The sequence below is a fragment of the Limnoraphis robusta BA-68 BA1 genome (genome assembly GCF_034932365.1).
GTDB lineage: Bacteria > Cyanobacteriota > Cyanobacteriia > Cyanobacteriales > Microcoleaceae > Capilliphycus > Capilliphycus robustus.
Genome location: NZ_JAYGHR010000084.1, coordinates 1 through 57671, shown reverse-complemented (window position 1 = coordinate 57671; position 57671 = coordinate 1). Strand labels below are relative to the sequence as shown.

The window sequence follows — 57671 nt, the reverse complement described above, 5'->3', positions numbered from 1 at the left end:
GTGGCCTTTGTTGAGTGAACCTAAGATGCTACCTCCCATACTGAGTAAAGGATCGGTTCCGTGTCGTTCGATGCCATACTGATTCAAAACTACGCTTTTGCGTTCGAGTAGTCCCTGAGTGGCGTAGGGAATGCCCCGCACTTCCCAGTTGTATTGTGTAGTCGCGTAACTCACGACGGCGCGAATCACTGCATTTAACCCTGGGCAATCTCCGCCACTGGTAAGAATGCCAATTCGTTTGCGTTGATTCATTATTTTATGATGCAAACAGCGATTATTTCCTCACCAAATCTATGGTATCCTGAAATGTTTAATCGGCTGAATTCACTTGGTTTTTTGTATTTTTTCTTAATGACTATTTAACGAAAGATTTCCCTAGATAATTTGACAAAAATAAAAGAATGTGATAGGGAAATTGCAACATTGAAATCAAGTCTGCCGTTTTTCGAGGTTAGACCCTTGAACCGTTGTCCTTTGATTGGGCTATAACCCGTTCACTCCCTTGTTAAAAAATCACGAAGAACCCCGGCAAGCTGCCATCAATTATGTTACAGTCTATCCAGAAAATTGCGCTCAAAATTGCCAAGACGCAGCATTAAATTACGAGGAGTTTTTAATTATGGCTATAAAAGTCGCGATTAATGGATTTGGTCGCATTGGACGTTTAGTTGTTCGTTCAGCTATCAAAAATCCGAACATTGAGTTTGTTGCCATTAATGACCTCGTTCCTGCTGACAATTTAGCTTATCTGTTCAAGTACGATTCGACTCACGGTAAACTTGAAAGCGAAGTTGTCGCTAAAGATGATAGCATCGTTGTTGATGGACATACCATTCGCTGCACTTCCGTCAGAAATCCCGCCGAACTGCCTTGGAAGGATATGGGAGTAGATTATGTGGTTGAGTCTACGGGATTATTCACCGATTATAACGGCGCTTACAATCATATTACCGCAGGCGCCAAACGGGTGATTATTTCCGCTCCCACAAAAGACCCCGACAAGGTAAAAACGTTGTTAGTTGGTGTTAACCATGAGGAATTTACCACCGATCATTTAATCGTTTCTAACGCCAGTTGTACCACAAACTGTTTAGCCCCGGTTGCTAAAGTCATTCAAGATAACTTTGGTTTAACAGAAGGCTTGATGACAACGGTTCACTCGATGACTGCCACACAGCCAACGGTTGATGGCCCGAGTAAAAAAGATTTTCGCGGGGGACGCGGTGCAAGTCAAAATATTATTCCGGCTTCTACTGGGGCGGCGAAAGCGGTAACATTAGTATTACCGGAATTAAAAGGCAAATTAACCGGGATGGCGTTGAGAGTACCGACTCCTAATGTTTCCGTCGTAGACTTAACGTTTAAAACTGAGAAATCGACCAGCTACAAAGAAATTTGTGCCGCGATGAAAGAGGCCGCAGAAGGATCGATGAAAGGGATTTTGGGTTATACAGAAGACCCCGTTGTTTCTAGTGATTTTATTACGGATTCTCACTCGAGTATTTTTGATGCTGATGCGGGAATAGAGTTGAATTCTAACTTCTTTAAAGTCGTTTCTTGGTATGATAACGAGTGGGGTTATTCTTGCCGTGTGGTTGATTTGATGTTGTCAATGGCTGAAAAAGATGGAATGTTGTAGATGATTTTGGAGGGAAAATTGAGAATACAAAAGCTGAAAATTTATTTGATTCTCTTTTCCCTCTTGAAAGTTTGCCAATGATCAAAGCCGATCAATTGCTCAAAAAAATATTAAACGAAAGCCAATGTAGTGAAATTTGAGAAACAGCGATCGCGCCAATCCGATTAAACTATAAATAATGCTCTTGTTGTCTTTCATCTCAAACTATGTCCGAACTTCCCCCACTCAACACTGATACGATTTGGGCTATCCTGAACGAAGAACTTGATGATGCGACTGTTAATCAACTGGTTTGGTATTATTTGGGTTATCGCTACAACTCAGACACCCAAAAATGGGATATTACCACAGTTGAACCCAATTGGCAAGAGGAGTATCCCGAACCTCCTGATTTTATCGATAGTCGTCCTGCAACGGTGAAACTGACTCGTTCTATCCCCAAAGAACATAAACAATTACTCAAAGAACAATTAGGGTTTACCGGATACAAAGTCGGTGAGTTCACCCCCGCCCAAGCCCGTCGCGCCACAGCCGCTAATTGGCTATTACACAAAATGCAGCCCGCCTAAACAGTGAAAAGGTTACAGGGTTCCGGGGGTTCCGGGGGAGATCACAAACAAACTGATATGGCGCTACGCGCAGCTCATGTGGCAAAAGGCAAAAGGCAAAAGGCAAAAGGCAAAAGGCAGGCAAAAGGCAAAAGGCAACAGGCAAAAGGCAAAATTGTTAACTGGTCACTGGTAACTGGTCACTGGTAACTGTCTTCACTGGTCACTGGTCACTGATAACTGATAACTGTTTCTGAGCCGTTCGGTAGATTACGGCTCTCCTCACTGTATCCTAGTCTAAAATAACGGTAGAGTAAAAATAACGAACAAGTACACAAAAATTTACATCGGTCAGATTTTAAAACCCTCTCTGATCTAGCAACTCCGAATAGGAGAAGCCACAAGCTCTATAGGTGGAATCGAAAAATCATGTTTGAATACTTTTCAGATAAAGCTATTAAGGTGGTGATGCTGTCTCAAGAAGAGGCACGTCGCTTAGGACACAACTTTGTCGGTACGGAACAACTACTGTTAGGGATTCTGGGAGAAGGAACCAGTGTCGCAGCTAAACTGTTGTCCGATAGAGGTGTCACCCTCGAAGACGCACGGCGAGAAGTCGAATCAATCATTGGACGAGGTTCGGGCTTTATCCCCGCAGAAATTCCCTTTACGCCCCGAGCCAAGCGGGTTTTTGAAAGTTCGCTGCAAGAAGCTCGTCAACTGGGAAACAACTATATCGGTTCAGAACACATCTTACTGGGATTATTGCAGGACGAAGAAGGAGTCGCCGCAAAAGTTATAGAAAATTTTAGCATTGACCGAGGCAAACTCCGCACGGACATCATTAAAGCCTTGGGTGAGGAAAATGCCGCCTCGGTTTCATCAGGGGGTCGTGCTTCAGGAAACAAACGCACCGTTACTCTCGATGAATTTGGCACCAATTTAACTAAATTAGCAGCCGAAGGCAAACTCGATCCCGTTGTAGGTCGGGAACGGGAAATTGAACGGGTGATCCAAATCTTGGGACGTCGCACCAAAAGTAATCCCGTATTAGTCGGTGAACCCGGTGTGGGAAAAACCGCGATCGCTGAAGGGTTAGCCCAACGGATCGTTCAAGAAGATGTTCCTGAGATCTTAGCCGACAAACAAGTGATTAGCTTGGATATGGGGTCGCTGGTTGCAGGAACTCGGTTTAGAGGCGAATTTGAAGAACGACTCAAAAAGATCGTTGAAGAAATTCGCTCGGCTGGAAATATTATCCTAGTCATTGACGAAATTCACACCATTGTCGGAGCGGGTGCCATAGAAGGCAGCATGGACGCTGCTAATATGATGAAACCCGCCCTAGCACGGGGCGAATTGCAGTGTTTGGGTGCAACCACCCTCGATGAATACCGCAAGCATATCGAACGAGATGCAGCCCTAGAACGACGGTTCCAGCCTGTGATGGTGGGTGAACCCAGTGTTGAAGATACCGTTGAAATTCTGTTTGGTTTGCGTCCAGCTTATGAGCAACACCATCGCTTAACCATCTCCGATCAAGCCTTGTACGCCGCAGCAACATTATCCCATCGTTACATTAGCGATCGCTTCTTACCCGATAAAGCCATTGATTTAATTGACGAAGCGGGTTCTCGTGTGCGGGTGATGAACTCTAAACCCTCGCCTGAAACTCAAGAACTCAAGCGGGAATTGTCTAATATTATCGGTCAAAAAGAAGATGCGGTGAAAGCTCAGGACTTTGAGAAAGCCGGAAAATTACGCGATCGCGAAATCGAACTCAAAGATCAAATCGAAGCGATTGTTAAACAAAAAGACAGTAGCAAACCTGATCGCCAACTGATTGTTGACGAAGAAGATATTGCTGAAATATTAGCCGCTTGGACGAGTATTCCCGTTAGCAAACTCACCGAGTCTGAGTCTCAAAAACTGTTAAACATGGAAGAGACTCTCCATCAGCGCCTGATTGGTCAAGATGAAGCCGTTAGCGCGGTTTCACGGGCGATTCGACGGGCGCGAGTGGGCTTGAAGAACCCTAACCGTCCGATTGCCAGTTTCGTCTTCTCAGGGCCGACTGGAGTGGGTAAAACTGAGTTAACTAAAGCCTTGGCTGGCTATTTCTTCGGTTCAGAAGAAGCGATGATTCGCTTAGATATGTCCGAATATATGGAACGTCATACGGTGTCGAAGTTAATTGGTTCACCGCCTGGATATGTGGGTTTTGATGAAGGCGGACAATTAACCGAAGCAGTGCGGCGTCGTCCTTACACGGTGGTGTTGTTTGACGAGATTGAAAAAGCACACCCCGATGTGTTTAATATGTTGCTGCAAATTCTCGAAGACGGACGGTTAACGGATGCCAAAGGACGCACCGTAAGCTTCAAGAATACCTTGATTATTATGACCTCTAATATTGGGTCAAAAGTCATTGAAAAAGGTGGCGGCGGAATTGGTTTTGAATTTGGCGCTCCCGGAGAAGATTTGCAGTATACTCGCATTCGGAACTTGGTGAATGAAGAATTGAAGCAATATTTCCGTCCTGAATTTCTCAATCGTTTGGATGAAATTATTGTTTTCCGTCAATTACAACGGGAAGAAATTCGTCAAATTGCCGATATTATGCTGCGGGAAGTCTTCAACCGTTTGCGTGAAAAAGGCATGACGATTGAAGTCACTGAGAAATTTAAAGAACATCTGATCCAAGTGGGTTATGATCCCAGCTACGGTGCCAGACCGATGCGCCGGGCGGTGATGAGTCTGTTAGAAGATGCCTTAGCTGAAGCGATGTTATCGGGTATCTTAACAGAAGGACATCATGCGATCGTTGACATGGATGAGCAAGGAAAGGTTAAAGTTTCTCCTGCTGAACGTCAACCGGAAGATCTGTCGGAGTACGCTGTTACAACCCATCGTTAATTGATCATTCTGAATTAATTTTAGGCGACATCTGTACAGGTGTCGCTTATTTTTTTAAAATGTATTTCTTGATCTCTGTTTATTGTGGTGTCAAACAAAAAGCGATCGCCATCAGATATTTCCGTTCCCTGTCAATGCTTCGGCGTTGGTTTGCGAGGGGAAACAGCTATTATAGCGGTGTGCGCTCGTATGAGGTACGAACCAGAAACCCGGTTTCTGCTAGAAACCGGGTTTCTACCCAATCGGTGTTGTACCTCACAGAACTGAAAACAGCTATGATCATCCTCAACTGAAGAATCTTCGCCATCTCCCATCAATCGATTTTCTCCTAGAACATTTGGGGGTGCGGACATTTTTGGGGTTCTAGCCCTTTCAACTAAGGCTTAAGAACAACTTTAATACAGTTGTCTTTCTTATCCTTAAAAATCTTGTAGGCGTGAGGAGCATCTTCTAAATTGAGGCGGTGGGTAATGATAAAAGAAGGATCAATTTCGCCGTTTTGAATACGCTCCATCAGGGGATGTAGATAACGATGAACATGAGTTTGTCCGGACTTCAGCGTTAACGCTTTATTAACAACTGCTCCCATCGGCATACTGTCAACAAAACCGCCATAAACACCCGGAATAGAAACCGTTCCCCCCTTCCGACAAGCAACGATCGCCTGTCGCAGTGCATGGGGGCGTCCAGTTTCCAGACGAACCGCCTGTTTCACCTTATCCACCAGCCCCATTGCATCGACACCATGCGCCTCTAAACCCACTGCTTCAATACAGCGATCTGGCCCCCGTCCGCCTGTCATTTCCTTCAAGGCTTCTCCGGCATCAACCTCTTCAAAGTTGATAATCTCAGCGCCACCCTCTTGTGCCAATTGTAAACGTTCCGGTACACAGTCAATCGCGATCACCCGTTCGGCCCCCAACATTAAGGCGCTGCGAATGGAAAACTGTCCGACCGGGCCGCATCCCCAAACCGCCACAGTATCGCCCGGTTCAATATCGCAGTTTTCTGCTGCCATATAACCTGTAGGAAAAATATCGGTTAAAAACAGAACTTGTTCATCGCTCAAACCATCGGGAACTTTCATCGGCCCAACATCGGCAAACGGTACACGGGCATATTCCGCTTGTCCGCCTGCGTAACCTCCCAACAGATGAGAATAACCATAGATACCAGAAGGTGAATGGCCGTACATCTTCTCAACCATCCAACTATTCGGGTTTGTATTATCGCAGAGTGACCATAGATCCCGCTTACAAAAGAAGCAGCCTCCACAAGAAATGGTAAAAGGCACAACCACGCGATCGCCAATTTTCAGCTTTTTCACATTAGGGCCTACTTCAACCACTTCTCCCATAAATTCATGGCCTAAAATATCTCCCGATTTCATCGTGGGAATATAGCCATTATAAAGGTGCAAATCTGAACCACAAATGGCTGTTGAGGTGATTTTAATAATGGCATCACTGGGATTCAAAATACTAGGATCGGGAACCGTATCAACCCGAACATCGTGGGTGCCGTGCCAACAAACTGCTTTCATAATCTCTTTTCTCCGTAACTCTAAATCATCGTTTTGTGTGGGGGTGTCTAAAATCAAACTGAGATGAAATCACAAAAATCATCCCAGAGAACAGATATCCTAGATCGCAAAATTAGGCGATTTCAAAGATTACGAACCTTGGGGTTGCCCTTCTGTGGTGGCAATTTCTCCAGCTTCCATCAACTGCTTGAAACGACTTAACATCTGACCTAATTGTTGTTCGGGTTCAGCACCAAATAACTTGGCAATATTGGCTGTCATCGCACCGCCAGGGGGGTTGTATTCCATCACAACTTTTACCTCTGTTCCCCGGCCGCCTGTTGCCGGACGAAACCGCACAAACCCGGAATGATCGATATCAGCACCCTCAACGGAAGTCCAAGCAATCAACTCGTTCAGGCAATCATTGACAACGAGGGCATCCCATTCGATAGGAGTATCGATAACAGGGGTTTTAGCAACCCAGTGAGAGCGTTGTTCGTCGTAAACGGTAACGGACTGAAGGTAATCAGTAAAGGTGGGTAAATTCTCAAAATTGCGCCAATAGTTGTAAAGTTCTTCGGCAGGTTTATCGATGATCACGGTTTTCTCAACACTGATGCGCTGGTCTTTATTCGCTTCTGTCGCCTCATCGAGTTTCTGCTGCACTTGCTTGACGGTGCTTTGATTTTTTGCCCCTTGGAAGACCAAACCGCCCCCAACTAAGGACATGAGTATACCCCGAAGCGATCGCTGTTTTAAGCCCATCAGCACAAGGGCGCTACCGCCCACCAGTGAAGCCCAACGTTCGGTATCACCTGCTGTATTTTCGGATGGCTGCTGAGAGCGATTGCTATCAATTATCTTTTCCATTTCACTCTACTCAATCAATGTTGTTGTCAGCATATAAAACTCAGCAGCTCCTGCAATCGCCCGAATGGTAGAAAGATGAAAAAATGGTGCAGCTTTCCTTACCTCATTAGGAGGAGTGAGTGTTGGTAATAAATGCTTCGGCGGCGCTGCTACCAAGGGGTTTAGCAAATAGATAACCTTGTCCACATTGACAGCCCAAATTTTTCAGATATTCAAATTGTTCAACCGTTTCTATGCCTTCTGCAATAATATCCATGTTTAAAGTTTTTGCTAAAATAATCACTGAACGAACTATTTCCTGAGTTTTCGCTTCACTAATCAGGTTCGTCACAAAAGAACGATCTATTTTTAAAACATCAATGGGATAGGTATGGAGATAACTCAGAGATGAATATCCCATCCCAAAGTCATCAATACAGATCTGAATGCCCAAAGATTTAATATGATTGAGGGTATAGGCGATCTCTCGATCTTCTTCTAGAAAAATATTCTCGGTAATTTCAAGTTTTAGATGAGTGGGCGACAAGCGTGTTTCTTCTAATGTTAACTCGATTTCTTCGATTAATTGAGGATGTTTGAGTTGTACAGGTGACAAATTAACACTAATATTCAAAGCTTCGAGTTGAGGAAATTTTTGTTGCCAATATTTCACCTGATAACAAGCCTGACGTAGTATCCATAATCCTATCCCATGAATCGCTCCATTTTCTTCGGCAATGGGGATAAACTCTATCGGAGAAATCAGACCCAGTTGTGGATGTTGCCAACGAATCAAAGCTTCAAAACCCCTGAGTTTGTTATCTTTGAAAGAAACAATCGGTTGATAATAAACCAACAATTGATGATGCTTCGTAATTCCTAATAAATCAGTATCCAGCTTCAAGCGTCGAGTTGCTTCTGCTTGCATCGCCGCATCAAAAACTTCACATTCATTTAAACGATTAATTTTAGCACGGTGCATCGCCGCATCAGCCGATCTCAGCAACTCTTCCGGTTCAGCATTGGCAATTGAACTCATCACCAATCCCACACTCATTGAGGTAAAAATTTCGGCTCCATTTAGATAAAAAGGAGTTCTGATAATCTGTCGTCGAATCCGTTCAGCAAAGCGTTTTGCGACATTCACATCAGATGTTTCTTCTAACAGAATAGCAAATTCATCTGTATCAACCCGCGCCAACATTGCCGGAGGTTCTAGGCAAGATTCTAACCGATGCGCTACCTCAATCAACAGTCGTTCAGCCGTTTTGTGTCCCAAGGTATATTTAATAATTTGAAAGCGGTTGATATCTAGATAAATCAGAGAAAAATAACTTTTAGAGTCTGAATTTTGCATCTCTAAAAGAAAAGAAATTCGCTCAATTAAAAGTTTTTGATTGGGTAGATTGGTTAAACTATCATAGTAAGCGACACGCCATAATTTATCCCGCGAACGTTCTCGCTCGGTGACATCTTGCACCATCGAAAGCAACCCCATAAACTTTCCATCTTCTGATCTAAATGGCGTATTATGCCATTCACACAGGATAAAACGTCCATCTTTAGTGAGATTTTCCTGGAGACTGTGAGCCGTCATATCTCCTTCGACAATTCGACGTAAAATTTGCTGAAAATGAAGTTGAATTGAAGGCGGAATAATTAATTCAGTTGGATGATTTCCTAAGACTTCAGCTTTGCTAAACCCAAAAATTTTTTCAGCCGCCGGATTCCAATCGGTGATATTAAATTGATGATCATGTAAAATACAAGCAATGGGCATCCGCTCAATTTGTAACTGAAGCCGTTCTTGTAGGTGTTTAGTTTGCTCAAATAATTGGGCGTTGAGAATTGCCATCACACACCGTTCAGCAACGATTTCTAACCAGTGAATTTCACGTTGATCACAAGTCCGAAGTTGTTGCCATTCTAACTGAAGAACACCGACTAATCGACCATTTCGCCGGAAAGGAACACCCAACAATGTCCGCATTTGTCTTTGGTGAGCATAAAAACTAGAAAAGCGAGGATCATTTTGGGTATCTTGAATATATATCGGTTCACGGCTCGCCGCCACCAAACCCGAAAACCCTTGACCAATTTTACAAGTATATTCAGCCAGATGAGATTCAGGAACACCCACACTTGAACGGGGTTGAAGTCGATTATTTTCGTAGAGCAACAGCACCGCAGCATCAGCAGAATTCACGGATACAATCCGATGGAGTAAAATTTGTAAAAGATCCTGGAGATCGAGGGTACTAATTCCATTTTCTGTAATAGTGCTTAAGGCTCGGAGATCATTAGTTTGTTGCTGAAGTTGCTCAACGAGTTGTTCTTGTCGCTGCATTAATTGCTTCTGTTCGGTGATATCTCGGGCAATGGCAATTAATCCTTTAATCTCACCTTCTGGACTGCGCCAAACATATTTACTTGACCAATAAATGCTGGTTTTTCCACCTGTAATCACCTGTTCTTCTAAACTTTTAGATAAACCTTTTCTGAGAATTTCCCGATCTGTTTCTTGAATTTCACGAGCATTATTAGGCGGAAGAAAGTCCCGATCATCACGACCAATAATTGCATTGGGTGAATACCCTAAAATCTCAGCCGATACGCTATTAAGCATCAGGTATCGTCCTTGAGTATCTTTGACAAAAATCGCATCACTACTCCCTTCAACAATGGCATGGAGTAAACTATTGCTTTCAGTGAGTGATTGCTGACTGCGACGAATTAATTCATAAAGCAATACACTGGTTAAGAATACAAAGAGCCATCCTTTTAGGGTTTGAAATTGGGTAATCAGTTGACTGTTATTCCAAAATAATCTTTCTAAAATCCAATCTGAAAATAGAATCCATAAACTCCCGAATAAACAGTAAATAAAAACAATATAAATAGGTTGATTTGATCTCGGCGAGTTTCTCAAAGTCATAATATTATGGGAAGGAGAATGATCGGATCTGAGAATTTCTCGGAATACAGTTGCTAGTTTAACCTCAATTTTGAATAATTTCTATCAACTTTGCATCATCTCTAAGAGCCATTTTTCCACGCGATCGCCCCAGGCTTCTAGGGAATATTCAGATTCAGCTTGTTTTCGACAGCACAAACGGTCTATTTTGTCAAGCTTTTGAATCCCATTCACCAACCCGTCAACGCTATCGGGTTCTACTAACCAGCCTGTTTCCCCATCCCGGACGATTTCCGCAGGCCCACCCCGACGATAAGCAATGACGGGAACCCCACAGGCTAAAGCTTCAATTGCCACATTTCCAAAGGCTTCTACCCACCGAGGAGTCATTAATAAAGCGCGACAGTCTCGCAGGTGTTTTTGTAACTCATGGGTTGATAGAAATCCCAAGTATTCTATCGGCGCATCGGGGTAGTCTTGCTGGATTTTTTCCCAATAGGATTCATCCTGCATTTTTCCCATAATTTTCAAGGGAATTCCTGTAATTTTTGCAGCTAAAACGGCATCTTCCAACGCTTTTTCTGGGGCAATTCGACCTAACCAAGCTAACTGATTTTTCGGTTCAGCACAAAATTGATATTGTTCAATGTCTATCCCGCTACTTAAACAGATATAATTTTTACACTGGAAATTAAAGGTTTCAGCTTGAGTTTGAGTAAAAAAAACAATAGTTTTGGGAAACTGTTCAAGCATTTGTTTGATGATTTGATCGAGGGCATCTGAAAGGGAACCCATACTGATCAAATGAGCAATTTTAACCGAGAAAAAAGGTGTTAAATATAACGGCAACCAATCATAGGCAAAATTAACAATCACATCATAATTATTCTGCACTTGACGGGCATAATCCCACATATTGCCCAATACCGAATCGGAGGGTAAAATAATCGGAGTCTCTCTATCTTGAGATTGCGCCATGATTTGCAAATTTCCGGGAATTTCGACCAAATCAATTGACTCCAACACCGAACCCTCTGGGGCGACAACGGTAATTTGATGACCTTTTTGTTGTAACACCTTCGCCAAATTCAACAGCGTTAATTCCACACCGCCACCTGTCCCAGAACCTAACGGCCCAACCGGAGTAGACATTAATAATAATTTCATAAACTTACCACTCATTTTTTTAGAATAACTCTATTTTTTAGTCTCAACTCTTTACCGAGGCGGTTCATCATTAATTGTCGGTAATGGCCGCATCCGACTGAATTTATCCGCCGCCCATCTCGCCGTTTCTCGTACCTCGATATCGGGGTCATCCGCCGCCCGTTGTAACAACTGATTCATCTGAACAATTAAGTCATAAATACGGGTTAAATCTCGAATTGCATTTTTTCTGACTTCTGCATTTTCATCTTGTAATGAAAGCGTTAACGCCCGACTCATGGGTTTGAGGGTGCGAGTGCCAATTTCTGAAAGGGCGGCTAAAATCAAACTTCGTTGTTTAGAATCAGAACTATAGAGTAAATCCACTAACGGTTGAATCCCTCGAGAATCGCCTTTTTGACCCAATTCCCAAATCGTTTGACTGCGTTTAGTCGGATCATGATTCTTTAATTCTAATATCAATTGTTCTACTCGGTCAAGTTGAGGTAAGCGGGGCTTATCTGTGATTAAAAACGTCTCAGCCGAGTGAACTTGGGGAGGTTTTTCTAGCGGTTTATTTTGGGGGCGAGGGGTATCTACATAACCATTATTCCCCCCTGGTTCATTTACACGGGAAGGAGATGATTTTGAGGGAAGTTCTAAAAGGGGTCGGTCTTCTAATGCGTCTTCGGGGCGAAACGGAGACTGGGAACTCCCAGGAATAAACGCATTTTCCGACTGCGTTAAAAAGGAGGAAGATTCCTCAACTGTCGCATCTGGGGGGAGTTCTTCTTCCGCTTCGGGTTGAGGGTTGTGACCAATTAACTTAACAATAATAAAAACGGCTCCCCCTGTCACAATAATTGACCCAACACCGAGTAAAATTAATCCCATCGGTAGTTTAGCGGGAAATTCAAACTTCGGTTTTTCAGAGGTAGAATTATCTTGGGCAAGGTATTCTACAGAGGGGGAAGGATGTCGCACTGCTGTAGAATTTGCAGAGATAGCGCTTTGACTCGGACTGGAGAGGAAACCCGAGCAACTCAAGCAGGTGAGTAGGAATAGGGGAATGCGGTAAAGAACCATGAAACGCTATTGAGGATTTTCACAAGTCGGGTTTAACCTTTAGCTAGCTCCATCCTAACTTCTCTTGTACCCAGATTCTCATTTTTCAACCCGTGTAAACAGATTAAATTCCCGAATGACACGAGAGCGAACCCACAAACTGACTCAAAAGTTCATTACCACTGAAGTTTTCAGTCAAAGTGGTGAACTTGGTGAACGACAAGTTTGGGAAACCGTTTGTCACACCTTTGCTCAACGTCATTGTATCGCTTATTGGCGCTATCCGATTTTTTCCAAGACGGGCGCCTTTCGCAAGGAACCTGACATTTTAATTGTAGATGCTGAGTTCGGTTTAATTGTCATCGAAGTTAAGTCTATCACGCTTGAGCAAATTGTGGGAATTTCCGGCCATGTCTGGGAATTGCAACAGTTTTACACCACTCGCATCACCCCTTACCAACAAGCAGAAAATCAACTGTATGCTTTACTCCAATATTGTCAGATTGAAAGCCAATTAAAACATCAAGTTTGCGGACGGGCAATAGTAGCTTTACCCTTTATTTTATCACACAGTTGGCAACAACGGGGCTTGGAAAAATTACCCAGTTCTCCGCCAATTTTATTTAAAGATGATCTTGTAAATTCATCTTCTATTTTAGACTTTATTACTCAAACCCCTTCCTTGGTTCCAGGGAAAAACCTCTCCCCTCAGCAATGGGAGTTATTACAAGCCGTTATTGCAGGAACGCCTTTATTTCGTCCTCCGACGCGGAAATTCTTTTTTAAAGAAAATCAAAACAAACGAGGGGAAATCTTAGCAAAAGTTCGAGAATATATTTCAAAACTAGATTTAAACCAAGAACGCATTGCTAAACAAATCCCTCCCGGTTTACAACGAATTCGCGGCATTGCAGGTTCAGGAAAAACGGTATTACTCTGTCAAAAAGCCGCCCAAATGCACCTTAAATATCCCGACTGGGATATTGCGTTAGTCTTTTTTAGTCGCAGTTTATATGAACCCATTATCCAACAGTTAGATCAATGGTTGCGACGGTTTAGTTGTCATCAAGTTCGTTATGATTCTCACAATCAAAAATTGCGGGTGCTTCATGCTTGGGGTTCCAAAGAACAACCCGGACTTTATAATACGATTTGTCAAGCCGCAGGAATTTGGAGTTTAAGTGTTCGTCAAACAAGTTCTTCTCAACCTCACGAAGCATTAGCCGAAGCTTGTTATGATTTACTGCAAAAATCTGTTATTCCCCAACTGTTTGATGCGATTTTAATAGATGAAGGTCAAGATTTACTGGTCGAAGATGAATTAAAATTTGAAGGAAAACAGCCCTTTTATTGGATGGCGTATCAAGCTTTATGTCCGGTGGGTTTACAAGGAAATCAAACCCCAAAAATACTGCAACGTCGGTTAATTTGGGCGGAAGATGAGATGCAAAGTTTAGAAACGCTGAAAAGTCCAAACCCCAGCGAATTGTTTGGGGATAGCTGGGGACATCTATTAACAGGTCTATATTCTGACTCTATCCAAAAAACAGAGGTTTTATCTCGTTCTTATCGCCTTCCCACCCCAATTTTAATAGCGGCTTATGGGATAAGCTTTGGGTTACTTCGTCCGGCGGGATTATTAACAAAAATGACGAGAATAGAAGACTGGGAAGCTATCGGTTTCCAGGTTGATATTGAAAATACTGTTTATTCTCCAGGTCGAAAAATGACTCTTTCTTATTCTTCGGAATTTTCACCTCATCCTGTTTCCCAGTTTTGGCAACATTCTTTAATTGAATTTGAAGCTTATAATTCCCGCAACAATGAATTAACCGCCCTTACTCAACAGCTTTATCACAATTTAAGGATAGATGGCTTGCGTCCGAGTCGGGAAATATTAGTCATTATATTAGGAGATGATTTTGAGGCGATAGCCTTGGAAACTTATGTTGCAAATTTTTTAATCAGTCAAGGATTAGATATTTATATTCCAGGGACAGTTGATTGTAATATTATTAGTTCTCATAAACCAAACCCTAATCAATTTTGGTGTGAAGGGGGAATTACGATTTCTCGCATTCATCGGGCGAAAGGACAAGAAGCCGATATGGTGTATTTAGTGGGTTTTGATTATCTTGCCAAAGATGAAGCAAACCTCCGTTTTCGTCAGCAGCTTTTTATCGCCTTAACTCGCTCTAGAGGTTGGGTGAGATTAACAGGAATTGGTGCTTATCCGATGTATAATGAAATGGCGCGAGTGATTCAATCTGGGAATACATTTAGCTTTACCCAACGACAACCAACCCTGCGAGAAATTGGCTTAACAGAGGTGGGGGAAATGCTACGTTGTTATCGTCAGGGAAAGCGGAACTTTCGGGGGATTGATTTAGTTGGCGTTGATTTAACGGGAGTTTGTCTACGGGAGGCGAATTTGATGGATGCAAATTTAGCCCAAATTAATCTAACCCACGCTAATCTTGAGGGTGCTAAGTTATTGTTGGCTAACCTGTCTCAAGCGGTTCTCAACGGGGCGAATTTACAGCAAGCTAAGTTAGTCGGGGCTAACCTCTCTTACGCCCAATTGACTCATGCAAATCTGACCCATGCTGATTTACGAGATAGTGATTTAAGTAACGCTCAACTCATCGGTGCAACGTTAGAAGGGGCGAACTTAACGGGTGCCAATCTCAGCAATACAAATCTAACCGAAGCCAATCTCAAAGGGGCTGATTTAACCGATGTGACGTTACAGGACACAACATTCCCCAACTATAGCTTATCTGAAGCATAAAATTTTTTTCTCCCTTTGTCAACCCTTTCTCCAATTTTTTTCCGCCATTTTTATCAAGAAGCGGTAAACTATTAGAATAAGCAACCCTCTTTTAATTGTTGATAACGGCAAGCAAACCCCATGAGCGATTTATACGTTTCTTGGTTAGATTATCACCAGGCAATAGAATCTTTAGCCGCGAAAATCTATCACTCCGGTTGGCAATTTAATCAAATTGTTTGTTTAGCCAGGGGAGGACTGCGAATTGGTGATTTACTCTCGCGGATTTATGATACGCCGTTAGCAATTTTATCCTGTTCTTCCTATAGCGGTTCGGAAGGTCGAGTCCGAGGTAAAATCAAAATAGCGAATCATCTGACCATGACCACAGAAACGCTTGGAAGTCGTGTTTTGTTAGTCGATGATTTAGTCGATTCGGGGATTAGTTTACAAGACTGTCTGTTGTGGCTGAAAAATCACTATGCGGCTGATCTTGAGGAAATCAAAACGGCTGTATTATGGTACAAAGCTTGTTCGGTGGTGGTTCCAGATTTTTATGTCGAATATTTAGCCGATTCTCCCTGGATACATCAACCTTTTGAACGCTATGAAAAAATGACTCCGGCTGAAGCTGCACAACTCAGCAAACACCCGAAACCCGCTATTCATTAAAAAATGTAGAGATTTCCGGAATGTCGGGGCTTTCATCTGTTATCAAGGGGGTGAGCTATTCTGAAAAACGCTATGGGAATTCAACGCCAATACCGCCAAACCTGGAAGCGGTTAATATTAATATTTTTGTTTATAGCGACGCTGGCTGGCTGTCGAATTTTTAGCATGACACCCACAGAAGAACCGTTACCGACTGTTTCAGCCCTCGCTGTTCCTCAACTTCCCGACTGGATAGAAAAAATTACTCCAACCGGAGAAGTGACATCTCTCAGTCAAATTCAGATTATTTTTAAACACCCGTTAATTCCGGTTGAGCGTTTGGATTCCCCTGAGCAGCGTCAACTTTTAAATCAGTTTGAAATTACCCCGCAACTTCCCGGACAATTTCGCTTTTTAACGCCGCGAATGGTGGGCTTTCAAGCTGACCGAGCCTTACCCTTAGCTACACGCATTCAAGTTCAACTCAAACAGGGCTTATCTGACTTAGAAAATCATCGCTTAGACCAAGATTTAGCCTGGACGTTCAACACTGAGTCGATACAGCTAACGAACCTTCCCGGAACCGAAGAAAATCCGGGTTCAGCAGACAATCCCCTTGGTTTGACTCCTAATCTAACGTTTAACTCTAACGTCGAATTGGATTTAGACTCGTTAACGCAACATACAAAATTAGTTTCCGAAGCCTCCAATCAAGCCGTTCCCCTCAAGGCAGAACTCACGAAAAATCAGTTCAATTCGGAGTCTTTACCGCCTCAGACACAGTTCGACCCATCTAACCATATCTGGCAGTATACCATAACGCCCACCGAAAGTCTACAAAAAAGTACAAAATACACCCTACAAATCTTACCCGGACTGCATCCCAAGCGGGGAAATTTAGACAGTCAATTTCTCCTTTCTTCTCAAATTAAAACCTTTGATTCCCTACAATTTGAAACTCTACAAGCCTATGGTCAACCGAGTCAGGGAGGAACCTATGGACGGTTTGAAAATGGTAGCCCTCAACTCAAATTTAACAATCAAATTTTAGAAGAATCAGCCCGAGAAAATATTACAATTAACCCCCCACCGCCCCAAGACGCGCCTCCCCTCGTTCAAACCTATGGAAATAGCGATATTATTAACCTTAATCCTTGGGCATTAGAACCGCAAACCAACTATACCATTACCATTGGAAAAGATCTCAAAGATCAATTTGGTCAAACCTTAGAAAAACCTGTTACCATCTCCTATCAAACCGGAGATGTTGCGGCTGACCTTTGGGCGCCAACCGGGTTAAATATTTTCCCTTCAACCCAGAACTTACAGCTAAATATTGCCACAACAAACTTACCGCAGTCTCGATACACTGCTGCCTATAAAATTGTTGAACCGACGGATTTAGTCTATACCGATGTTGCTTATCCGAGAGAAAACAAAAAGAACCTTCTACCTGGGGAAAACAACTGGACTTCTTTCTCCGTGAAAAACCCCAAAAACGAAACCCAAGAAACCTCGATTAATTTACGAAGAAAACTCGGAAAAGAGACGGGAATGTTGGCTTACGGAGTTAAAGCGAGAACCACTCGTTATCAAGAAGAAGGAAGACGACGCTGGAATGAACCCGAATTTTATGGGTTTGTTCAACTCACGAATTTAGGCGTTTTTTCCCAATGGTTTCCAGAGTCGGGAATTATCAAAGTTAATCATTTAGAAGACGGTTCCCCGGTTAATAATGCTAGCGTTGAAATCTATCCCTCTCAACTCGAAGCCGAAACCTTTTCAACTCCGAAACCCTGTGCGACTGGAAACACCAACGAAAGCGGAATATGGGTGTTAAATGCTGAAGACTTGCAACAATGTATGCAGGGAAATCGCTTTACAGAAGCCCCAGAATTATTAGTGATTGCCAAAGAAGCAGACGACTGGGCATTTACCCGAACCTATTCCTATAGTGGAGTGTATGGCTATGGAATTAATAGCGACTGGGAAAATAATAAACCCCTGTCTAGAGGTGTGATCTTTTCTGACCGTCAACTCTATCAACCGGGAGAAAAAGTCGCGTTAACAGGTGTTGCTTATTATCTGCAAAATGGCGAATTAAAACAAGATAAAAACGTCAACTATACTGTTACCCTCAGAACCTCCGACGGCAAAGAGAAAACCCTCGGAAGTTACCCAACCAATGAATTTGGTACATTTTCCCTCGAATTTACCCTAGATGAAGACCAAGCGTTAGGGGATTATAGCCTGAGTGCAAAAGCCGAAAATGAAGTTGAAATTTATGGAGATTTACGAGTCGCAGAATTTAAACCGCCCAACTTCAAAGTAGAGTTAAACCTCGATAAAGAAACCGCCATTCAAGGCGAAACCCTCACCGCTAATACCGAAAGTAACTATCTATTTGGTTCCCCCGTTGTAGGTGGGAAAGCGGAATATTATGTGACTCGTACCGCAACAGAATTTACCCCCAAAGGTTGGGAACAATATAACTTTGGGCGACAATGGTTTTGGCCGGAAGAAAAACCTACTTTGTCAAGTGATGTGTTGCAAAAAAGCAAAGTTCTTGACCAAGGCGGAAAAGGCACCCAAACCGTTAAAATTGACAAAGATTTACCCTATCCTGTCGAGTATCGGGTTGATGTACAAGTCTCCGATGTCACTAACCTAGCGGTTTCTGATTCTCAAAGTCTTACGGCTTTACCGAGTAACCGTTTAATTGGGTTAAAAACCCCCTTTGTCGCCGAAGTCAATAAAGCATTTCCGATAGAAGTTGTTGTTACTGACCCCAACGGAAAAGCCCTATCTAATATTGGGGTGCGTTTGGAATTGCAGAAAATGAATTATAGCAACGTTACCCGAGTGGTTGCCGGGGGACAAACGGAGAAAAATCAAGTCGAATACAAAACCGTTGCGACAACCGAAGTCAAATCAAATAAGACTCCAAAAACGGTTTCTTTAACCCCTCCTGAGTCGGGTTCCTATCGAATTCGGGCGAATTTTTCCAATAATTCTAGTGAAGTAACAGCCACAGATTTACAAATTTGGGCGACAGGTGATTCTCCTGTATTTTGGGGTGAAAATAACGACAACCGCCTGCAAATTGAACTCGATAAAGACACCTACAAACCCGGAGAAACCGCCACCGCTTTAATTAAATCTCCCTACCCCGAAGGAGAGTTATATTTTGCAGTGGTTCGGGATAAACCCTTGTATGAAAGCCTAACAACCGTAACAGGTGGCGCCCCACAAATTCAATTTACGGTTACTTCAGAAATGTTACCGAATGCAGCAGTAGAAGCGGTGTTAGTTCGTCAAGGTGAACCCCTGTCAGAAGTCGAACCGGGAAGCGTGGAAAATTTATCTCAAATTGGGTTTGTTCCTTTTAAAACCGACTTAGCTGAAAAAACGCTAAACGTGACAATTACCCCTACAAAATCAGAAGTTGAACCGGGTTCAGAACAAACGCTACAACTACAATTAACTGATGCCAATAACCAACCCCAACGCGGACAATTTACCGTTATGGTGGTTAATGAAGCGATATTACAACTCACAGGTTATCGTCCCCCAAATTTACTCGAAACCGTCTACGCTGAACAACCCATTTCAACTCGTTTTAGTGATAATCGTCCCGAAGTCGCCCTAGAAAGTATGACAACCCAATTAGCTAAAGGTTGGGGATATGGGGGCGGTTTTTCTGCGGGAATTGGAAATACTCGTATCCGCAAAAACTTTCAAGCTTTAGCCTATTATCAAGGTTCAATTGTCACCGATAATAGCGGAAAAGCCAACGTTACCTTTAAACTTCCCGATGATTTAACCACCTGGCGAGTTATGGTGGTTGCAACCGATGGAAACTTTAAATTTGGTTCAGGTGAAACCACATTTATTAGCACACAATCTCTGCTTTCTAACCCGATTTTACCGCAATTTGCCCGTCCAGGCGATAAAATTTTAGCCGGAGTTTCCGTTACGAATAATACTGGAAATAAAGGAATGATTGACATCAAAGCCGATGTCGCAGGCGGCGTTAAACTTTCTCCTGGAAACGCCAACACCCAAAGCATAAAACGTCCCCTGCAAGCGGGAACCCAAGCTTACTATTTCCCGGTATTAGTTCAAGATGTTGGCACCTCTCAAGTGAAGTTTAAAACCGCTTTTGATGGGAAAACTGATGGCTTTGAAGTTCCCTTAGAAGTCAAACCTGTGTTAGTCACTGAACAAGTGATTGAAAGCGGAACCACAACTAATTCTCTGAATATTCCGATTAATGTTAGTCGGGATACAGTCAGAGATACAGGCGGTTTATATATTTCCCTCGCCAGTACCTTAATTCCCCAAATAACCGCCCCCGCAAAACAAATCTTCAACCAAACCGATTTACCCTTCCTTGAACCTGCGGCGAGTCAGTTGTTAATTGCATCCAACTTACAACAACTAAGTCAAAAATATGGTCAAAATTTCAGCGAGTTAAACCTCAACGCCCAAGCCCAAAAATCCCTTGAACAAATCTTCCAACTGCAACAAAATGACGGAGGACTAGCTGTTTATCCTGAACAAAAAACTTCTAATCCTCTCTTGTCTGCCTACGCCGCAGAAGCCTTAGCAAAAGCCTCCCAAGCGGGATTTAAGGTTGATGAAAATAAACTCAATCAACTCGAATATTACCTCAAACAAGCCTTAGCAAACCCTGAAAAAAATGAATTCTGTGGCGATGATTTACTGTGTAAGAGTCGGGTTCGGTTAAATATTCTCATGGCGTTAGCACAATTGGGAGAAAAACGCAATGATTTCATGTCCGATATTTATGGCTTACGCGATGAATTTGATACCGTAACTCAAATCAAACTCGCCCGTTATTTATCGAATTTCCCCGAATGGAATTCTGAATTTAACGAACTTGTGAATAAACTGCAAGAAATCGTTTATCAAACCGGACGAACCGCTACGGTTAATATTCCCAAACAATACGGTTGGATGAGTTCAGAGATAACCGCCCAGTCGCAAGCGTTGCGTTTATTGGTGAGTCAAAATAGCCAACCCGAAACGATAGATAAACTCGTCCAAAGTTTACTCAATCTTCGTCGGGAGGGAACTTGGGGAAGCACTTACAATAACGCCGAAGCCCTCACTGCGTTAGCTGAATATGCAGCCCTAGAACCCACTCCCGAAAACTTCCAGGTTCAAGTTAAATTAGGCGCGAAAGACTTAGGTTCAACTCAATTTAATGGCTTTAAAAACTCCAGTTTCACGCTCAATATTCCGATGTCAGAACTTCCTCCGGGCAAGAATAATTTAATGATTCAAACCTCTGGAAACGGAAAACTGAATTATTGGATTTCCTACGAATATCGTCTCGAAGGAAATCAACCCGGACGGTTAAATGGGTTAAGAGTTGAACGTAAAATTCAACGAGTTAATGACAGTGAAGTGTTGAAAAAAATGGGATTAACAGCCGAGGAAGAACCCCTAGAAGTTCAACCCGGACAAGTGTTTGATATTGGCTTAGAAATTATCACTGACCATCCCGTTAATAATGTGATGATTACTGACCCACTTCCGGCAGGTTTTGAAGCCATTGATAACCGTTTTAATACCAGTAATTCCGCCTTACAAGCCCAAACCGATAGCTGGAATATTAACTATCAAACCATTTACCGAGACCGAATTTTCGCCTATGCAGACTCTCTAGAAGCCGGGGTTTATCAACTGCATTATTTAGTCCGTTCTGTAACGCCTGGAGAGTTTATCTGGCCTGGTGCAAAAGCCTATTTACAACAAGCCCCTGAAGAATTTGGACGCAGTTCATCTTCAAGTTTAGTGATTTCTGAACAGTCCTAATTCTTGTCTGAAATTGAAAGAAGAATGCTACCCATCTCTTTCTAAGGAACAATTAAAAGGCAAGATAGAATAGGGAAGGGGGTTGAGTAAATTAATCCCCTTTCCCTGATTTCTGTAGAGATGTTCAATCTATCTTCCTATCAATACAGTCAGCAAACATTAATCGATTTTTGATGACTAGGGATGTGTTAGTTTGTCATCAATAGCAATTTAACCTAATTCTTTGACTATAGAAATCACCCAAGCTAAAATAATGGTGATCAAAATAATTGCTTCTAAAACCCGAAAAATCTGAGCGGAATTTTGGGGATGAAAAACTTCATCAAGACGAAAATTAGCCTTCCATTCAGAAATATTTTTTCGCCATAAACTCGGACTATCCTGACTGCGGAACTTCCAATTCATAATAGACAATAGCAACGGAGTTCCCCCAACTTTCGCCGCCATTAATAGATGAAATGCGATCGCTAACACCAAAACTACCCAAGAAATCAGGTGAAGATAATACCAAGTATGATTAAGTTCTCCTTGGGGTAACCATTTCTCACTCATCATCTTACCCGAGAACAGCGCAAAAGTAAGCGCAAAAATTGCCAACGTGTTTGTAATACGATGTAGGGTGTACCCAAAAATCGGTTTTCCCGGTTCACTCAGCTTTTGCAGAGAGTCGGGTTGAATCAGGCGTTTTTGACCCCGACGAAAAGCGTATACTACAAAGATGGGAAAAATCAGCAGCGTCCACAGCCCAAAGGTGCCATGAATCCCTTCAATCGCTTCTAACTTCGGTAAAAAAAATCGCCCAAACCGCCCATCATAAGTATCATACGTCCAAGCTGCCGTCAAAATTGCCGCGATCGCACAGATCCCTGTGACTCCATGCAAAATGCGGAGAAGCAGGGGTTGATAGGGCTGAGTAAGTTTACCAGGCATCTTTGAGACTCCGTTTTATTTGATTTTTGTCTATAGTAAATCAATTAACCATACTGTTTGGGCTTCCTCTTTCAACGACCAACCTTTAAGCCAACTATCTCGATCTCGAGCAATACTCAAACCGTTTCACCGTCCACAACACATATGAAAAAGCTTGATGAACGCTGACCCCAGAGGGCTAGATCTCCGGAGGCGTACTAGGATACAAAACCTAGAGTTCGCGTATGCCCTACGCTACTTGAGAAATCTAAAAGCTGATAAAATGTCTGAAACGACTTCCCAAGAGCGCCTCTTGCCTTTTGCAAGATTGCCTTTTACAAGAAGATATTTCACACAACTCAGAACAGACTGCTATATTAATTGATTTTTTTTTAAACATTAAATGTCAATTATATTATAAACTTTAATAGTTTATAGTGGATTTTCTTGGTCAAGTTAAAAACTGATTGATAGGATGGATTTAAAAAGTTCTATCTAAGTTTTATTGATATGATTTTATAAATATCCCTAATTTATGGTGCTGATATCTAATCGATCAAAAATCGATCTTAACCTATATTTAATATCCAGTAAATGCAATTAATTAGCAACTAACGGTATAATATATGCAAACCTAATGAAACCCTATCGATAGACTTATAAATGAGCAAAGCAAAAGAAATTCAGAGCATCATTGCTCAACGCCAACCCCTGGCTGACAAGCTTGAAGATATTGAGTCTAGATTGAAATCCCTGTATAACTCTCTCCAAGAGCTAGAGCGTGGGCGTCAACAGCAACTTAAAAATTGGTCAGACAATTCTACTACCCAGTCAAAACTCAAAACTCTCAACTTCACTAATATTGGGCCAAAGGTCTTGGATGGCCTAGAATCACTTCGCAGGCTTCAAGGAAGATTTTCACGAAATACGCTTAATATTGGTGTCATTGGACATATGGGGCAAGGCAAAAGTACACTTTTGCAAAGTTTAAGTGGACTTAGAAATGAGGTAATTCCAGCACTTCCCGGGAAAGCTTGCACAGCTGCTCGGAGTACAATTTGCCATCAAGAAGGGAATGGAATCCTAGCAGAAATACAATTTCACGATAAAAACTCTTTTTTGATAGAAGTTATTATTCCCTATTACGAGAAGCTTGGACTCAATTCCCGTCCTAGTTCCTTTGATGAATTTGCTCAAACTGAACTTCCGAGCTTACCTTCCAAAGATCAAACCAAAATCAATATTTATCATCGCCTCGAAGAAGATTATCATACCAATGCTAGAAAATATCAAGACTTTTTAGGACGAGGCTCTTTAAACATTCAAGATCAATCTCAGATTTCCAATTATGTTTCTCAGAAATATAATCAGGACGATCAACTAATCAATCATCAGTGTTTAGCCGTCAAACACGTTAAAATTTCCTGTCCCTTTCCTGACAATGAAATGGGAGCGATCGCTTTAGTTGATGTTCCCGGTTTAGGGGATTTTCGCTTAGGCGATGAGAGTTTAGTCATTGAAGCTTTGGGTCAAGAAGTTGATTTTATCCTATTCATTTACAAACCCTCTAAAGATCGAGGCAATTTTAAGCAATCAGACACGGATTTATATGATTTAGCAAAGAAAGCCTTAAATGACTTGCCGAAGCGTTCTATTTTTGTCCTAAATGTAGATAAAAATGGCGAAAATAAAGGGAATTGTGAGTCCTTGAAACGGGATATAGATTCCGGTAAAGTTGAGATGCCTGTCTTGAGTTGTGTGATTGCAGATTGTTCCTCTCCAGACGAAGCCAATAGCAAAGTGCTTCAAGCCGTTCTTGATAATTTAAGATCGAATGTAACCGAATTAGATCGAAGCTTTACTCGAGAAAAAATTGAAGACATAGAAAAGAGTCTGAGTGAACTTCATCAACAGTTGCAGTTAGCGCAAAATGCTTTACCCCAAATAGATGAAAATGAAATCAGTCAGGAATATGACGATTTATTTGAGGAGTTTTGGGAAAAGATTACTAACGAGATGACTGAATTGGAAGAAAGACTAATTCAAAATCGCGATTTACCTGATGAAAACCTCAAAACTCAAATTGAGACTGTATTTCAAGAATGCCGTCAAAGTATTCAGATGCCTGAAGAAAAAGAAGTTAAGAAACTTAGAAATAAAGAAGATAAATCATACGATATTGCCTATAGAAAATATTTGGGAAAGCTTCGGACAAAGTTATCTAGTCAATTTTTGGATATTGATACCGGATTAAAAAAATCAATAGAACAAGTCAAAACTGAAGTCGCTAATGTGTTAATAGAAAACTGTTCTTTAGGAGGACTCAGCGAAGTTCGCGGAGGTGATTTTATCTCCGATATTTATAGCCAAATTTCGTCTGAATATACCGAATTAAAAAAAGGGTTTGAAATTCTTTCAGAATTTAATTTGTCCTATCGAGGCTTGATTCAACATCGAATTCGTCTGCAACTTGATCGGCTAACTCCCGATAAAACTGCACCTCTGAAAACAGGAGGCAATGCTAATGATGTGATCGAGGCTTTAGAAGAACTTTATAACGAGACTCTATACAACTGTGAAAATGCTTTGAATGGATTTTTATCTGAACCGAGTCAAGCTTCCTTTGCCATTGTCGAAGAATTTTCAGATCGAGTGCTGCGTGCGGAAAACGCTCAAAAAGATTGGAAAAGGTTTCTGCGGAAAAAAAAGACTCAAATCTGGCAAGATTTCAACAACCTGCAAAACCAAGTCAATGCCCGAAAAAAATGGTCAGAACTGTTAGAATCGGTTGAAAGTGAAGCAGAGAAACTCGAAAAAACTCTAAGCCAATTATAGAAATTGATTGATATTTAGGAGATCGTGAAAGCATGAGCAATTTTCTTAGAAGCATATTTCCTTCTCAACAAAAGCTACCCACCCTCAATATCACCATGCTGGGTCCAAGTGGAGTGGGGAAAACCAGCTTACTGGCGGCTATGTATGATCAATTTGAGAATGTCAGTAAGGATTTGCAGCTTATTCCTGATCAGGATAGCAAATCAATTTTAGATATGCGTTTAAATGAACTCAAAAGCTTTGTGGGTGATAGCATTAAAGTCCGAGGAGGTATTTCTCAAACTGGTGAACCACGCTCATTTCAGTTTGAGTTTGGAGAAATAGGAACCTCTCCATCTCTAAAACTCAATTTTCAGGATTATCCAGGAGAATATATTGAACAAACTGATAAAATAGAGGAAGTTAAAAAGTTTATTCGAGACTCAGCAGCAGTTTTGATTCCGATTGATACACCTGCTTTGATGGAACGAGATGGTAAATATCACGATAAGTTTAATCAACCCTCGGAATTAAATAACTTATTCAAAGATCTTTATAAGAACTTAGATTCACGACGCTTGGTAATTTTAGCCCCGGTGAAGTGTGAAAAATATATGCAGAATACACCTGAGCTATTCAGGAAAGTTAAAGCGGGGTATCAACCACTGCTGAATAAGTTTGCCAGTGACAAGCTATTACCAAAAGTTGCTGTGATTATTACGCCTGTTCAAACAGTTGGAAGTGTGATTTTTTCCCGAATTGAAGAAGAAAATAATGAACTCACCTTTTATTATCGAAAACCCAATCCAACCGATCCTTATAAACCTAAAAATAGTGAACAACCCCTGAAGTATCTCTTACGATTTTTGCTAAAGTCGCATTTTGATAATCAACGTAAATCTGTGTTTTCTAAAATCATGCTTGATTTTTTTGGTAGTAATGCCTCTCTCTTAAATGCGGTTAGGAAATTTTCCGATCCGAGTTCGGATATGGTTGAAATTGTTCAAAGTACGGATTTATTTAAACTGTGAGGTCACTAACAATGAATATTTACGTTAAAAGTCGAGGCGTTTCTAAGGGCTATTCCTGGCTAGATGAAAATCAGAATGAAATCTCAAATCCTCCCAATTTGGAGTCTAAAATCCAACTGGTAGATAGTGACTATTTCTCGGTTATTCTTTATCGGGAGGGTCAACTCTCTTTATTAGTTACGGGATTAGAATCATCACAACGAACCGATAATCGAACTCGAAAAATCCGTAATTCTGTTTTGTGGGTTGGAGAAAAAGAAGCGACTTTACGATCAATTGCTATTCAAGCATTGGAGGGAAAGTTAGCAGGTAATATTGATGAAGCTGTCACATCTGAAAATAATCCTCAAGGCTTCAAAGTTGATTTTAGTAAATTAGGGTTTAATAACTTTATCAATAAGTCTCTCAGTCAGGATAACAATCCTGAGCAAAACTCAAAAATTGGCAAATTATCTAAATCTAAAAATGATCTAATTGATGAACTTAAAAAATATTCACTACCAAACAAAGAGGGAATTTTAGTTATTGTTTCTTCCACGATTTCCAAAGCCAGTCTTGAACAGAACAAGGTTTGGCGGGGCTTGTCAGAGTCAGAGACAATACCTGATGACGATGACTGGATAGAATACAATGCAGCCAATAACTTTGAAAAAAAAAATTCACCTGAGTGGCTGTCTATGTTAAAAAACTATCTATTTCCTATCGTTGCTGTAGCACTCGTTATATCCCTCGGTGTTAATGTTTGGCTGGTTAATGAACTCAACAAAATCCCATCTAGAAAAAAGTACATCAAAGAACTCGAACAAACAATTCAAAAGCAAGAAAGCAAGAAACAAAAATTAGAGAATGATCTACTGAGCCTAAATAAGGAGATTGATGACAAGAAAATAGAAAGAGACAATTATAAAAAACTAGACAGTGATTTGAAACAAGTATCTCAAGAATCATACCAAAATCTAAAAAAAGACTTGCAAAGCTTCCAAAGCGACTTAGAAACTTTCCGAAGCGAATTACAAAGAATACAAGAAAAATATCCTCAACTCAATTGAGGTATCATTGATTGAGCTGAGATCGGTTTTTAAATTATGGTTTTAGTTTTTGAGATCATTTATTTCTTGTTTCAATAAAGGTCATTCTTCCATTTATAAATTCCTATTCTCTGAATTGACCTGAACTTTCCAGAGGTTTAAGTTGTACCTGTAACTTAAGCCTGATTTTCTGTAAAGACAAATTTTAATTTTCCTTTTAACGTATAAATCAAGTCATTTTTATAAAAAATCGGGAAGAATTCACCCTCTATTTTTAAGGGAGTCTGTATGATGAAAAGTTTAGCTAAAACTCATCAAAAAATTGAATTATTGACCTGGAAATCTACTGAAGTTGAACTTTTCAGCTATCAAAAGTTTAAGAAACCTCAACAACATCTTTTAGTTGAGTTTATCCAAACTGTAGCTGATTTCAGTCAAAAAAACGCTGATGTGCTTCTAAATATTCTACGGTTGTATTTTAACACCTTAATCCCTTATTATATAACGCTTGTAGCAACTTAACCTGTAGGGGTGAAGTTGCTGTAACAAGCTTAGGGTAAGGTGTATATGTTTTATAGTTCGACTTTTTTGAGTTCAGCCGGACGTACAGCAATTTGTTGAGTTTGATCGCCTCGTTGGACTTTAATATTCAAAGGTTGACCGACCCGACTGAGTTCAACTTTACTTTGTAATTGATCCGCAGTGGTAATAGTTTCGCCGTCAATTTGAGTAATCACATCACCGCGACGTAAACCGGAACTCGCCGCCGGACTATCTGGAATGACTTGAACGACTAATACGCCTTTGATTTCTGGAATTAACAACGGTGAGTTTGGATCACGGTTAAACTCTTTGGCAATATCCGGCGTTAGCGTCACCATTCGCACCCCAATATAAGGATGAGAAATCTCCTCGCCGCGTGCGAGTTTGTCTTGAATTGATTTGGCTTTATCAATGGGAATGGCAAATCCTATTCCTTGACCATCTGCCCGAATGGCGGTGTTAATTCCAATCACTTCGCCTTGACCATTTAATAACGGCCCGCCGGAGTTTCCGGGGTTAATCGCGGCATCAGTTTGAATGAAATCTAAGCGTTTATCGGGAATCCCAACTTGTGAACTGGGACGATTTAAGGTGCTAACAATTCCCAAGGTTACGGTGTTATCTAAGCCTAAAGGATTTCCGACTGCGATCGCCCAATCTCCGACTTGAACTTCGGCAGAATTTCCTAAAGGAGCAACGGGTAAATTATTCCCATTAATTTTAACGACGGCTAAATCTGAGGGTTCGTCAACGCCTCGTACTTCCCCTTGAAATTCTCGTCCATCTCGCAGAATAACGGTGACTTTATCGGCTCCTTTAACAACATGAGCATTGGTTAAAATGATGCCGTTGCTATCAACGATAAAGCCCGATCCTTGTCCCCGTTGTTGAAATTGTTGGGGGGTTTGAGGTGCGAATTCTTCACCAAAAAACCGCCGAAAAAACGGATCATCAAAAAAGGGATCGAGGTTGCGTGTTATGGTTCGTTCGGTATCGAGTCGGACAACGGCTGGCCCTACTTTGTTAACAGCATCGGTTACAAAGTTACTAACGGCGGGATTTGTTGGGGAAATGGCGACAGTTTGGGGTTGAGGTTGAACCGCGACAACTTCTGTTATCTGATGACTATTTGCGTTAGCTGGGGGTAGCACAAGAGCGGGGAATACACGCAAGGATAATAATGTTAAACCTACACTTAAAAAAATTGTCAAAACATAGCTAATAATTTTAGAAAAAGAAAAACGCGACTGTTCATAGGATGACATAATTTCCTCCTTTGTTGGTTTAACTCAAGTGCTTAACGACATCCTTCATTTCGGTCTATGAACTAGGATAACCTATTTTTGGACTGAAAAAAATGAAATTTCCACCCAAATAGACGTTTTAAATTTTCATTGAATCCGGTTTAAATTCAGGATGAAATATCGGGAATGATTCCCGGAAATTTGACCTCATAAAAACTTCCCTATCTTTTTTACAATTTGGATATAATGAAAAGTCAACGACTCCTTGAGTCGCCAGTCATTTGCTATGAATTTGCAGTTGTTTATTTTGAATTTTGTTTTATTTCGCGTTCTTTCCTCCTCTCTAAAGTTGCATACCGCCTAGATGAGTTCGAGGATTAAACTGGCTAACTTGACTAATTTTTTCATAAAGTTCCTGTTCTTGAGAGCTAATATTTTTCGGAATGACGACTTTTAATTTAACGATTTGATCACTGCGTCCACCTTTGGGATAAATCCAACCTTTTCCTCGCAGTCGTAAGGATTGACCCGAATCAACTCCTGCGGGAACTTTCAGCGTTACTAAACCATCAGGAGTTGGGACTTGAATTTGACCGCCTAAGATAGCTTCATCAGGACGAATGGGAACTTCACAGACAATATTATCGCCGTCAAACTGGAAAAAAGGATGAGGTTGTAAATCAACAATTAAATATAAATCACCTCGTTGTTGAGTGGTTGCATTAACTCCTCCTTTTCCTTTGACGCGAATTCGAGTTCCGGGTTTCACACCGGGAGGAATTCTGACTTTAATCATCTCATCATCGAGTTTAAATTGTTTGAGTACACCGTTAAAGGCTTCTGAAAAGGTTAAGGTAATTGAGGCTTCAAAATCTCGTTGGGGAACTTGTGCATATCCTCCGCCACCAAATAAATCCCCAAAGGGATCATTAGGAATTGAAGAACCTGTTTGCGAGGAAGTACGATAGCCGTAAGTTCGTCTAGAAGCGCCTCCTACACCGCCAAAACGCCCCAGTAACTCGTTAATAAAGTCGTCAAAATCACCATACTGACTGAAGTCAAAATCAAAGCCCCCTCCGGGTACACCACCTTCTCCAGCTTGACTCCAATATTGACCAAATTGATCATATTTTTTCCGTTTATCGGGGTCAGATAATACTTCGTTCGCTTCGTTAATATCTTTAAACCGTTGTTCGGCTTCTTTATTTCCAGGGTTTAAGTCGGGATGATATTGGCGAGCCAGACGACGATAGGCTTTTTTTATCTCATCTGAGCTGGCATTTTTAGGGATTCCCAACACTGCATAATAGTCTTTATAATCGGTTTTAGGCATTCATATTCCTCCTTCTTTCATCTAAGATAACAGAATTGGGAACCGGGCTGCGAAAATAATTCTCGCGCTACCCCATTCCCAATCCCTAAAACGCTAGTTTAGACTCGGTGTTAAATCATTCTATTTTAGATTTAGAGTGGGTCTCGAATGATTTAGACTTCCAGGGTAAGCTTTACCCTCTAACCTGAATTACAGCCGCTTTCAACTATCCCAGAGACACTTTAACCACTTTATTCTTTTCTTCTTCGGCTTTCGGTAGGGTGAGCGTTAAGATCCCATCTTTGTAGTCTGCGCTTACATTTGTGTTTTGAATGCGAACGGGTAGGGGAATTACACGACGGAATTTTCCATAACGGAACTCTGTGCGAGTCATTCCTTTTTCTTCGGTTTTGATCTCCGATTTTCGTTCACCGCTAATGGCAACGGCTTCGGCTGTGACTTGAATATCAATGTCTTTGGCTTCCATTCCGGGAACTTCTAATTTCAGATGAACTGCGTCTGTTGTTTCCTCTATTTCAGCCAGGGGAACAAAAGCAGTTGTCGTCCGTTCCATCGGGGAACCATCATTGGTGAAGCTATCAAATAAACGGTTCATTTCCCGTTGTAAGCTATCAATTTCCCGTAAAGGTTCCCAACGCATTAAAGGCATAGCTGTTACCTCCTTGTTAAATTTGATGAACTTCTAGACTTACTAGGTTTAATCCTTACCTTCTATACTTAGAGAATACAGAACTTATTTTTGTTGTGAATTCGGTTTTAACGACTCTCTGATTCGCAATAACCCTACTTGGAATTAGAGGTTTAATGGGTGTTTAACCGTCTGAGTGTTGTTCGGTTAACCCTACCTGACGTTAATTCAAGACAATTTTAAATTGATCACTGATTTCAGTTAAAATCAATTTCGCTTTGATTGAACTCTAGCTTGAAATAGATATGTGTAATAGTTGTTTTTCTGGGCTAGTTATAGTTTCAGGAAAAATCTCACTTGAAAGAGTAAGCTTATCGGTAAATTTATTGAAAGCTGTATTATAAAAGCTACGCAGAATAAAAGACATAAAAGCACGCGGTGTAATCGGAGAACAAACAGGAATTCTACAATTTTTGAATTGTCCTAAAGTTAAGTGACATTTAGGATGATCTATTTCTTTAAAATTTTGAGGATCATAATCAAATCGAAGAGGAACAGGCAGTATATTTTTGGCTATTATATCTGCATATATTTCATCCAGTTCATAAATATCAGGATCATTTTGAAAGGCTTCTAGATAAGGGGATGGAAAAAAGGCTAGTCTATGTGAAATTAATTGAGATTTTTCATAAGTATACAAAAATTGTATTAATGCTCCATCAATCATTTTTATATTGTAGTTCTTATTTTGGTCTAGTTCATCGTATATTTCTTGATATTTAACATTTTTTAATGCGATTGAAATATCCTGCATACCTGAGTAGGAAATTTCAGATCTATCTTTTGCTGATGATTCACAAGAAGGAAAGTTTTGCTTAACCGATAAACCACAGGCTATGAGTTCGGTTGTCATCATTTCAATCTCTTTATAAATGACTTTATAGCTAATCATTAACCAAATTCTTGAGACTTTCTATCATATCTTGAGGTAAATCTTCCTTATTGATTTCACCTTTTTTGAAGGCTTCAATAACTTCTTGTAAGCTATTTTTTCTTTGATCAAGCTTCGCCCGTTCCTTGCGACTCATGTCTCGATTAATCAGATTCATTTGTCTACGTTCTTCTTCCGTAGGATACTTAAATTCAAGCACAAATTTTCTGTTCTTAACTTGATTAAACTCTTTTTCTAAATTTTGCATAGATTCACCATATCCAACCACTCTTAACCAAGCTTTACTTCTTGTCATAGCAGTAAACAGAATATTCCGTTTTCGAGCTAAATCTAAACCAGAATAGCATTTGTGAGCATCGATGACATAAATCATGGCTGCTTCATTTCCTTTAGCTCTATTAATACTTGTGAAAGTAATAGCCTGTTCACTAAAAAAGTCATCAGGTGAGGTTGTAACACCCGCTAGATTGGAATTTATACCCTTCTCAAAAAGAGAAGCTCTCGCTTCTCCTACCGCATATTTAGTGGTCAGTGGATCAGGATGAATAACCATAATATCATCATATCTTAACTCATCTTCTGTGAGATTTTTCTCGATTTGTTCTACTAGCCACTGAGTCTGTTCTAGCTTATCCTTAAATGACTTGAAAATAATTAAATCGTCAATCGGTGAATGATCTTCTAGAAATTTAGGACTGGTATCGCTCGTTCTAGCAAGTTTGACAAATTTTCCATCTTCTAATGTTCCGTCTTCTACGACATAACCAATATCTCTCCATAGTCCTGCATATTCAAACATTTGAATCAATCCTTGATCTCTATAAATCCCGAAACCCAGTGCATGAGCAGAACTTAAGAGCGGACGAGAATTTCTATAACATTTTTTTAGTATAATATCTTGTTTAGGTTCTTCTGGTATATTCTGGAGTTGAACATAGGGTTTACCCTGACTATCCTCACCAAAAAGAACTTCTGGTGATTCCATAATTTTTTTATTAAGATTTTGTAGTTCGTCATAAGCATATACTAATCTTTTAGGTGGCTTCAGCATTTGATAACAAAGTCTGAGAAAATATCTTGAAAAATCTTGTGCTTCATCAACCATTATTGCATCATAATAGGGATTAAATTGATTGATTTTTTTTAGAGCTTCTTCACAAACATAATCAAACTCTTTTCCAGATAGGTTAGTGAGATTTCTTGCTGTATTGAAATCTCGATATTCAATATTATGTCTTTTACAAACTTCATAATAAATACCTTCCGAGGATGGACTTCCCCAAGCATGAATAATTTTTACTCTATCCCAGTCTGGCTCTTCATTAGTGTGTTCAATTGTAAATATATTAATAAGTTGTTTAAACTGATTTTTTAATGAACGAGTATTGAAAGTAACAGCAATATTCCAGTCAGGATGCTTTGCATGAAGATAGGCTACTTTTAGTGCTAGAACTATTGTTTTACCTGAACCAGCAAGACCTCTGATTCTCTGGACTCCTTCAACAGTCTCAATGACAGCCTCACTTTGATTTCTGTCTAAATTAGCAATAGAATCCTCTAGTTTCTGAAGTTTTGCACCTCTAGAGTTTTCTGTTTTAATATTGTTCCGAGACTTTTTCTTTCGGATTGTCGTTATCGCTTGTATAACTGAATTTAGCTTTTCAAAATATTCGTTGCCATTTTTCCAGGTTTGATGGTTTAAATATTCATCAAGTTCATCAGTTTTCGTGACAATAGGATATTCATCTGAAATATCAGAAGGTTTTTGATTCAGTGCAGGTGCAAAGGTTAAAACACCAATGTCTACCATTAGGTTTCTTCGTTGAGTCAGAGATTTTTGTTGAAGTAGTTTTGATTGTAACTTATTAAAGCTTTCATCCTGTACTTCTTCTATATTTTTATCAATAGAAGTGCCTTCAATAATATTGAAAATAATTACTCCATGCTCTCTAGATATAAGAAGAGCATCAATTGGATATCCTCCTTGAGATGTTCCTATAATTGGATATCCCAAATATAAGCTACCATCAATATTAGATTTACTTTCAAAATATTCAGCTAACCTTCTGGATGATTCAGGCTTGTCTAAAGTGCCTCGTATAACATGAACCATAGGATAATTTGCGCTAAAGTTACAGTGTATATCTTTTATTATATCCTTTTCTTCAGGACAGGAACTCTAAATTTTGAACACCTGATGATGAACGTTTTACCAATCCGCTTAAAACCAAACCAAGATCTAAAACTCAGCTTGCTAGAGATCGCCGTGACGGATCAAATTCAAGCTGGATTTATTTTAACGGCAGTTGGCAGTCTCCAACAAGCAACTGTGCGCTTTGCCGGTCAAGAAGAAAGTCAGTGTTTACGAGGACGGTTTGAGATTGTTTCTTTAGTCGGAACTCTCTCAATAGAAGGGATTCATTTACATATTGCTTTAGCAGATGCTCACGGCAAAACCATCGGCGGACACCTACAAACAGGCTGTATTATTTACACGACTGCTGAGATTGTAATTGGCACAGTTCCGGGGTATATTTTTAAACGCACTCCTGATGAAGAAACTGGATATTTAGAGTTAGAAATTACCCAACTCTAACTAATTTTGAGTGAGGGATTCTGAGATATAATCAGCAGTAGCTTCAACAAGGGCGATCGCATTTTCGTAAACCATGCGAGTTGGTCCCAACATTCCGACACTCCCAACGGGGATATTATTTCGATAATATTGGGTAGAAATCAAGCTACAGCTTTGAATAGGTTCTAGGGGATTTTCCGCACCGATGCGAATATTAACCCGTTGTTCTTGTTCGGGGGCTTTAAAAATCAACGGCCAAAGCTGTTCTTGTTGATCTTCGAGTAAATGAAGAATCGTTTGTACTTGTTGGAGTTGTGAAAATTCCGGTAAACGCAAGACTTCCGATATCCCACTAAATTGAATGCGAGTATATTCGGGTTTTTGGGTGCGTAAACTCAAATCATCAAGCAGTTTGCGAATTAAATTCGTATAGCGTTCAAACTTGCGATCTAATTCGCTCCAGTCGAGGGTAGAAAGTTCAGCCAAGGCGTGTCCCCGCAGTTGAGCATTCAGAAAGTTAGACAAAATTTGCAGTTCTTGTTCGAGGAGTTCTTCGTCTTCTGATAGAGAGGAGAGAGCTTCTGTTACCGCTTGTTCTAACTGTTGATCAATTTGCGGCAATTCCATAATAATCGACTGGGTTTGATAACTATCCGTCACAACCACCAACATGATTTTACCGGGTTCAATAGAAACCAGTTGCAAATGTCGCAGGTTATCGCTAGTTGTCTGCGGCATGGTAATCAGGGTAATATATCCACTCAGGGTTGAGAGAATTTGCGCGGCACCTCGTAAAATCGCCTCAATACTCCAATTTTTGGCGTCAAGCTGTTCGCGTAAAAGCTGAGTGACTTGACTGGCAACGGTATCTGAAGGCGTGATCATCCGATCAACATAGATACGATAGCCAGAGTCGGAGGGAACTCGCCCTGCGGAGGTATGAGGTTGATAGAGGAGTCCCGCTTTTTCGAGCGCCCCCATGTTGTTGCGAATTGTCGCCGGACTGACTTTGAGCTTAAACTCATCAACGAGAGCTTTTGAGCCAACGGGTTCGGCGGTGGCAATATAATGACGAATGGTTGCCCACAGGATATGATGTTGTCGCTCTGAGAGATTTACTAGCACAGGCATTCGACTTAATTCGGGTTGAACTTGGCTGTCACGTAAAGGTTGAAAAGTTTGGCTCTGCCATCGGCAGATTTAAAGGAATTTTTTATATCCTAAAGATAACAGATGCTGGAAACTTCACCAGAACGATGGATTAATTCTAGTCTGTTCTCCTAATTCTAAAAATAAATTAAAATTTCTGGATTTTTAGCCAAAATTGTGCTAAAAGAACCCAGAGATTAAGCGATGATTTGAAATTCTGCTGCCATCAACCACTGTTGTAATTTTTCAATCAATGCTAAAGTATGGCGAGATGCAGCGAGGTTGCCTTGGTCTGTGAAGCATTTGCAGGCAGCCTGTAGATCAGCGATCGCTCCTGCATAGAGTCCCTGTTGCTGTCTGAGCATGGCTCGGTTAAAGTGAGCCAGAGCATGATCGGGGTTGAGATGAAGCGTGGTTGTAAACTCTTGTAGGGCGACTTGCGTGTTTCCCTGACGCCGACAAGCACAAGCATGATTATAATGCGCTCTGGGGTTGCTGGCATCGTGGTGAAGGGCTTCGGTGAAGTTGGCGATCGCCGAAGGGATCTGATCGAGCATTAAGTAGGCAACTCCACGATCAATGTAGATTTCTGCTAACTCAGAGGCTTCTAAGGATTGAGTGTAATTTAAGGCTTGGTTGTAGTCGGCGATCGCGGTGGGATATTGTTGCAGTTCAGAATACACTAACCCTCGATTGTAGTAGCCTAACACGCCATCGGGTTGATGTTGAATAAAGTGATCATAAGCGGCGATCGCATGGGTCAAATCACCCTTTCTGTAGTAAGCTATGCCTAAATGTAAATAACTGCTAGTCTGCTGAGGGTTTAGTTGGGTGGCGTAGAGGCAATCTTCGATGGCTTCTGGGTAGTTTTCAAGCTGAATGTGTACCCAACAGCGATCGCTGTAAGCCTCAGCTAAGGTATCATCAAGTTTAATCGCTTGATTGAGTGCTTGTAAGGCTGGGCTGTAGTCATGGTGTTGAATGTTTTCAGTCGCCCGACTCAAATAATCTTCTGCCTTTGATGCTGAGTGTAGAGAATAAGCATCAGCAGACGGAGAATGTATTCCCAACCCGAAAATCACAGCAAGGATCAGGCTGTACAAGATACGATACAGTCGGTTCATATTAGTTATTGGAAATAACAACAACGAGAGGCGTAACACTTAAGCTGATCGGAATTTATATCTCCCTGTATCTTTTGGCTTAAGAATTGCGCCCCTAACTCAGTGATTAAATTGATTGTGACAAAACTTAATTGTCAGAACCGTCATCGTTTTAACAATCTCAGTTAAAATTCCTGAGAATTACCAACCTTTTTCTGCTTTGGAGAGAACATAGGCAACTACATCTTCAAGCTCTTGAGGACTTAAACGTCCTGTAAAAGCGGGCATAGCACCTTTACCCTTGGTGACTTGGTAAGCGATCGCTGCTTGTGCATCTTCATCAAAGCCTTTGAGATACTTGGCTAAGTCGGCTTTATTGAGGGTTTTGCTAGAAATAACGACATTCTTCCCTCCCATATGACAGGCGTTACAGTTGGCTGCGAAGACTTTGCCACCATTGGCTAAATTTGCATCGGCTAAAGCGGGAGGTTGGATAGCCAAGCTCAAGACTGCGATCGCCAACAAAAGGATAGAAAATAACTTTTTCAATGGAGTTCTCCTCGTGAAATACACAAACATTATCAATATATCCCATTGTCTTCTTTTATTCTCATAAATTTTATCCATCTGTCAAACGACAGTCTGTCAAACTTTAAATATTATTTCAATCGGCATCAGGTTGATAAGTATAAAGGCGGGTTTAAAACAGTTATCAGTTCTACAGCAACCAACGCCAAATGTGGTTTGCTCACTGATAACTGGTGACTGTAAAGAACCCGCCCCTAGTCATAAAATTATCCTCCCCTTGTCTGATCTAGTTGCTAGTATTTGCTACAAGACTTAAGAACTTCTTAAGAAAATAGCTACAACTTTCAGTCAAGGAGAGGGGATAATTTTAAGTGAATTGCTGTTGACGAGGAACAGTTAGATCAGGGTAACTCAAACTATTGAACAACTAACTTACCAACCATGCCAGCACCCCGGTGAGGCTGACAGTAGAATTCATAAGTACCAGAAGGTGCGTCTGCGGGGATAGTCAGTTTGAAATCATCTCCTGTGGAGTAGAGAAGTCCCGCGTGAGAGAGCTGAGAAGCAATATCTGCACTAGGGGATTTGCTCTTGTCAAAAACGACGTTATGAGGAGGAAGCTTGTTATTTACAAAATCTACGGTATCACCAGGCTTAACGGTGAGGGTTTTCGGTTCAAATGCTAACATTCCGTTATTAGCACCCATTTTCACGGTATAGGTTTCTGCGGAAGCCGGAGAAGCGTTGAAAATCAAGCTGCTGACCATCAGCAATACAATAGATAATCCTAAAGCCATCCGCTTAGACATTGACAAAACAAAGTTCATATTTTCCTTTTAATTGCTCACTCTATCTAGTTTTTCACACTTCAACTTTAGCATCCCTTGCCAAAGATATGCTGAAAGGATAGCCACTTGAAGTGGAGCCGAGGCTCATTATACCATAGACACCTGAACTTCTTGAGTTGATCACAGGCTCTAGAATTCGGCATTATTGATCGCAAATATGACCCCTTTACCGAACCATCGTCCTGAAAAGATGTCTCTTGGCCCTCTCGAACAAGAGATTTTAAATATTGTCTGGGATCTCGGCTGTGCAACTGTTAAGCAAGTCCATGATCAAATTCTCAGCGATCCGGATCGAGAGTTATCTTCGCCGAGTGTGACAACGGTATTGAACCGTTTGCAGGAAAAAGGCTGGCTGACTTGCGATCGCAGTGGACGGGCTTATCTTTGGAAAGCGCGAATTTCTCGAACGCAGGCCCAAGCGCTGGTAGCCCACGAACACCTCCATCAGTTTTTAGCGTTGGGTCATCCTGAGATTGTAGCGGCATTTGCCGATGATTTGGACTCGGCCAGTTTAGACCAACTGGATGCGATCGCCCAACGGTTAAAAGCCCTCAGAAAAGCAAGAAACGAGGAAGAATAATGCACTTAATTTTAATCTTACTCTCATTGGGATTAGCTGTTAGTTTGCGAGGGGCTTGTTTTCCTCATTCGGCCCATTGGAAGCAACGTTGGCAGCGATCGCTGTTTGGTTTAATTGTACCGCCTTTGATGTTGTTAATGAATGGGGTTGCAGTGATTTGGATGGGGCCACAAGGACAAATGTTGGGACAGCCAACGGGTTGGCTAGGCTATGGGCTAGCCTTGGGGTTATGTGGATGGGCGTTGATTTTAGGTTTATTGTTGACAATTCGGGGATGGATATCTGTTCAACAGGTGTGGAATTGTCCTCAAATTCAAGTTCAAGGAATGACAGTCAGACTGTTAGAAAGTCCTCTGTTATTTTGTGCTAAAATTGGGTTTTGGAATCCAGAATTAGTTGTTAGTCAAGGACTCTTAGAAACCTTAACTCCAGAACAACAACAAGCGGTTTTCATTCATGAACAAGCCCATCATTATTATCGAGATACATTTTGGTTTTTTGGGTTAGGATTTTTTCGTCGTATAATGGCTTGGTTGCCTAATACCGAAAGACTTTGGCAAGAGTTATTACTTTTAAGAGAACTCCGAGCCGATCAGTGGGCGGCGAAGCAAGTTGATCCGTTACTCTTAGCAGAGTCACTGTTATTAATGGTTCGTCAACCTGTTGCAGTTTCCGAAGAAAATTGTGCGGGGTTTAGCTGTGTTGCACCTCCAAATCGAATTACAGAACGGATCGAAGCTTTACTAAGTAACTGCCACAGCTTAGAGTCCGATCCGAGTATGAATTACTGGAATTGGAGTTGGGTTTTCTTTGTATTTTTACCGTTAATTTCGGTGCCATTTCATCACAGTTGTTAAACAGTGATTTTAATCAGAATTTTCAGTTTCATCGAGATGTTCAGCTACCGCGTGATAGAGATCAAGAACATGACGATCCAGCAATTGATAATAAACTTTTCGTCCTTGTTTTCGATAACTGACTAATCGTAAAGCCCGCAGCGATCGCAATTGATGAGAAACAGCAGATTCACTCATCTGCAAAATTTCGGCTAAATCACAAACACATTGTTCTTTTCTGGCTAATACTGATAATAATCGTAAACGGTTGGCATCTCCCAACAGACTGAAAAATTCTGCCATGCGTTGGGCTTTTTCGACACTGAGGGTTTGAGTTCTAACGGTTTGGAGATTTTCTAAATCAACGGTATGATGTTGATCGCAAGTTGGGGCTTCTGTCTGTTCGATGCGGTTTGTTACAGCGTCGTTGATGGCAGAGTGAGTTGACATTATTAATTTAATTGAGGTTGCATCTGATTATCATTTTAGTCGTCTCGGCAACTTTTGGCGATCGCAGTTTCAGCAGCATTCTGGATTTTGACACGCTTAAGCTTTAGTGATCAGTCCATCTGATGATTTTAATCGTCAACATTATGGTATCTTGATAAGATAACAGGGAATCAATGTACTATGCTTCACCTTTCATAGCATAAGGGGAAAAGCTTGAGCGAAGTTGTAAAATCAGTGATTAATTGCCAAAGCGTTAAATTCGTCATCAGTCCACCTTAAGCTACAAGGTGCGAATCTTAGCGTTGATTGTTTATCTAAAAAAGATTTTAACTCAGTTAAAAATTGACTCATCATTTGAGAGTCTGAATTTATTGTCAATGATCAAGGAGAAACTGTTGAATCGGTCAGCCCTAAAACGGGAATGGTTCTCAAATGTGAGAGCAGATATTTTAGCGGGAGCAGTCGTCGGACTGGCATTAATACCCGAAGCGATCGCCTTTTCGATTATTGCCGGAGTTGATCCCAAAGTCGGACTTTATGCCTCATTTATTATTGCCGTAACCACCGCATTTTTAGGAGGAAGACCCGGCTCAATTTCCGCCGCTACAGGGGCGATGGCGTTGTTAATGGTTGATTTGGTCAAAGATTATGGCTTGCAATATTTATTAGCTGCTACCATCCTCACAGGAGTCTTCCAAGTGATTTTTGGCATCCTAAAATTGGGTCGTCAAATGAAATATGTACCCCGTGCGGTGATGATTGGCTATATCAATGCGTTGGCGGTGTTAATCTTTCTCGCCCAACTTCCCCAACTGACAAATGTACCTGTAGCAGTCTATGGAATTACGGCACTTTCTCTCGCCATGATCTATATTTTGCCACAATTTACGAAAGCCGTCCCCTCACCTTTAGTCACTTTAGGGGTAATGACTTTTGCCACCATTGCCCTGAAAATTAACGTTCCTACAGTGGGAGATATGGGGGAATTACCCAGCGCTTTCCCCACATTAACCCTACCGCAAGTTCCACTCAATTTAGAGACCTTGCAGATTATTTTTCCCTACTCAGCAACAATGGCATTGGTCGGTTTATTAGCCTCTTTTTTAACCGCTTCTCTCGTTGATGAACTCACCGATACTCCGAGTGATAAAAACCAAGAAGCCAAAGGTCAAGGAATTGCCAATGTCATTACAGGATTTTTTGGAGGAATGGCGGGATGTGGGATGATAGGACAATCCGTAATTAACGTTCAATCTGGAGGACGAGGACGGCTCTCAACCTTGTGTTCTGGGGTGTTTTTATTATTTGCAATTCTCGCCCTGAGTGGGTGGGTAAAACAAATGCCGATGGGGGTTTTAGTGGCGGTGATGATTATGGTGTCTATCGGAACCTTTCGTTGGTCATCTTTCAAAAATATGACCCGTATTCCCCGTAGTGAAACCGCCGTCATGCTAACCACAATGTTTGTCACAATTTTTACTCGCAACTTTGCATTAGGGGTGGTGACAGGAATTGTAATGAGTACCGTTTTCTTCTCTCGTAAAATTGCTCAGTTGGTGTTTGTGGATAAAGTTCTCAGTCCAGATGGGAACCATCGAACTTATCGTGTGGCCGGACAAATTTTCTTTTTATCCGTCGATGAATTTCTCGAAGTTTTTGACTTTACCGAACTGGTTGATCGCGTTACCCTAGACTTAAATCATGCTCATTTATGGGATCAAGGTGCCATTGCTGCTATTGATAAAGTGGTGATGAAATTCCGGCGAAATGGTGCCGAAGTTAAACTGATTGGTTTAAATAAAGCGAGTGCAACATTACTCGATAAATTAGCCAGCTATAACCAGAAAGATGATCTCAAAAAGTCCTAAATTTTTCCCGTTTTAACCGCTTAAAAAACATGAAAAAGATTTTGCTTTGTACAGATGGGTCAATCTTTGCTGAAAATATCTATCGCTATGGGGCTTGGTTGGCGACGGGGTTGGGGGCAGAGGTTCAGGTGTTGTCGGTGACGGATATTCGTAGTCAGCAAGTGGCTTCAACGGGCAACTTAAGCGGTAGTATTGGTTTAGGTGCATCAGAAGATTTGCTCAAACAATTAGTTGATTTGGAACATGAAAAAGCCAAAATCAATAATCAACGGGCTAAATTGATTTTACAAACGGCTGAACAGTCCCTAAAATCGGCAGGAGTTGAACAAGTTCAGTTAATCCATAAAACAGGCTTTTTGGTTGATTGTTTCTATGAATTTGAGGCGGAATCTGATTTGATTGTCTTGGGGAAACGGGGCGAAGCGGCAGAATTTGCCTCTGGACATTTAGGGGCCAATATGGAACGCATTGTTCGCAGTAGTCATAAGCCTTGTTTTGTGACACCTCGTGAGTTTAAACCGATCAATCGGATGTTAGTGGCTTATGATGGCAGTTCAACGGGAAAGAGAATTTTGCAATTTTTAATCCATTTTCCTTTATTTAAAGGTTTAGAATTGCATCTTTTGAAAGTGACTAAAACTGAAAATGATTCCTCCGCAACTGCCCGCATTGATGAAGCTCGAAATGTGTTGAAAACAGCCGGGATTGAGGCAAACTATCAGTTAAAAGTTGGCGAATCTGAAAAAATAATTGCTCAATATATTAACGATCAAGAGATTAGTTTGTTGTTAATGGGTGCTTATGGACACAGCCGGATTCGTCATTTAGTGATTGGGAGTACCACCGCCCAAGTGTTAAGAAGTAGTCACATCCCGGTGTTGCTATTCCGTTAACTCAATTGAGATGAATTAAACCTCATTTTTGAATCAAGGAAAACCTACCATGCAAATTTTTAATCAAATCCATTTCCGCAATTTAAGGGGAGATATTTTCGGAGGATTAACCGCCGCAGTTGTGGCTTTACCGATGGCTTTAGCCTTCGGAATTGCGTCCGGGGCGGGTGCTTCTGCGGGGTTATGGGGAGCAATATTAGTCGGGTTTTTTGCCGCAATATTAGGCGGTACACCGAGTTTAATTTCTGAACCTACAGGCCCAATGACGGTAATTGTCACCGCAGTGATTACGGAATTAGTCGCTAAAAATCCAGAAAACGGTTTAGCAATGGCTTTTACTGTAATTATGATGGCGGGAATTTTTCAAATTCTATTTGGGGTTTTAAAACTCGGTAAATATATTACCATGCTGCCCTATAATGTCATTTCTGGATTTATGTCAGGAATTGGCATCATTCTGATTTTTATGCAAATTGCACCTTTTCTCGGACAAGAAACCCCGAAAGGCGGTGTGCTTGGCGTTCTGAAAAATGCACCGATTCTCATGGCGAATATTAATCCCTGGGAAGCCATTTTAGGGTTGATTACGTTAGCGATTCTTTATTTATATCCCCGCAGTTTAAAACGGTTTGTTCCCCCTCAATTAGTGGCGTTAGTGATTGGAACAGTTATTTATTTGCTCTTCTTTGGTAACTTTGAGATTCGGACTATTGCGACGATTGGCGAAATTACTCCCGGTTTTCCCGATCTGCAAATGCCGACCTTTAGTGCTAATGATTTAAGGTTAATGTTTGTGAATTCCATCGTTTTAGGGATGGTGGGTTCAATTGATTGTTTATTAACCTGTCTGGTTTCTGATAGTTTGACTCGAACTGAACACCAATCGAATAAAGAATTAATTGGGCAAGGAATAGCTAATTTAATCACAGGTTTATTTGGCGGAATTGCAGGTTCAGGCGCGACAACCGCAACCGTTGTCAGTATTCAAGCGGGTGGACGAACTGCTTTAGCGGGAATTGTTCGTGCTTTGGTGCTGTTAGTTGTTGTCTTAGGGGCGGCGCCTTTAACGGCAGGTATTCCTCTGGCAGTTTTAGCCGGAATTGTTTTAAAAGTCGGGATTAATATTATTGACTGGGGATTTCTCAAACGGGTTCACAAGATTTCTTGGAAGGCGGCAGGGATTGTTTACAGTGTGATTTTATTAACCGTATTTGTTGATTTAATGATCGCGGTTGCGGTCGGGGTATTTATTGCCAATATCTTAACGATTGATCGCCTCGCTGAACTGCAAACAGAGTCCGTTAAAGCAATTACAGATGCGGATGATCAAATTGTGTTGAATGCAGATGAAAAACAAATTTTAGACTTAGCCAATGGACGGGTTTTATTATTTCATCTCAGTGGGCCGATGATTTTTGGAGTTGCGAAAGCGATCGCAAGAGAACATAATGCAATTGCTAACTATGATGTTTTGATTGTGGATTTAGGGGAAGTTCCGGTTCTCGGAGTAACCTCTTCTTTAGCGATTGAAAATGCAATTCAAGAGTCTCTAGATGCGGGTCGAGAAGTGTTAGTTGTAGGGGCGACTGGAAAGGTCAAACGTCGCTTAGAAAAACTCGGAATAGCAGGTTTAATTCCTGGACATCATTGGATGGGCGATCGCTTAACGGCTTTGAAAGCAGGTTTAACAATCGTTCGTCAAAAACAAAGTTACGCTTCAGATCCATCTGATTCAACTGACCAAGCTGTTCTTGAAGAACAAATTTAGTTAACATTAGTTACAATCAGGGGTAATAAGAGCATTCTACATTTTCTAAACTTTATTGAGGATTGTAGTTAAACTATGCAACTTTTACCCCATGAAACCTTTACCCTTAGAAGCCGAGAACCCCTCTCAAAGATCATTGAGAAATTAGAGGCGAAAATTGAACCCCAAAAGATAATTCGTTGGGGTTTTTCCCGTCGTCATCTTCCCTATGAAGGAACAATTTCTCACTCGGGTTTTCAAATTCATCGAATTATTCATTATCGCAACTCGTTTTTACCGATCATTCGAGGAAAATTTGAATCTTTACCAAACGAAACGCTGGTTCATATTACTATGCGGTTACATCCCTTTGTAATGACTTTCTTGATTTTTGTCTTTTCAACATTATATAGCTTATCACTCGCTGTCTTTTTCTCCGAGATTTTGTCTGGAAATGTACCTGTATTTGAAGCTGTGTTGTTTTTAGGATTCCCTCTTTTCACATTATTTTCATTTTGGTGTGTGTTTTGGTATGAAGTCAATCGCAGTCGCCGCGAATTAACCCAAATTATTCAGGGAGCATAAAATAGCTTTTCAAGATGTAATTTAGTTCAATACTATAATGAAAATTATCGAACAGACTTCAACTCACCTGATTCTTAAAGATTCTGTGACATCAGCTTGGGGAATCCGATTAGTTTCTACTCCTTTTTTAATTTTGGGGTGTCTGGGATTATTTTTAGTCATCAGTGAACAAACGTTTCCGAGTTTCTTCATTGTCTTTTGTCTTTTGTTTGGTATTTTTGGCGTTTTTTTTACTGCTGTTACAACAGTTATACTGGATAAAAATAAAAATAAACTAAGTATAAAAGTTCAAAGATTATTCAGAACAAAAAAAGACGAATATTCATTGAATGAGGTTAGTCTGCGAGTCCATAAGACTCCTTGGAAGGTTAAAGATTATTCGTCTTTTTTAATTGTCAAAAAGGAATCAATCTATGTTATTATTTTAGAAATAGCCTCAAGTTCTAAAAAAATTAAATTGTCGGGTAATTACAGTTTTACTCAAAATGAAGCGGTTAAAACTGCCAATATGATCAGAACTTTTCTAAATCAATCTCGATAAAATCACAACCCGCTTAACTCAAAGTAATAAAATCTCTAACCATCTGCTTGACTCTATTCTTTTCATTTAAAAAAACATGAAATACAAAGGTTTTATTCAAATTAATCATCATAATGAATTGGCGTTTGAAGAACTCTTTAACGCGGTGATAATAGAATTATTAAGCGATCAGACGAACTTAGCAATATGGCTGATGAACGAGATTGATTTTTCGTTGTTTAATGCTCAAAAAATTGGAGCCGAATCTCCCTTTAAAGGAAGTAATAGCGTCCTCGCAGGCGAGGGTTTACTGATTAAAGTCTCACCCAATACTATCGATGAATTAATACAAACTTTCTCAACAGGTTATTTAACCTCTGAAGTTTTACATCTACAAATAGAAGCTGATCATTCACTTCAATTTGAAGCTTATGATCATTTTGAATGTATTTTTTTCGGAAATAAAATATCCCTAGAATTGCTTGAAAATCTCAAAAGTCGTGGTGTTATTGATCATTATGAAATTTGTCAGGAAGAAAGTTAACAATCCGTTAAATTGTGGGGTGAAATTCATCTCAAATTGTTCAATTTCACTTCCCGACTGCATATTTTTGTAAATTTTACAACATATTTTTACAATTTGTTATCATAAACTCATCAACCAGGGTACAAGTTCAGAGGAAAGTCAAGATGAGAGTTCCACTTATTGAGAAGCCTGTTGTCGGTTCAGTCACAACCACAGTGGGTGAATATCTCGTTAGTCAACTCGAAGCGGTTGGAGTGCGTCACGTTTTCGGAGTTCCCGGCGATTATGTTCTCGACTTAATGGATATAATGGTTGAGAGTTCGATGCAGTTAGTCGGCACTTGTAATGAACTGAATGCAGGTTACGCGGCGGATGCTTATGCGCGTTTAAATGGCGTGGGTGCGTTGTGTGTTACCTATGGCGTGGGGGGATTAAGTGTCGTTAACGCTTTGGCGGGTGCCTACGCAGAAGAAGTTCCGGTGATTGTTATTAGTGGAGCGCCGCGAACTTCTGCTAAAGGAAAACACCTGTTAATGCACCACACGACAGGGGATTATAACCTCCAACTTTCGATTTTAGAAAAAGTCACCATAGCGGCAGTTACGCTTACCAATGCAGAACAAGCGCCCGCCCAAATTGATCGAACCATTGCGGCTTGTTTGCGTTACAAACGCCCCGTTTATATCGAAATTCCAGTAGATATGGTGGCTCAACCTTGCGTTACTCCCTTAAGTTTTGAACGTCCAAATCCTTTAGTGAGTGATGTTCAAGCCCTGAATGAAGCGATTAACGAAGCCGTAGAATGGTTAGAAAACTCAGAACATCCTGTTATTTTAGCAGGAGTTGAGTTACATCGCTACGGCATCCAGAAAAAACTTCATCAATTAGTTGAAACGACAGGATATCCAATTGCGAGTACGTTGCTCGGGAAATCGAGTATTTCCGAACTTCATCCTCAATTTATTGGAAATTATGCCGGGGCGTTGAGTCGAGATTATGTGCGAAATCGAGTCGAAAGTGCTGATTGTATTTTGTGTTTGGGTGCGATTATGTCCGACATGAATTTAGGCGGTTATACGGCTAAACTCAAAGAAAGTCAGTTGATTAATGCTAATTCTGAAAAGGTTAAAATCAAGCATCATTATTATTATCCGATTGATTTGGGGGACTTTATTGACGGTTTGATTGCTAAACTTTCCCGGAAATCTTATGACAGCTTAGACATCCAACCCGCATCTCAACTGTTGTCGAAATCTTTTCAGGTTCAACCGGAACATAAAATTACGAATGCTCGTTTTTATGAACGGATGAACCATTTTGTCGGTGATAATAGCACCGTCATTGCTGAAACGGGAGATGCAATTATTGCGACAATTGATTTACTGATTCATGCTGATACTCGGTTTATTGGACAGGCGTTTTATATGTCGATTGGCTATACTCTCCCGGCTTGTTTGGGTGCTGCATTAGCGCGTCCTCAAAATCGAGTGATTTTGTTTATTGGGGATGGTTCATTTCAAATGACTTGTCAAGAACTTTCTACGATGATTCGCTTAGGGTTGAATCCGATTATTTTCCTGATTAATAACGATGGTTATACCATTGAACGGATGATCCATGATGGTTCTTATAATGATATTCAACCCTGGAAATATCATCAGCTTCCGCAAGTTTTTGGGGAAAGTATCAATTGTGAGGTACGAACAGAAGGAGAATTAGAAGATGCTTTGAAAAAGGCTTCTGATCATCGGGATCGCTTGTGTTTTATTGAGGTTCATTTAGATCGATTTGATTGTTGTCAAACGTTAGCCCGTTTGACTCAAGCTGTTCGTCGAAATTAATTGAATTTGGAAAAGAATAGAAAAAGGGTTACGGCTTTGTTAATCTTTATAAAAACAGAGCCATTTCCTCTATATTTTAAGCGGCAAAAACACGCTCTAAAAATTCTACAATTTCCGACCAAGCCGCAGTTGTTACCACTGGATCATAACGATACCCGTCATCGCGCATAAACGTATGTTCGGCTTCGTAGGAAACAATTTTGTGAGGAATATTTGCCTTTTCGAGTTCATTTTTAATCGTTTGACGGTCATTTTCAGGCGTATGAGGATCACGGGTTCCAAACACAACTAACATCTCGCCTTTAATCTCTGAAACTCGCTGAATCGTATCTGCAACGCCTTGACCTAATTTACCACTGGGAACGCCTGTCGGATAACAACAAACAGAAGCTTTGATTTCACTTTGAAAAGCAGTTCTAAAGGCTAAATGTCCGCCAATACAAAAGCCTAACGTCCCAATTTTATCGGCAGCAACAGAACTTTCTGCCTTGAAAAATTCTATCACAGCACGAGCATCACGATCATAACTTTCAATAGCAGTTCGACGCGCATCGTCATTCCCTTGCATTCGCCCTAAATCATTGGGTTCGATCACTTGACCAATGGGTTCAATGCGATGAAAAATTTCTGGTGCGGCGACAACATAACCATATCCGGCTAAATAGTTAGCCAGGCGAATAATCGGCCCACCTAACTGATAAATATCACTGTAGAAGACAATACCGGGATAAACGCCTGAAGGTTTAGGGGCTGCGATATAAACCCGCATTAAACTGTCATCTACTCTTAAGTCAATATTGCGGCTTGTGATTTGCACTTAAAAGTTCACCCCTGATTAAAATTTTTATTAGTTTAACAGGGATTTTCTCAAAGATGCTATTTTCTTTAGAATGCGATCGCTTTATGCTAGGAATTGTTGTGTACAACTGCTATCGAAAACTGATATAACACGGTATAAACCGTATTAATGTTTCGTTCCTGCATCACCCCGGACTGTCGGCAGTACCCGGTCAGACAGGCTTAAACCGAATAGCCTTCGGCAAAACGTTCTAAATTTAGGCTGGCATTCAAATCACGGTCAATGCTTACACCGCAAGCCTGACAGTTGAAAACTCGTTCTTTCAGTGCTATTTCTTGAACGTGACCGCAGTTTGAACAGGTTTTAGTTGACGGATAGAATCTATCAGCCAAAACTACTACTGAGCCGTACCACGAGGATTTATACTCAACTTGGCGGCGAATTTCATAAAGAGCAGAATCAGCAATAGCACCCGCTAACTTGTTATTTTTCAACATCCCAGAAACATTCAAGTCTTCTAACCCGATGACCGCGTGGTTTTTGCATAGCCATGAGGTGAATTTATGAATTGTATCTTTTCGGATGTTAGCCACTCTTTGATATGCTTTTGCGAGTTTCAGTCTAGCTTTATTCCTGTTGTTAGAACCCTTCTGTTTTCTCGAGAGTTCGCTTCGGAAGTCTCGCCAGATTTTTCTGAGCTTTTTTGTAGGCTCTGGGATTGGCAAAAACAGTACCATCTGAACAGGTAGCCAACACCTTAACTCCAACATCAACACCCAGATATTCTCGGGATTTAACAGTCTGTTCTGGTTCAAATTCGTAAGCGACAGACAAATACCAAGAATCAGCTTTACGGCTGATTGTGACTCGTTTGGTTTGAATTTCTGTCAGGGGTTCATAAGTGAATACCCATCCAATAAAAGGAAGCTTCAATCTCCTCCCTGAAAACCTCATTACTTTGCCACAATTATCTAAAGTAAAGCTATCGTTTCTGCCTTTTTTCTTGAACTTAGGATGTTTGGCAATGCCTTGAAAAAATCGGCTAAATGCTTCTCCCAAGTGCATGAAGGCAAATTGATAAACTCTTGAACTTAGCGTTGACTGCCAGGGATATTGAGGTTTGACGTGATTGGTGTAGAACTTTTTTAGCTTATTCGTTGAAGGTTTTAACCCTTGTTTGTAAGCTTCATTCCACATCGATAACGCCCAGTTCCAAACCCACCTAGAATATCCGGCGTGGGTCGCCATTAAAGTCTTCTGTTTGTTGTTCAGTTTTAACTTGGTATGATAGGCTCGTTGCATAGATCTATTATCTGATCTTACAGATAGTACCGTGTTGTACCATAAATCGTCTACTAAGTTACTGCTCTTAAGATGATCCTTGCGCCTTGGCGAGAACCTTTAGCCCGTGCTTTGCATCGAAATCGTAGTTTAGCTTATTCTCGTTATTTTCAACTGGCAACGGTTCGCAATAATGGGCGTCCTGCCAACCGCACTGTTGTATTTCGGGGGTTTTTAGAGAATACAAATCAACTAAAAATGATTACGGATAGCCGCAGTCAAAAAGTCGAGGAAATTGCAGGAAATCCTTGGGGAGAAGCCTGTTGGTATTTTCCAAAAACTCGTGAACAATTCCGTTTATCGGGTCAACTGACATTAATTACGGCTGAATATCACGCTCCGATTTTATTGCAAGCCCGTCAAACCATTTGGCAAGATCTCTCTGATAATGCTCGATCCCAATTTTACTGGCCTTCACCGGGTCAATCCCGTGTAGATGAGGCTGAGTTTACCCCCCCAGAAGCCTTTCCGATGGAACCCCCTGCTGAATTTTGTCTATTGTTACTCGAAGCTGAACACGTCGATCACTTAGAATTGCGGGGGGAACCTCAGAACCGTTATTTGTACTGGCGAGAGGAGAATCACTGGTTAACTCAAGAGGTCAACCCTTAAGACACTTATCCAAATGCCAAATTCCCGAACCATCGAGAAACTCTAAAATCGCTTTATCCTTGAGACTGCAACAAATTTCCCCGGAACTGCAATCAACTTCTGACTCTTGGGAGTCGTTAACAAGATTTTTTTGGGGAGTCAAGGACAAACAAGATTCACTTAAAACGACAGTGGGAACTCTAGAAAGCTGATCGTTTAGAGTGTGAACCTGATTTTCGAGAGCTTCTATTCGATCCATTAAAGTCCGAATCACAACAGCTTCAGAATCCGGTAAGCTACCATGTTCGAGGGGATCAACCCGTACACCCGAACGGTAGACCACTCGTCCTGGAATTCCGACAACGGTACAATCAGAAGGAACATCTCGCAATACAACCGAACCCGCACCGATGCGGACGTTATTGCCGATTTGGATATTCCCGAGAACTTTAGCACCTGCACCCACAACAACATTTTCCCCCAAGGTAGGGTGTCGTTTGCCGCTTTCTTTTCCCGTTCCACCCAGAGTGACTCCCTGATAGATCAGACAATAGTCTCCAATAATTGCTGTTTCACCGACAACAACCCCCATGCCATGATCGATGAAAACACCCGTGCCAATGGTTGCGCCGGGATGAATTTCAATCCCCGTTAGAAAGCGAGCGACATGGGAGATTAGTCGAGGAATAAAAGGCATTCCCAGACTGTACAACCAATGGGCTAGACGGTGAAACAACAACGCTTGAAGCCCTGGATAGCAAAACAGGACTTCAAGCCAGTTCCGAGCCGCAGGATCGCGCTCGAATATTATGCGGAAGTCAGCTAAACGGCTCTTGAACACGATTCTAAATCTTTGCCAAACAGACCACTAATCTATATTAGTCGATCTTGGTCTCACCGCGATTCAACAGATAGAGAGAATTCCGAATTCTCAGGATCGTCTTTCACTGCTTTATAAAACTGATATAACGCGGTACAAACCGTGTTAATGTTTACTTCCTGCATCACCCCGGACTGTCGGCAGCACCCGGTCAGACAGGCTTTTTACCGAGAAGCCCTCGGCATAATGTAATAAATTCAGACTCGCATTATAGTCACGATCTTTGACTTCACCGCAAACCTGACAATTGAAAACTCGTTCTTTCAGTGCTATTTCTTGAACGTGACCGCAACTTGAACAGGTTTTAGTTGACGGGTAAAATCTATAGCGCAAAAACTACAACTGAGCCGTACCACGAGGATTTATACTCAACTTGGCGGCTTTCAGAAAAAGCAGAATCGGCAATAGCACCCGCTAATTTATGATTTTTCATCATCCCAGAAACATTCAAGTCTTCTAACCCGATGACTGCGTGGTTTTTGCATAGCCATGAGGTTAATTTGTGAATTGTATCTAGGACAGCATAAATCTAGGCTACTCGCAGTCAAGTTCATCCGTTAAATCCTTATTCTATCCGTTTTTAGTATTGCTCGAATGTCTTCGACCATTTCTGGCTGTGGCAAAAGTTCTTTTGGGTTGAGAACAATCAACTCACAATTTCTAAGGTCATATCTACGCTGTCGATCTGGGGGGTTTTTATGGCGTGCGATCATAGCCTTGTTTCCCCCTACACCCCTAATCCTAACATTTACCCCCAAATATTTAGCGGCTTGTCTTCGCGGCTTCAGGTACTTGGTCATCTAATTGTGGTTATTAACGCACCTAGAGTAGCGTGTTGTACCTGAAACTGTCAATTAAGTCTTAGCTCCTATAGAAGTCTGAACACAGTTACCAGTCACCCTGGGCCTGACGGCACGATTTGTCAGTTGGATTAATAAACATCAACTTTCCGCACTTCTCCCTGTATCTCAGCCCAGAGGAATAGTTCCTAGAGAATGTTTTCCTAAATTGCTTGATTAACATTCTACACTTTGAAGTGCAGCCGCAAGTTCCGAAAATTTTCTCTGTTTGTGTCTCTGTGTGGCGCGTGTTTTTTATTCATACCCAGCTTCTTGGAGAAAGTGGGTATTTAATTGAGTGAAATTTAGAACAGAGTTCCGAAATCATCTGCACTGATAACAGCAGCATCAACCCCGTTTAACGTGGCGATTAATTCGTTAGTATTGGCGATGCGAATAACTGTTGAATTTCTATCTTGAGCGATCGCTAACTGTTCAAAGGTTAATTCTTGCCCTAATAAGAGTTTATCAGTTCCGTTTTCAAAGTCCAACAAGAAATCACTTCCTGAACCCATTACAAAAGTATCGCTTCCACTTTCACCTACGAGGGTATTATTTCCCAAATCACCACTAATAAAATCATTACCCTCTCCACCCACTAAGGTATCATTTCCTTGACCTCCATACAATGTATCATCATCCGCACCTCCTAAAATCAAATCATCACCTAAATTTCCCAAGAGTAAATCTTTGCCCTTTCCAGCGCAAATACTATCATGATCTTGACCGCCATAAATACTATCATTCCCTGCATTTCCAAATAATTCGTCAGATCCTTGATTTCCGAAAAGTATATCATTTCCATCACTTCCACTAACGACATCATTTCCGATATCTCCAAACAGCCAATCTTCTCCTAAACCTCCCCAAAGGTAATCATTCTCTTGACCACCATAAAGACTATCTTGACCGGAATTTCCCATCAAAGAGTCTTTCCCTAAATTGCCAAAAATAACATCATTTCCCTCTTGACCCCAAACAACATCATTATTTTGACCGCCATAAATGCTATCATTTCCTAAACCTGTATCAATGTAGTCGTTTGCTTGATTTCCAAAGATTAAATCATCGCCATCCCGACCATAAATATTGTCATCTCCTTCCATCCCAAAGAGAGTATTATTATTTGAATTGCCAATAATTTCGTCATTTTCAACGGTTCCTAATGTGAGTTCATTATCAGAAGCATTGATGGTTTGAACAACAGAATTTGGGTTCGGTGTAATTTCTGGAATAGTTCGACATTTCCACTCAATATTAATGTCGTCAGGAGTAGGAACAGGTTCGGGTGTAGGAACAGGTTCAGGAGTAGGAACAGGTTCAGGAGTGGGTGTTGGAGTCGGTTGAGGTGTAGGAATAGGTTCTGAGTTTACAACAGCAGAAACAGCAAAATTAAACGGGTTTTCATCACTATCATTGCTGGTAAATGAAAGTTCACCGTTAACAGTATTCGCGACTGTTGTATCGAGTTGAACTTCAAAAGTTCCTTGAGAACCCGCAGCAATAGTTGTCGGGAAAGTTCCTATTAAAGTTAACCCCGTCGGAAGTTGTAAGTTAGAAAGGGTTAATTCCGCAGTTCCGCTATTTTTCAGGGTGAATATTTGGCTAACTTCGCTTCCAACGGTTGAGGTTCCTAAGTCAAACGTTCCGGTATTATCTGAAATATTAATGCTACCATTAATAACTTCAATTTCGGGGATGGGGTTAGCAGCAACAACAGCAGAAACAGCAAAATTAAACGGGTTTTCATCGCTATCATTGCTGGTAAATGAAAGTTCACCGTTAACAGTATTAGCAACCGTTGTATCGAGTTGAACTTGAAAATTTTCTTGAGAACCCGCAGCAATAGTTGTCGGGAAAGTTCCTATTAAAGTTAACCCCGTCGGAACTTGTAAGTTAGAAAGGGTTAATTCCGCAGTTCCGCTATTTTTCAGGGTGAATATTTGGCTAACTTCGCTTCCAACGGTTGAGGTTCCTAAGTCAAACGTTCCGGTATTGTCAGAAATGTTTATAGTGCTATTAATGACCTCAATTTCTGGAGTCGTAAACACATATTCATAAGATCCAATATCAACAATTGCAACACCATTATTATCGCCATCTAACGGACGAATTTGACCGAGTTGATCTGTTGTCGGTGCGTTAGTATTTGTTCCCCCATCAATAGCTGCACTTCCTGTTAGTAAAGGATGAACCCACATTCCATTAATCTCTTGTAATGCACCTAATTTTGCATCAGCGACTAGAATATTTGTTGTGACCAATTCTGATTTTGGATGAGAGGTTAAACCGGGAAATTGTAGATTATTTCCACCATCAATTAACTGACGACTGCTATGATGAGCAAAATCATTAAAGTCTGCATGATTATCAACAAAAATGGTATTGCTAACGGTAATGGGAATCAGATTATTCGGGTCCCAACTAAAAATTCCTCCGCCTATTCCTTGAGATGTATTATTAGCAATAGTAGTATTAGTAATATTAGTTGAGGAGTTAATTGTCATGGCTCCCCCATAAGCATCTCCTGTCGGATGTTCGGCTTTGTTCCCTGAAAAAGTGCTATTAATAATGTTAGATTGAGTTGATTTAACATCAATCCAAACACCTCCTCCACTAATGGCTAAATTGTTATCAAACGTGGTATTTTTAATGGTAGCTAAAGCAACATTTCCTGTTCTCAGTCCACCTCCGTTAGCAACTCCTTTATCATTGGCAATGACAGTATTTTGAGTAAATCGGCTATTTTCAATCAAAATTTCGTCATTATCATAACCAAATAAAAATGCACCACCACCACTTCCAGCACCAATATTTCCCAGAAAGTAACTATTTTGAATTAACGCTGTACCCCCTGTTTGAGTTCCGTCGGGATAGGTGACTTTTAAACCATCAGTATAAACGGCTCCACCAAAACCGTGACCATTTGCACCAGCCGTAGTATCATTATTAATAAACTGGGAATTTTTGATGGTTAACCAACTGGCTAAACTGTTAATTGCGCCGCCATTTATTCCTTTGTTATTCTCAAAAATGCTATCTTCTAAGGTGAATTCTACATCTCTCACATGAATAGCACCAGCACCTTGTTCACTCAAGCTGAGGGTTCCATCATTATTAGTAAAACGACTATTTTTAACAAGGGCTTTACTGAAGTGGTACACGGTTAATGCACCGCCTTCTCCGGCTTTGTTATTTTCAAATTCAACATTTTCAATGGTAATATTTGTTCGTTTTTCGGCAAAGATACCACCACCTCTATCCCCTAAAATTTCGTTGGGGTTATTCGCGTAGCCATCCGCTATTTTGAGATTTTTTAGACTAAATGTGGTGTCTGGCTGTTGATGAAACACGCGAGAGATATTATTTCCACTTAGAGTTAAACCCGTAGCATTTACACCGTCAATAATCAGGTTTTTATTCATGTCTAATTCACCACTGGTTAACGTGATTTTTTGATTGGCTAAACTCGAGTCAAACTGAATAATATCTCCGGCTTGTGCGAGAGAAATAGCTTGCCTTAATGAACCCAGTCCGTTATCATTAATATTGGTAACGGTGAGAACTGTTGATAATATTCCCTCGTAAGTCGCTAAGATATCCGGGTTAATCGGTAAAGTCCCATGAATTTCTCCAGTTTGATAGTTTAAGTTCCAAGTTCCGCCTAGTTTTGAATTTCCAATAATATCTGTTGATGCTGCGATATGAACGCCAGTTAATTCACTGAGTTTCAGCACGAAAACTGAACCAATTCCGGCTGCAACTTGACACCCATAGAGTAAAATATTAGCAGTTTTGGCAAGAACATTTTGCCAATCTTTTAACTGGTTTTGATATCGAGTAATCGTTTCGAGTTTAAGTTCCGCATTCCCTAGCAATAAACAACCCGGATGACCATGAGAAAGGATATGTATTTCATTAATTTCTGTGCAATACTGAAGTTTATGGATTTTTAGTGCTTCAGTAATTTGCTCAATTCCATCCTGCTGCGAGTCTAGAATAAAAACAGTTGTATTTGGACTGACTCCAGCTATTAAATTATGATAATATTCTAAACTAGCATCGATAAAGATAAGTGTTTCAGATTGTAAATTGTCACAGTTAGAGGCAATATTATCAACACAAATAGAAGAGAACATTGTTGATACTCCAAGAGGGTTTGTATTGGTAGATACGTCCCTGTAGTTATGAATTCCGGCTTATTTTTGAGCCGGTTTTATCTCTCAATCTCATCTTTAAACCACTACAATTATCCTCTAACACCCCATCAAATGAGGTGCAAATAGAAAGCTTATATTGACTGAGAATAGAAAAGCTAAATTCTACCCGATCAAAAATAAATGTTAGAGAAATGTGATCATCTAAAAGTCTCCAAGAGTTAAAGTGAAGGTAGATACACCCTTGGAAACCACTGCATTTTAATTCTGAAGCTTGATGAACCCTACCCGTATTGACATACTCCCATCGCTAAATCAAAGATTATAGCGAGAGATTCTCAGCGCAATTGCTGATTCTCAGTTCACAGAATCGACTTAAAATGTTAGCGTCTCCGTTAACAAGCCAGAGGCCGTTTTCTCCCTGAGCTTTTACCTTTTTGAGGTCAGATTCGGTATGCCCTACCGTACTGTTAAGATATTGAGCTAATAACTTCAAACCTTTCGCTAAGATGTTTTTTGCTGCGTTATGGTCACGGTCAAGCACTAAGCCGCATTGAGAACATTGATGAGTTCTAGTGCTTAATGTCTTTTTTACTTGATTACCGCAATTACTACAATCAACTGTAGTGTTATAAGGTGGTACAGCAATGCAGACAACATTGTGAA

The 57671-nt window shown here is 40.9% G+C and carries 46 protein-coding genes (1 of these 46 running past the window's edge); 22 read left to right on the top strand and 24 right to left on the bottom strand.

Features of this window, described 5'->3' with window-relative positions; genetic code table 11:
* A protein-coding gene (locus VB836_RS24915) for an ATP-dependent 6-phosphofructokinase (RefSeq protein WP_046279848.1) crosses the window boundary here: on the bottom strand, positions 1–252 show its 5' end (the start). It extends 882 nt beyond the left edge of the window; the window shows 252 of its 1134 coding nt (coding positions 1–252); the start codon lies at positions 250–252; its stop codon lies off the left edge, out of view.
* Between the two features lie 367 nt (positions 253–619).
* Between VB836_RS24915 and gap the strand changes: the two genes are divergently transcribed.
* The 4 genes from gap (at position 620) to VB836_RS24895 (ending at position 5103) form a co-directional block, all read left to right on the top strand.
* Entirely contained in the window at positions 620–1639 is a 1020-nt protein-coding gene (gene gap, locus VB836_RS24910) for a type I glyceraldehyde-3-phosphate dehydrogenase (protein ID WP_046279849.1), read from the top strand.
* 206 nt (positions 1640–1845) lie between these two features.
* A complete protein-coding gene (locus VB836_RS24905) occupies positions 1846–2208 on the top strand; it encodes a DUF1823 family protein (protein WP_323223514.1) in 363 nt (120 codons plus the stop codon).
* A 57-nt stretch (positions 2209–2265) separates the two neighbouring features.
* Positions 2266–2397, top strand: coding sequence for a hypothetical protein (locus tag VB836_RS24900; RefSeq protein WP_323223513.1), 132 nt, complete (start codon positions 2266–2268; stop codon positions 2395–2397).
* Positions 2398–2616: 219 nt separating this feature from the next.
* Positions 2617–5103, top strand: a complete 2487-nt coding sequence (locus VB836_RS24895; RefSeq protein WP_323223511.1) for an ATP-dependent Clp protease ATP-binding subunit — start codon at positions 2617–2619, stop codon at positions 5101–5103.
* Between the two features lie 376 nt (positions 5104–5479).
* On the opposite strand, the gene VB836_RS24890 is transcribed toward VB836_RS24895, so the two are convergent.
* The 5 genes from VB836_RS24890 to VB836_RS24870 all read right to left on the bottom strand — a co-directional run bounded on the left by VB836_RS24890 (position 5480) and on the right by VB836_RS24870 (position 12623).
* Positions 5480–6646, bottom strand: coding sequence for a zinc-dependent alcohol dehydrogenase (locus VB836_RS24890; RefSeq protein WP_323223509.1), 1167 nt, complete (start codon positions 6644–6646; stop codon positions 5480–5482).
* A gap of 129 nt (positions 6647–6775) precedes the next feature.
* Positions 6776–7498 (bottom strand): SRPBCC family protein, encoded by a 723-nt coding sequence (locus VB836_RS24885; protein ID WP_323223507.1) that lies wholly within the window; start codon positions 7496–7498, stop codon positions 6776–6778.
* Between the two features lie 106 nt (positions 7499–7604).
* A complete protein-coding gene (locus tag VB836_RS24880; protein WP_323223505.1) occupies positions 7605–10412 on the bottom strand; it encodes a bifunctional diguanylate cyclase/phosphodiesterase in 2808 nt (935 codons plus the stop codon).
* Positions 10413–10496: 84 nt separating this feature from the next.
* Complete coding sequence (locus VB836_RS24875; protein ID WP_323223503.1) at positions 10497–11573, bottom strand: glycosyltransferase family 4 protein; 1077 nt, start codon at positions 11571–11573, stop codon at positions 10497–10499.
* A gap of 36 nt (positions 11574–11609) precedes the next feature.
* Positions 11610–12623: a HEAT repeat domain-containing protein gene (locus VB836_RS24870; RefSeq protein WP_323223502.1), complete on the bottom strand. Its 1014-nt coding sequence runs from the start codon at positions 12621–12623 to the stop codon at positions 11610–11612.
* Between the two features lie 115 nt (positions 12624–12738).
* Between VB836_RS24870 and VB836_RS24865 the strand changes: the two genes are divergently transcribed.
* From VB836_RS24865 to VB836_RS24855, 3 genes are all read left to right on the top strand, one after another.
* Positions 12739–15393 carry a pentapeptide repeat-containing protein gene (locus VB836_RS24865; RefSeq protein ID WP_323223500.1) on the top strand — a complete coding sequence of 885 codons (2655 nt, stop codon included), beginning with the start codon at positions 12739–12741 and terminating at the stop codon, positions 15391–15393.
* 120 nt (positions 15394–15513) lie between these two features.
* A complete protein-coding gene (locus VB836_RS24860) occupies positions 15514–16044 on the top strand; it encodes a phosphoribosyltransferase (protein WP_323223498.1) in 531 nt (176 codons plus the stop codon).
* Positions 16045–16116: 72 nt separating this feature from the next.
* The gene (locus VB836_RS24855) at positions 16117–21867 is read left to right on the top strand and encodes an alpha-2-macroglobulin family protein (RefSeq protein ID WP_323223496.1); all 5751 of its coding nucleotides are present in this window, start codon (positions 16117–16119) and stop codon (positions 21865–21867) included.
* Between the two features lie 210 nt (positions 21868–22077).
* Here VB836_RS24855 and VB836_RS24850 read toward each other — a convergent pair whose 3' ends face one another.
* Positions 22078–22797, bottom strand: a complete 720-nt coding sequence (locus VB836_RS24850) for a cytochrome b/b6 domain-containing protein (RefSeq protein WP_323223493.1) — start codon at positions 22795–22797, stop codon at positions 22078–22080.
* Between the two features lie 642 nt (positions 22798–23439).
* On the opposite strand from VB836_RS24850, the gene VB836_RS24845 reads away from it, so the two are divergent.
* The 4 genes from VB836_RS24845 to VB836_RS24830 all read left to right on the top strand — a co-directional run bounded on the left by VB836_RS24845 (position 23440) and on the right by VB836_RS24830 (position 28171).
* Positions 23440–25611, top strand: a complete 2172-nt coding sequence (locus VB836_RS24845; RefSeq protein WP_323223491.1) for a dynamin family protein — start codon at positions 23440–23442, stop codon at positions 25609–25611.
* Between the two features lie 32 nt (positions 25612–25643).
* Positions 25644–26621, top strand: coding sequence for a TRAFAC clade GTPase domain-containing protein (locus VB836_RS24840; RefSeq protein WP_323223489.1), 978 nt, complete (start codon positions 25644–25646; stop codon positions 26619–26621).
* Between the two features lie 11 nt (positions 26622–26632).
* Complete coding sequence (locus tag VB836_RS24835) at positions 26633–27670, top strand: hypothetical protein (RefSeq protein ID WP_323223487.1); 1038 nt, start codon at positions 26633–26635, stop codon at positions 27668–27670.
* 267 nt (positions 27671–27937) lie between these two features.
* Positions 27938–28171 (top strand): hypothetical protein, encoded by a 234-nt coding sequence (locus tag VB836_RS24830; protein ID WP_323223485.1) that lies wholly within the window; start codon positions 27938–27940, stop codon positions 28169–28171.
* 50 nt (positions 28172–28221) lie between these two features.
* Here VB836_RS24830 and VB836_RS24825 read toward each other — a convergent pair whose 3' ends face one another.
* From VB836_RS24825 to VB836_RS24805, 5 genes are all read right to left on the bottom strand, one after another.
* Positions 28222–29457 (bottom strand): HhoA/HhoB/HtrA family serine endopeptidase, encoded by a 1236-nt coding sequence (locus VB836_RS24825; RefSeq protein ID WP_323223483.1) that lies wholly within the window; start codon positions 29455–29457, stop codon positions 28222–28224.
* Positions 29458–29779: 322 nt separating this feature from the next.
* The gene (locus VB836_RS24820; protein WP_323223481.1) at positions 29780–30769 is read right to left on the bottom strand and encodes a J domain-containing protein; all 990 of its coding nucleotides are present in this window, start codon (positions 30767–30769) and stop codon (positions 29780–29782) included.
* Between the two features lie 205 nt (positions 30770–30974).
* On the bottom strand, positions 30975–31418 hold the full coding sequence (locus VB836_RS24815) for an Hsp20/alpha crystallin family protein (RefSeq protein WP_046279866.1): 444 nt from the start codon (positions 31416–31418) through the stop codon (positions 30975–30977).
* A 268-nt stretch (positions 31419–31686) separates the two neighbouring features.
* Positions 31687–32349 carry a DUF2290 domain-containing protein gene (locus VB836_RS24810; RefSeq protein ID WP_323223479.1) on the bottom strand — a complete coding sequence of 221 codons (663 nt, stop codon included), beginning with the start codon at positions 32347–32349 and terminating at the stop codon, positions 31687–31689.
* Positions 32342–34462 carry a DEAD/DEAH box helicase gene (locus VB836_RS24805; protein ID WP_323223477.1) on the bottom strand — a complete coding sequence of 707 codons (2121 nt, stop codon included), beginning with the start codon at positions 34460–34462 and terminating at the stop codon, positions 32342–32344. Before VB836_RS24805 ends, VB836_RS24810 begins: the two co-directional genes overlap by 8 nt.
* 84 nt (positions 34463–34546) lie before the next feature.
* Between VB836_RS24805 and VB836_RS24800 the strand changes: the two genes are divergently transcribed.
* Positions 34547–34945, top strand: a complete 399-nt coding sequence (locus VB836_RS24800) for a PPC domain-containing DNA-binding protein (protein WP_323223475.1) — start codon at positions 34547–34549, stop codon at positions 34943–34945.
* On the opposite strand, the gene VB836_RS24795 is transcribed toward VB836_RS24800, so the two are convergent.
* The 4 genes from VB836_RS24795 to petE all read right to left on the bottom strand — a co-directional run bounded on the left by VB836_RS24795 (position 34946) and on the right by petE (position 38531).
* Positions 34946–36055: an HrcA family transcriptional regulator gene (locus tag VB836_RS24795; RefSeq protein ID WP_407659755.1), complete on the bottom strand. Its 1110-nt coding sequence runs from the start codon at positions 36053–36055 to the stop codon at positions 34946–34948.
* A 215-nt stretch (positions 36056–36270) separates the two neighbouring features.
* On the bottom strand, positions 36271–37197 hold the full coding sequence (locus VB836_RS24790) for a tetratricopeptide repeat protein (protein ID WP_323223473.1): 927 nt from the start codon (positions 37195–37197) through the stop codon (positions 36271–36273).
* Between the two features lie 180 nt (positions 37198–37377).
* Positions 37378–37725, bottom strand: coding sequence for a cytochrome c6 PetJ (gene petJ, locus VB836_RS24785; RefSeq protein WP_046277433.1), 348 nt, complete (start codon positions 37723–37725; stop codon positions 37378–37380).
* A gap of 395 nt (positions 37726–38120) precedes the next feature.
* A complete protein-coding gene (petE, locus tag VB836_RS24780) occupies positions 38121–38531 on the bottom strand; it encodes a plastocyanin (protein ID WP_323223471.1) in 411 nt (136 codons plus the stop codon).
* Positions 38532–38709: 178 nt separating this feature from the next.
* Between petE and VB836_RS24775 the strand changes: the two genes are divergently transcribed.
* Positions 38710–39132 carry a BlaI/MecI/CopY family transcriptional regulator gene (locus VB836_RS24775; protein WP_323223469.1) on the top strand — a complete coding sequence of 141 codons (423 nt, stop codon included), beginning with the start codon at positions 38710–38712 and terminating at the stop codon, positions 39130–39132.
* Positions 39132–39989: a M56 family metallopeptidase gene (locus VB836_RS24770; protein ID WP_323223467.1), complete on the top strand. Its 858-nt coding sequence runs from the start codon at positions 39132–39134 to the stop codon at positions 39987–39989. Before VB836_RS24775 ends, VB836_RS24770 begins: the two co-directional genes overlap by 1 nt.
* A gap of 9 nt (positions 39990–39998) precedes the next feature.
* Here the strand turns inward: VB836_RS24770 and VB836_RS24765 are convergent, their stop codons facing one another.
* On the bottom strand, positions 39999–40418 hold the full coding sequence (locus VB836_RS24765) for an ArsR/SmtB family transcription factor (RefSeq protein ID WP_046277437.1): 420 nt from the start codon (positions 40416–40418) through the stop codon (positions 39999–40001).
* 395 nt (positions 40419–40813) lie between these two features.
* On the opposite strand from VB836_RS24765, the gene VB836_RS24760 reads away from it, so the two are divergent.
* From VB836_RS24760 to VB836_RS24730, 7 genes are all read left to right on the top strand, one after another.
* Positions 40814–42286 carry a SulP family inorganic anion transporter gene (locus VB836_RS24760; RefSeq protein WP_323223465.1) on the top strand — a complete coding sequence of 491 codons (1473 nt, stop codon included), beginning with the start codon at positions 40814–40816 and terminating at the stop codon, positions 42284–42286.
* 29 nt (positions 42287–42315) lie between these two features.
* Positions 42316–43179 carry a universal stress protein gene (locus VB836_RS24755; protein ID WP_046277438.1) on the top strand — a complete coding sequence of 288 codons (864 nt, stop codon included), beginning with the start codon at positions 42316–42318 and terminating at the stop codon, positions 43177–43179.
* Between the two features lie 49 nt (positions 43180–43228).
* A complete protein-coding gene (bicA, locus tag VB836_RS24750) occupies positions 43229–44947 on the top strand; it encodes a bicarbonate transporter BicA (protein WP_323223463.1) in 1719 nt (572 codons plus the stop codon).
* A 75-nt stretch (positions 44948–45022) separates the two neighbouring features.
* Positions 45023–45511, top strand: coding sequence for a hypothetical protein (locus tag VB836_RS24745; RefSeq protein ID WP_046277440.1), 489 nt, complete (start codon positions 45023–45025; stop codon positions 45509–45511).
* A gap of 37 nt (positions 45512–45548) precedes the next feature.
* Entirely contained in the window at positions 45549–46052 is a 504-nt protein-coding gene (locus tag VB836_RS24740) for a hypothetical protein (RefSeq protein WP_046277441.1), read from the top strand.
* 76 nt (positions 46053–46128) lie between these two features.
* The gene (locus tag VB836_RS24735; RefSeq protein WP_046277442.1) at positions 46129–46575 is read left to right on the top strand and encodes a hypothetical protein; all 447 of its coding nucleotides are present in this window, start codon (positions 46129–46131) and stop codon (positions 46573–46575) included.
* Positions 46576–46721: 146 nt separating this feature from the next.
* Positions 46722–48398, top strand: a complete 1677-nt coding sequence (locus VB836_RS24730; protein WP_323223460.1) for an alpha-keto acid decarboxylase family protein — start codon at positions 46722–46724, stop codon at positions 48396–48398.
* A gap of 76 nt (positions 48399–48474) precedes the next feature.
* Here VB836_RS24730 and VB836_RS24725 read toward each other — a convergent pair whose 3' ends face one another.
* From VB836_RS24725 to VB836_RS24715, 3 genes are all read right to left on the bottom strand, one after another.
* Positions 48475–49215 (bottom strand): dienelactone hydrolase family protein, encoded by a 741-nt coding sequence (locus VB836_RS24725; RefSeq protein WP_323223458.1) that lies wholly within the window; start codon positions 49213–49215, stop codon positions 48475–48477.
* A 203-nt stretch (positions 49216–49418) separates the two neighbouring features.
* Positions 49419–49934, bottom strand: coding sequence for an RNA-guided endonuclease InsQ/TnpB family protein (locus tag VB836_RS24720; protein WP_323223456.1), 516 nt, complete (start codon positions 49932–49934; stop codon positions 49419–49421).
* Positions 49837–50499 carry an RNA-guided endonuclease InsQ/TnpB family protein gene (locus tag VB836_RS24715; protein ID WP_323223454.1) on the bottom strand — a complete coding sequence of 221 codons (663 nt, stop codon included), beginning with the start codon at positions 50497–50499 and terminating at the stop codon, positions 49837–49839. Before VB836_RS24715 ends, VB836_RS24720 begins: the two co-directional genes overlap by 98 nt.
* A 72-nt stretch (positions 50500–50571) precedes the next feature.
* Here VB836_RS24715 and VB836_RS24710 point away from each other — a divergent pair, with 72 nt between their 5' ends.
* Positions 50572–51150, top strand: coding sequence for an Npun_F5749 family FMN-dependent PPOX-type flavoprotein (locus VB836_RS24710; protein WP_323223452.1), 579 nt, complete (start codon positions 50572–50574; stop codon positions 51148–51150).
* Here VB836_RS24710 and cysE read toward each other — a convergent pair.
* The 4 genes from cysE to VB836_RS24690 form a co-directional block, all read right to left on the bottom strand.
* Positions 51140–51970 carry a serine O-acetyltransferase gene (gene cysE, locus VB836_RS24705; RefSeq protein ID WP_323223450.1) on the bottom strand — a complete coding sequence of 277 codons (831 nt, stop codon included), beginning with the start codon at positions 51968–51970 and terminating at the stop codon, positions 51140–51142. The genes VB836_RS24710 and cysE overlap by 11 nt on opposite strands.
* A 144-nt stretch (positions 51971–52114) precedes the next feature.
* Positions 52115–52342: a zinc ribbon domain-containing protein gene (locus VB836_RS24700; RefSeq protein ID WP_072075642.1), complete on the bottom strand. Its 228-nt coding sequence runs from the start codon at positions 52340–52342 to the stop codon at positions 52115–52117.
* Between the two features lie 811 nt (positions 52343–53153).
* The gene (locus tag VB836_RS24695) at positions 53154–56987 is read right to left on the bottom strand and encodes a DUF4347 domain-containing protein (RefSeq protein WP_323223447.1); all 3834 of its coding nucleotides are present in this window, start codon (positions 56985–56987) and stop codon (positions 53154–53156) included.
* 340 nt (positions 56988–57327) lie between these two features.
* A partial coding sequence (locus VB836_RS24690) for a zinc ribbon domain-containing protein (RefSeq protein WP_323223445.1) occupies positions 57328–57671 on the bottom strand: 344 nt, incomplete at its 5' end.

Bases quoted from the DNA above. Each gene is read 5' to 3' on its own strand.
- VB836_RS24720 (WP_323223456.1), bottom strand. From the start codon at position 49,934: ATGGTACTGTTTTTGCCAATCCCAGAGCCTACAAAAAAGCTCAGAAAA.
- VB836_RS24815 (WP_046279866.1), bottom strand. From the start codon at position 31,418: ATGCCTTTAATGCGTTGGGAACCTTTACGGGAAATTGATAGCTTACAA.
- VB836_RS24860 (WP_323223498.1), top strand. From the start codon at position 15,514: ATGAGCGATTTATACGTTTCTTGGTTAGATTATCACCAGGCAATAGAA.
- VB836_RS24870 (WP_323223502.1), bottom strand. From the start codon at position 12,623: ATGGTTCTTTACCGCATTCCCCTATTCCTACTCACCTGCTTGAGTTGC.
- VB836_RS24755 (WP_046277438.1), top strand. From the start codon at position 42,316: ATGAAAAAGATTTTGCTTTGTACAGATGGGTCAATCTTTGCTGAAAAT.
- VB836_RS24835 (WP_323223487.1), top strand. From the start codon at position 26,633: ATGAATATTTACGTTAAAAGTCGAGGCGTTTCTAAGGGCTATTCCTGG.
- VB836_RS24845 (WP_323223491.1), top strand. From the start codon at position 23,440: ATGAGCAAAGCAAAAGAAATTCAGAGCATCATTGCTCAACGCCAACCC.
- VB836_RS24790 (WP_323223473.1), bottom strand. From the start codon at position 37,197: ATGAACCGACTGTATCGTATCTTGTACAGCCTGATCCTTGCTGTGATT.
- VB836_RS24885 (WP_323223507.1), bottom strand. From the start codon at position 7,498: ATGGAAAAGATAATTGATAGCAATCGCTCTCAGCAGCCATCCGAAAAT.
- VB836_RS24810 (WP_323223479.1), bottom strand. From the start codon at position 32,349: ATGATTAGCTATAAAGTCATTTATAAAGAGATTGAAATGATGACAACC.
- VB836_RS24740 (WP_046277441.1), top strand. From the start codon at position 45,549: ATGAAAATTATCGAACAGACTTCAACTCACCTGATTCTTAAAGATTCT.
- VB836_RS24745 (WP_046277440.1), top strand. From the start codon at position 45,023: ATGCAACTTTTACCCCATGAAACCTTTACCCTTAGAAGCCGAGAACCC.
- VB836_RS24900 (WP_323223513.1), top strand. From the start codon at position 2,266: ATGGCGCTACGCGCAGCTCATGTGGCAAAAGGCAAAAGGCAAAAGGCA.
- VB836_RS24775 (WP_323223469.1), top strand. From the start codon at position 38,710: ATGACCCCTTTACCGAACCATCGTCCTGAAAAGATGTCTCTTGGCCCT.
- VB836_RS24765 (WP_046277437.1), bottom strand. From the start codon at position 40,418: ATGTCAACTCACTCTGCCATCAACGACGCTGTAACAAACCGCATCGAA.
- VB836_RS24730 (WP_323223460.1), top strand. From the start codon at position 46,722: ATGAGAGTTCCACTTATTGAGAAGCCTGTTGTCGGTTCAGTCACAACC.
- VB836_RS24875 (WP_323223503.1), bottom strand. From the start codon at position 11,573: ATGAGTGGTAAGTTTATGAAATTATTATTAATGTCTACTCCGGTTGGG.
- VB836_RS24795 (WP_407659755.1), bottom strand. From the start codon at position 36,055: ATGCCTGTGCTAGTAAATCTCTCAGAGCGACAACATCATATCCTGTGG.
- VB836_RS24800 (WP_323223475.1), top strand. From the start codon at position 34,547: ATGATGAACGTTTTACCAATCCGCTTAAAACCAAACCAAGATCTAAAA.
- VB836_RS24840 (WP_323223489.1), top strand. From the start codon at position 25,644: ATGAGCAATTTTCTTAGAAGCATATTTCCTTCTCAACAAAAGCTACCC.
- VB836_RS24825 (WP_323223483.1), bottom strand. From the start codon at position 29,457: ATGTCATCCTATGAACAGTCGCGTTTTTCTTTTTCTAAAATTATTAGC.
- gap (WP_046279849.1), top strand. From the start codon at position 620: ATGGCTATAAAAGTCGCGATTAATGGATTTGGTCGCATTGGACGTTTA.
- VB836_RS24855 (WP_323223496.1), top strand. From the start codon at position 16,117: ATGGGAATTCAACGCCAATACCGCCAAACCTGGAAGCGGTTAATATTA.
- VB836_RS24865 (WP_323223500.1), top strand. From the start codon at position 12,739: ATGACACGAGAGCGAACCCACAAACTGACTCAAAAGTTCATTACCACT.
- VB836_RS24735 (WP_046277442.1), top strand. From the start codon at position 46,129: ATGAAATACAAAGGTTTTATTCAAATTAATCATCATAATGAATTGGCG.
- VB836_RS24770 (WP_323223467.1), top strand. From the start codon at position 39,132: ATGCACTTAATTTTAATCTTACTCTCATTGGGATTAGCTGTTAGTTTG.
- VB836_RS24905 (WP_323223514.1), top strand. From the start codon at position 1,846: ATGTCCGAACTTCCCCCACTCAACACTGATACGATTTGGGCTATCCTG.
- petE (WP_323223471.1), bottom strand. From the start codon at position 38,531: ATGAACTTTGTTTTGTCAATGTCTAAGCGGATGGCTTTAGGATTATCT.
- bicA (WP_323223463.1), top strand. From the start codon at position 43,229: ATGCAAATTTTTAATCAAATCCATTTCCGCAATTTAAGGGGAGATATT.
- VB836_RS24715 (WP_323223454.1), bottom strand. From the start codon at position 50,499: ATGCAACGAGCCTATCATACCAAGTTAAAACTGAACAACAAACAGAAG.
- VB836_RS24830 (WP_323223485.1), top strand. From the start codon at position 27,938: ATGATGAAAAGTTTAGCTAAAACTCATCAAAAAATTGAATTATTGACC.
- VB836_RS24710 (WP_323223452.1), top strand. From the start codon at position 50,572: ATGATCCTTGCGCCTTGGCGAGAACCTTTAGCCCGTGCTTTGCATCGA.
- VB836_RS24890 (WP_323223509.1), bottom strand. From the start codon at position 6,646: ATGAAAGCAGTTTGTTGGCACGGCACCCACGATGTTCGGGTTGATACG.
- VB836_RS24820 (WP_323223481.1), bottom strand. From the start codon at position 30,769: ATGCCTAAAACCGATTATAAAGACTATTATGCAGTGTTGGGAATCCCT.
- VB836_RS24850 (WP_323223493.1), bottom strand. From the start codon at position 22,797: ATGCCTGGTAAACTTACTCAGCCCTATCAACCCCTGCTTCTCCGCATT.
- VB836_RS24695 (WP_323223447.1), bottom strand. From the start codon at position 56,987: ATGTTCTCTTCTATTTGTGTTGATAATATTGCCTCTAACTGTGACAAT.
- VB836_RS24805 (WP_323223477.1), bottom strand. From the start codon at position 34,462: ATGGTTCATGTTATACGAGGCACTTTAGACAAGCCTGAATCATCCAGA.
- VB836_RS24895 (WP_323223511.1), top strand. From the start codon at position 2,617: ATGTTTGAATACTTTTCAGATAAAGCTATTAAGGTGGTGATGCTGTCT.
- VB836_RS24880 (WP_323223505.1), bottom strand. From the start codon at position 10,412: ATGACTTTGAGAAACTCGCCGAGATCAAATCAACCTATTTATATTGTT.